This window comes from Allobosea psychrotolerans (assembly GCF_002917105.1).
Taxonomy (GTDB): Bacteria; Pseudomonadota; Alphaproteobacteria; order Rhizobiales; family Beijerinckiaceae; genus Allobosea; species Allobosea psychrotolerans.
This window is the reverse complement of the sequence record NZ_PQFZ01000006.1, coordinates 113387-170042: the sequence shown is the minus strand read 5'-3', so window position 1 is coordinate 170042 and position 56656 is coordinate 113387. Positions and strand designations below refer to the sequence as shown.

General features: G+C 66.2%; 54 protein-coding genes (1 of these 54 only partly in view). 35 read left to right on the top strand and 19 right to left on the bottom strand.

Features of this window, described 5'->3' with window-relative positions; genetic code table 11:
* Nucleotides 1–370 carry the beginning of an aldehyde dehydrogenase family protein gene (locus CYD53_RS12755; protein WP_103718466.1) on the bottom strand. The gene continues 1013 nt to the left of window position 1, outside the view, so only the first 370 of its 1383 coding nucleotides appear in the window; the start codon lies at nt 368–370; its stop codon lies beyond the left edge, outside the window.
* Nucleotides 371–384: 14 nt separating this feature from the next.
* Nucleotides 385–2040: an acetolactate synthase large subunit gene (locus CYD53_RS12750; RefSeq protein WP_103718465.1), complete on the bottom strand. Its 1656-nt coding sequence runs from the start codon at nt 2038–2040 to the stop codon at nt 385–387.
* Between the two features lie 237 nt (nt 2041–2277).
* Between CYD53_RS12750 and zapE the strand changes: the two genes are divergently transcribed.
* The 13 genes from zapE (at nt 2278) to CYD53_RS12685 (ending at nt 15382) form a co-directional block, all read left to right on the top strand.
* Complete coding sequence (zapE, locus tag CYD53_RS12745; protein WP_103718464.1) at nt 2278–3456, top strand: cell division protein ZapE; 1179 nt, start codon at nt 2278–2280, stop codon at nt 3454–3456.
* 3 nt (nt 3457–3459) lie between these two features.
* A complete protein-coding gene (locus CYD53_RS12740) occupies nt 3460–3942 on the top strand; it encodes a GNAT family N-acetyltransferase (protein ID WP_103718463.1) in 483 nt (160 codons plus the stop codon).
* Between the two features lie 10 nt (nt 3943–3952).
* Nucleotides 3953–4552, top strand: a complete 600-nt coding sequence (locus CYD53_RS12735) for a TetR/AcrR family transcriptional regulator (protein ID WP_245928214.1) — start codon at nt 3953–3955, stop codon at nt 4550–4552.
* A gap of 262 nt (nt 4553–4814) precedes the next feature.
* Nucleotides 4815–5777, top strand: coding sequence for a malate dehydrogenase (gene mdh, locus CYD53_RS12730; RefSeq protein ID WP_103718462.1), 963 nt, complete (start codon nt 4815–4817; stop codon nt 5775–5777).
* Between the two features lie 120 nt (nt 5778–5897).
* The gene (gene sucC, locus CYD53_RS12725) at nt 5898–7094 is read left to right on the top strand and encodes an ADP-forming succinate--CoA ligase subunit beta (protein ID WP_103718461.1); all 1197 of its coding nucleotides are present in this window, start codon (nt 5898–5900) and stop codon (nt 7092–7094) included.
* Between the two features lie 9 nt (nt 7095–7103).
* Nucleotides 7104–7988, top strand: a complete 885-nt coding sequence (sucD, locus tag CYD53_RS12720) for a succinate--CoA ligase subunit alpha (RefSeq protein WP_092171981.1) — start codon at nt 7104–7106, stop codon at nt 7986–7988.
* 119 nt (nt 7989–8107) lie between these two features.
* Nucleotides 8108–11065, top strand: coding sequence for a 2-oxoglutarate dehydrogenase E1 component (locus CYD53_RS12715; protein ID WP_103718460.1), 2958 nt, complete (start codon nt 8108–8110; stop codon nt 11063–11065).
* A 54-nt stretch (nt 11066–11119) separates the two neighbouring features.
* On the top strand, nt 11120–12412 hold the full coding sequence (gene odhB, locus CYD53_RS12710; RefSeq protein ID WP_103718459.1) for a 2-oxoglutarate dehydrogenase complex dihydrolipoyllysine-residue succinyltransferase: 1293 nt from the start codon (nt 11120–11122) through the stop codon (nt 12410–12412).
* Nucleotides 12413–12424: 12 nt separating this feature from the next.
* Nucleotides 12425–12808 carry an MAPEG family protein gene (locus tag CYD53_RS12705; protein ID WP_103718458.1) on the top strand — a complete coding sequence of 128 codons (384 nt, stop codon included), beginning with the start codon at nt 12425–12427 and terminating at the stop codon, nt 12806–12808.
* 18 nt (nt 12809–12826) lie between these two features.
* Nucleotides 12827–13255, top strand: a complete 429-nt coding sequence (locus tag CYD53_RS12700; protein ID WP_103718457.1) for a VOC family protein — start codon at nt 12827–12829, stop codon at nt 13253–13255.
* A 20-nt stretch (nt 13256–13275) separates the two neighbouring features.
* On the top strand, nt 13276–14673 hold the full coding sequence (gene lpdA, locus CYD53_RS12695) for a dihydrolipoyl dehydrogenase (protein ID WP_103718456.1): 1398 nt from the start codon (nt 13276–13278) through the stop codon (nt 14671–14673).
* A gap of 68 nt (nt 14674–14741) precedes the next feature.
* On the top strand, nt 14742–15038 hold the full coding sequence (locus CYD53_RS12690; RefSeq protein ID WP_103718455.1) for a nucleotidyltransferase family protein: 297 nt from the start codon (nt 14742–14744) through the stop codon (nt 15036–15038).
* Nucleotides 15039–15049: 11 nt separating this feature from the next.
* Complete coding sequence (locus tag CYD53_RS12685; RefSeq protein WP_181011840.1) at nt 15050–15382, top strand: HepT-like ribonuclease domain-containing protein; 333 nt, start codon at nt 15050–15052, stop codon at nt 15380–15382.
* A gap of 2 nt (nt 15383–15384) precedes the next feature.
* Here the strand turns inward: CYD53_RS12685 and folD are convergent, their stop codons facing one another.
* Nucleotides 15385–16245: a bifunctional methylenetetrahydrofolate dehydrogenase/methenyltetrahydrofolate cyclohydrolase FolD gene (gene folD, locus CYD53_RS12680; protein ID WP_103718453.1), complete on the bottom strand. Its 861-nt coding sequence runs from the start codon at nt 16243–16245 to the stop codon at nt 15385–15387.
* 159 nt (nt 16246–16404) lie between these two features.
* Between folD and CYD53_RS12675 the strand changes: the two genes are divergently transcribed.
* The 5 genes from CYD53_RS12675 (at nt 16405) to CYD53_RS12655 (ending at nt 21326) form a co-directional block, all read left to right on the top strand.
* A complete protein-coding gene (locus CYD53_RS12675) occupies nt 16405–17733 on the top strand; it encodes a cytosine deaminase (protein ID WP_103718452.1) in 1329 nt (442 codons plus the stop codon).
* Nucleotides 17730–19154 carry an FAD-binding oxidoreductase gene (locus CYD53_RS12670; protein ID WP_103718451.1) on the top strand — a complete coding sequence of 475 codons (1425 nt, stop codon included), beginning with the start codon at nt 17730–17732 and terminating at the stop codon, nt 19152–19154. Before CYD53_RS12675 ends, CYD53_RS12670 begins: the two co-directional genes overlap by 4 nt.
* A gap of 2 nt (nt 19155–19156) precedes the next feature.
* The gene (locus CYD53_RS12665) at nt 19157–19738 is read left to right on the top strand and encodes an NAD(P)H-dependent oxidoreductase (RefSeq protein ID WP_103718450.1); all 582 of its coding nucleotides are present in this window, start codon (nt 19157–19159) and stop codon (nt 19736–19738) included.
* A 94-nt stretch (nt 19739–19832) separates the two neighbouring features.
* Nucleotides 19833–20315, top strand: coding sequence for a MarR family winged helix-turn-helix transcriptional regulator (locus tag CYD53_RS12660; RefSeq protein ID WP_103718449.1), 483 nt, complete (start codon nt 19833–19835; stop codon nt 20313–20315).
* Nucleotides 20316–20411: 96 nt separating this feature from the next.
* Entirely contained in the window at nt 20412–21326 is a 915-nt protein-coding gene (locus CYD53_RS12655) for a DMT family transporter (RefSeq protein ID WP_245928213.1), read from the top strand.
* Between the two features lie 160 nt (nt 21327–21486).
* On the opposite strand, the gene CYD53_RS12650 is transcribed toward CYD53_RS12655, so the two are convergent.
* The 3 genes from CYD53_RS12650 to CYD53_RS12640 form a co-directional block, all read right to left on the bottom strand.
* Nucleotides 21487–23472 (bottom strand): potassium transporter Kup, encoded by a 1986-nt coding sequence (locus tag CYD53_RS12650; protein WP_103718447.1) that lies wholly within the window; start codon nt 23470–23472, stop codon nt 21487–21489.
* A gap of 88 nt (nt 23473–23560) precedes the next feature.
* Complete coding sequence (ispG, locus tag CYD53_RS12645) at nt 23561–24835, bottom strand: flavodoxin-dependent (E)-4-hydroxy-3-methylbut-2-enyl-diphosphate synthase (RefSeq protein WP_103718446.1); 1275 nt, start codon at nt 24833–24835, stop codon at nt 23561–23563.
* On the bottom strand, nt 24832–25350 hold the full coding sequence (locus CYD53_RS12640; protein WP_069693329.1) for a Fur family transcriptional regulator: 519 nt from the start codon (nt 25348–25350) through the stop codon (nt 24832–24834). The genes ispG and CYD53_RS12640 overlap by 4 nt, the downstream gene beginning before the upstream one ends.
* A gap of 128 nt (nt 25351–25478) precedes the next feature.
* Here CYD53_RS12640 and CYD53_RS12635 point away from each other — a divergent pair, with 128 nt between their 5' ends.
* The 8 genes from CYD53_RS12635 to CYD53_RS12600 all read left to right on the top strand — a co-directional run bounded on the left by CYD53_RS12635 (nt 25479) and on the right by CYD53_RS12600 (nt 34895).
* Complete coding sequence (locus CYD53_RS12635) at nt 25479–26264, top strand: 3-hydroxybutyrate dehydrogenase (protein ID WP_103718445.1); 786 nt, start codon at nt 25479–25481, stop codon at nt 26262–26264.
* Nucleotides 26261–27331, top strand: a complete 1071-nt coding sequence (locus tag CYD53_RS12630) for a patatin-like phospholipase family protein (protein WP_103718444.1) — start codon at nt 26261–26263, stop codon at nt 27329–27331. Before CYD53_RS12635 ends, CYD53_RS12630 begins: the two co-directional genes overlap by 4 nt.
* A 112-nt stretch (nt 27332–27443) precedes the next feature.
* Entirely contained in the window at nt 27444–27857 is a 414-nt protein-coding gene (locus CYD53_RS12625; RefSeq protein ID WP_103718443.1) for a DUF3830 family protein, read from the top strand.
* A 255-nt stretch (nt 27858–28112) separates the two neighbouring features.
* On the top strand, nt 28113–29738 hold the full coding sequence (locus CYD53_RS12620) for an amidohydrolase (protein ID WP_103718442.1): 1626 nt from the start codon (nt 28113–28115) through the stop codon (nt 29736–29738).
* A gap of 109 nt (nt 29739–29847) precedes the next feature.
* Nucleotides 29848–30792 (top strand): ABC transporter permease, encoded by a 945-nt coding sequence (locus CYD53_RS12615; RefSeq protein ID WP_103718441.1) that lies wholly within the window; start codon nt 29848–29850, stop codon nt 30790–30792.
* A complete protein-coding gene (locus tag CYD53_RS12610; RefSeq protein WP_103718440.1) occupies nt 30785–31681 on the top strand; it encodes an ABC transporter permease in 897 nt (298 codons plus the stop codon). Before CYD53_RS12615 ends, CYD53_RS12610 begins: the two co-directional genes overlap by 8 nt.
* Before the next feature lie 44 nt (nt 31682–31725).
* Entirely contained in the window at nt 31726–33321 is a 1596-nt protein-coding gene (locus tag CYD53_RS12605) for an ABC transporter substrate-binding protein (protein ID WP_210202336.1), read from the top strand.
* 134 nt (nt 33322–33455) lie between these two features.
* The gene (locus CYD53_RS12600; RefSeq protein ID WP_103718438.1) at nt 33456–34895 is read left to right on the top strand and encodes an amidohydrolase family protein; all 1440 of its coding nucleotides are present in this window, start codon (nt 33456–33458) and stop codon (nt 34893–34895) included.
* Nucleotides 34896–34934: 39 nt separating this feature from the next.
* Here the strand turns inward: CYD53_RS12600 and ybaL are convergent, their stop codons facing one another.
* From ybaL to CYD53_RS12585, 3 genes are all read right to left on the bottom strand, one after another.
* Complete coding sequence (ybaL, locus tag CYD53_RS12595; protein WP_245928212.1) at nt 34935–36665, bottom strand: YbaL family putative K(+) efflux transporter; 1731 nt, start codon at nt 36663–36665, stop codon at nt 34935–34937.
* 188 nt (nt 36666–36853) lie between these two features.
* Entirely contained in the window at nt 36854–37174 is a 321-nt protein-coding gene (locus tag CYD53_RS12590) for a polyhydroxyalkanoic acid system family protein (protein WP_103718436.1), read from the bottom strand.
* 110 nt (nt 37175–37284) lie between these two features.
* Complete coding sequence (locus tag CYD53_RS12585) at nt 37285–37497, bottom strand: hypothetical protein (RefSeq protein WP_103718435.1); 213 nt, start codon at nt 37495–37497, stop codon at nt 37285–37287.
* A gap of 260 nt (nt 37498–37757) precedes the next feature.
* On the opposite strand from CYD53_RS12585, the gene CYD53_RS12580 reads away from it, so the two are divergent.
* A complete protein-coding gene (locus tag CYD53_RS12580) occupies nt 37758–38372 on the top strand; it encodes a hypothetical protein (RefSeq protein ID WP_103718434.1) in 615 nt (204 codons plus the stop codon).
* 285 nt (nt 38373–38657) lie between these two features.
* On the opposite strand, the gene CYD53_RS12575 is transcribed toward CYD53_RS12580, so the two are convergent.
* Together CYD53_RS12575 and CYD53_RS12570 are read right to left on the bottom strand one after the other, a co-directional pair.
* Complete coding sequence (locus CYD53_RS12575; RefSeq protein ID WP_181011839.1) at nt 38658–38972, bottom strand: hypothetical protein; 315 nt, start codon at nt 38970–38972, stop codon at nt 38658–38660.
* A gap of 139 nt (nt 38973–39111) precedes the next feature.
* The gene (locus CYD53_RS12570; RefSeq protein WP_103718433.1) at nt 39112–39369 is read right to left on the bottom strand and encodes a hypothetical protein; all 258 of its coding nucleotides are present in this window, start codon (nt 39367–39369) and stop codon (nt 39112–39114) included.
* Between the two features lie 391 nt (nt 39370–39760).
* Here CYD53_RS12570 and CYD53_RS12565 point away from each other — a divergent pair, with 391 nt between their 5' ends.
* The 8 genes from CYD53_RS12565 to CYD53_RS12530 all read left to right on the top strand — a co-directional run bounded on the left by CYD53_RS12565 (nt 39761) and on the right by CYD53_RS12530 (nt 49328).
* Nucleotides 39761–40744 carry an NAD-dependent epimerase/dehydratase family protein gene (locus tag CYD53_RS12565; protein WP_103718432.1) on the top strand — a complete coding sequence of 328 codons (984 nt, stop codon included), beginning with the start codon at nt 39761–39763 and terminating at the stop codon, nt 40742–40744.
* A 13-nt stretch (nt 40745–40757) separates the two neighbouring features.
* The gene (locus CYD53_RS12560; protein WP_103718431.1) at nt 40758–41519 is read left to right on the top strand and encodes an SDR family oxidoreductase; all 762 of its coding nucleotides are present in this window, start codon (nt 40758–40760) and stop codon (nt 41517–41519) included.
* Between the two features lie 36 nt (nt 41520–41555).
* Nucleotides 41556–42962, top strand: a complete 1407-nt coding sequence (locus tag CYD53_RS12555) for an FAD-dependent oxidoreductase (protein ID WP_103718430.1) — start codon at nt 41556–41558, stop codon at nt 42960–42962.
* 241 nt (nt 42963–43203) lie between these two features.
* On the top strand, nt 43204–44820 hold the full coding sequence (locus CYD53_RS12550) for an ABC transporter substrate-binding protein (protein WP_103718429.1): 1617 nt from the start codon (nt 43204–43206) through the stop codon (nt 44818–44820).
* Nucleotides 44821–44976: 156 nt separating this feature from the next.
* Nucleotides 44977–46008: an ABC transporter permease gene (locus CYD53_RS12545; RefSeq protein ID WP_103718428.1), complete on the top strand. Its 1032-nt coding sequence runs from the start codon at nt 44977–44979 to the stop codon at nt 46006–46008.
* Between the two features lie 316 nt (nt 46009–46324).
* Nucleotides 46325–47173 carry an ABC transporter permease gene (locus CYD53_RS12540; protein ID WP_103718427.1) on the top strand — a complete coding sequence of 283 codons (849 nt, stop codon included), beginning with the start codon at nt 46325–46327 and terminating at the stop codon, nt 47171–47173.
* 17 nt (nt 47174–47190) lie between these two features.
* Nucleotides 47191–48858 (top strand): nickel ABC transporter ATP-binding protein NikE, encoded by a 1668-nt coding sequence (gene nikE / locus CYD53_RS12535; protein ID WP_181011856.1) that lies wholly within the window; start codon nt 47191–47193, stop codon nt 48856–48858.
* Between the two features lie 161 nt (nt 48859–49019).
* Nucleotides 49020–49328 (top strand): hypothetical protein, encoded by a 309-nt coding sequence (locus CYD53_RS12530; protein ID WP_103718425.1) that lies wholly within the window; start codon nt 49020–49022, stop codon nt 49326–49328.
* Between the two features lie 49 nt (nt 49329–49377).
* Here the strand turns inward: CYD53_RS12530 and CYD53_RS12525 are convergent, their stop codons facing one another.
* The 8 genes from CYD53_RS12525 to CYD53_RS12490 form a co-directional block, all read right to left on the bottom strand.
* Nucleotides 49378–49725 (bottom strand): RidA family protein, encoded by a 348-nt coding sequence (locus tag CYD53_RS12525; RefSeq protein WP_103718424.1) that lies wholly within the window; start codon nt 49723–49725, stop codon nt 49378–49380.
* A gap of 25 nt (nt 49726–49750) precedes the next feature.
* Nucleotides 49751–50884 carry an NAD(P)/FAD-dependent oxidoreductase gene (locus CYD53_RS12520; protein WP_103718423.1) on the bottom strand — a complete coding sequence of 378 codons (1134 nt, stop codon included), beginning with the start codon at nt 50882–50884 and terminating at the stop codon, nt 49751–49753.
* The gene (locus tag CYD53_RS12515) at nt 50881–52338 is read right to left on the bottom strand and encodes an NAD(P)/FAD-dependent oxidoreductase (protein ID WP_103718422.1); all 1458 of its coding nucleotides are present in this window, start codon (nt 52336–52338) and stop codon (nt 50881–50883) included. The genes CYD53_RS12520 and CYD53_RS12515 overlap by 4 nt, the downstream gene beginning before the upstream one ends.
* Nucleotides 52335–52643: a (2Fe-2S)-binding protein gene (locus CYD53_RS12510; protein WP_103718421.1), complete on the bottom strand. Its 309-nt coding sequence runs from the start codon at nt 52641–52643 to the stop codon at nt 52335–52337. The genes CYD53_RS12515 and CYD53_RS12510 overlap by 4 nt, the downstream gene beginning before the upstream one ends.
* The gene (locus CYD53_RS12505; protein ID WP_103718420.1) at nt 52636–53757 is read right to left on the bottom strand and encodes an NAD(P)/FAD-dependent oxidoreductase; all 1122 of its coding nucleotides are present in this window, start codon (nt 53755–53757) and stop codon (nt 52636–52638) included. The genes CYD53_RS12510 and CYD53_RS12505 overlap by 8 nt, the downstream gene beginning before the upstream one ends.
* A 6-nt stretch (nt 53758–53763) precedes the next feature.
* Nucleotides 53764–54564 carry an ABC transporter permease gene (locus tag CYD53_RS12500; protein WP_103718419.1) on the bottom strand — a complete coding sequence of 267 codons (801 nt, stop codon included), beginning with the start codon at nt 54562–54564 and terminating at the stop codon, nt 53764–53766.
* Between the two features lie 178 nt (nt 54565–54742).
* Nucleotides 54743–55609 carry an ABC transporter permease gene (locus CYD53_RS12495; RefSeq protein WP_103718418.1) on the bottom strand — a complete coding sequence of 289 codons (867 nt, stop codon included), beginning with the start codon at nt 55607–55609 and terminating at the stop codon, nt 54743–54745.
* Nucleotides 55606–56649, bottom strand: a complete 1044-nt coding sequence (locus CYD53_RS12490) for an ABC transporter ATP-binding protein (protein ID WP_103718417.1) — start codon at nt 56647–56649, stop codon at nt 55606–55608. Before CYD53_RS12490 ends, CYD53_RS12495 begins: the two co-directional genes overlap by 4 nt.
* Between the last annotated feature and the right edge of the window lie 7 nt (nt 56650–56656).

Genomic DNA, 56656 nt, shown 5'->3' with positions numbered 1-56656 from the left:
CCTTGGTGGTGAAGGCCCAGCGATCGGCTGCGGCCGGCGACAGCCCCATCGGGATCTCACGGCCACTGAGATTGCGCAATTCGTCGGCGGCGTTGTGCACGCCGTCAATGGCGCGGGTGACCTCCACGATCGCGTCCGGCAGCGGCTTGCCGCCTTCGCGCGCGATCTGCAAAGCGAGATGGTCGCGCTTGCCCGCGATCAATCCGGCCAGCCGGCGCAGGATTGCCATCCGTTCATGGGGCTTGAGCCAGCCGTCGCGGTTGCGGAAGACGCGCTCGGCCGCCTGGAGCTTGGCTTCCAGCGCGGCGGCGTCGTCGGTCGCGATCTCGGTGATCGGCGCGCGGTCGAAGGCCTGTAGGACCTGCAACATGGGTTTTCTCCCGGTCAGGCGAGCTGGATGTCGGGGCTGCGGTTGCGCAGCTCCTCGACGAGCACGCGGGTGTTTTCGGAATAGTCGATCGGCACCTCGACGAGATGGACGCCGCCGCCAGCGAAGGCGGCCTCCAGCGTCGGCACGAGCTCCTCGACCGCCGTCACCCGCGAGCCCTTCGCGCCATAGGCCCGCGCATAGCGGACGAAGTCCGGGTTGCCGAAGGTCATCCCGAAATCCGGGAAGCTGTCGACCGCCTGCTTCCAGCGGATCATGCCATAGGCGTTGTCGCTGAGGATGACGACGACGAGGTTCAGGCCGAGCCGGACCGCCGTCTCCATCTCCTGCGAATTCATCATGAAGCCGCCATCGCCGCACACCGCCATGACGCGTCGTTCGGGATAGAGCAGCGCTGCCATCATCGCCGAGGGCAGCCCCGCGCCCATCGTTGCCAGCGCATTGTCGAGCAGCAGCGTGTTGGCGACATGGGTGCGATAGTTCCGGGCGAACCAGATCTTGTACATGCCGTTGTCGAGACAAACGATGCCGTCCTCCGGCATGACCTGGCGGATGTCGTGGACGATGCGCTGCGGCGTGACCGGGAAGCGGTCCTCCTCGGCGCGATCATTGATCCGGGCGAGGATCGTCTGGCGCAGCTCAAGCATCGAGGGATCGGCAGCGAGCTTGCCTTCGAGCCGGTCGGCAAGCGCGGTCACGGTCGCGCCGATGTCGCCGATGACCTCGGCGTCGGGATGGTAGACCTGTTCGACATTGGCCGATTGGTAGCCGATATGGACGACCTTCGAGCCGCCGGCGCTCTTCATCAGGAAGGGCGGCTTCTCGACCGTGTCATGTCCGATCGAGATGATCAGATCCGCCTTGTCGACGGCGAGATGGACATAGTCGCGCTCGGACAGGGCGGCGGTGCCCATATAGAGGTTCGAGCCGCCGGTGACGGCACCCTTGCCCATCTGCGTGTTGAAGAAGGGCAGGCGCGTGCGCCGGACGAAGGCCGACAAGGCCTCGACGAGGCGCGGTCGGTTGCCCGCCGCGCCGATCATGACGAGCGGGTGCCTGGCGGCCAGGATCATTGCGGCTGCGCGATCGAGCGCTGTGGCCTGCGCGACCGGGCGCTCCAGCGGATGGACCGGAATGACCGCGACGTCCGCAATCTCCTCGGCTGCGACATCTTCGGGCAATTCGAGATGAACCGGACCCGGCCGCTCCTCCATCGCGACGCGGAAGGCGTCGCGCACCACGGATGGGATGCTGGCGACGCTGACGATCTGCCGGGTCATCTTGGTCAACGGCTTCATCGAGGCGACGACATCGACGATCTGGAAGCGCGCCTGCTTGGCGGTCATGATCGCCTTTTGGCCGGTGATCAGGATCATCGGCATGGCGCCGAGATGGGCATAGGCCGCGCCGGTGGAGAAGTTGAGCGCGCCAGGTCCCAGCGTCGCGATGCAGACGCCGGGCTTGCCGGTCAAGCGGCCATGGGTCGCGGCCATGAAGGCCGCTGCCTGCTCATGCCGCGTCAGGATCAGCTTGATGCCGGAGGTGCGAAGCGACTCGACGACATCGAGATTCTCCTCGCCCGGCACACCGAAAATGCGGTCGACGCCCTCGTTCTCGAGCGCTTCAACCAAGAGGTCGGAGCCCTTCTTCATCACTGGCCGCCTTTCGCTGGAAGATTACCTTACCGGACGGCCAGGCTAGGCCGTTGCGGCGCGGACGGAAAGCGGAGCCGGGAAGGGCTGCCATGCGGCGCGCCGGATTGCGCGAGGACGGTGCGCCGCCCAAGGGAGGGCGGCCTCGTTTCGAGGCCCTGCCATGCCGTGACCGGCCTTGCGGCTGGGCCGCGCCTGCCGTAACCGGAAATTCCCTTCCGCCGACGATCCCGAGCCATGTCCGCCTCGATTTCAGACCGTTACTTCGCCTTGGTCGAGGCGGGCGCCATCGAGCGCGATCCGGCGCAGGTTGCCGTGGTCAGGCGCCTTGCGGCGCTGGCCGAGGCCCTGGGCGCGCGCCGCCTGGGTCGGAAGAGCAGTGCGCTCGGCTGGCTGCTGGGCGGCAAGCAGAGCTCATCCGAGGCTCCCAAGGGGCTCTACATCTGGGGCTCGGTCGGGCGCGGCAAGACCATGCTGATGGACTTGTTCTATGACGCCGCACCGGTGCCGAAGCGCCGACGCGTGCATTTCCACGAGTTCCTGGCCGACGTGCATTCGCGCATCTTTGCCTACCGGCAGAAGCTCAAGGCCGGCGAGGTCAAGGAGCCCGATCCGATCGCACCCATCGCGGCCGAGTTGGCGGCCGAGGCCAACCTGCTCTGCTTCGACGAGTTCACGGTCACCGACATCGCCGATGCGATGATCCTCGGCCGGCTGTTCACGGCGCTGTTCACGGCCGGCGTCGTCGTCGTCGCGACCTCGAATGTCGAGCCGTCGCGGCTCTACGAGGGCGGGCTCAACCGGGCGCTGTTCCTGCCTTTCATCGCGCTGCTGACCGAGAGGGTCGAGGTGCTCAGGCTCGATGCACGCACCGATTTCCGCCTGGAGAAGCTCGGCGGTGCTCCGACCTATCACGTTCCGGCCGATGCGACGGCGCGGGCTGCGCTCGATGAGGCGTTCCGGCGCGTCTCCGGTGCGGCGCATGGGGTGCGGGTGACCCTGTCGGTCAAGGGCCATGAGATGCGGATTCCGCAGGCGGCCGGCGGCGTGGCGCGGGCGAGCTTTTCCGACCTCTGCAGCCAAGCCTATGGCGCCTCCGACTATATCGCGCTGGCGCAGCGCTTCCACACGCTGGTGCTCGACGACATCCCGGCGCTGGCGCGAGACCGGCGCAACGAGGCCAAGCGTTTCATCATCCTGATCGACACGCTCTATGAGCACCACGTCAAGCTCGTCGCTTCGGCGGCGGCCGAGCCGCAGGAACTCTACAAGGACGGCAATGGCCGCGAGGCCTTCGAGTTCGACCGCACGGTCTCGCGATTGATCGAGATGCGCTCCGACGACTATCTCGCCTTGCCGCATGGTCGCGCCGATTCCGCCGCGAGCGGCGACAGCGGCGGATTGGTGGAAACCTGAGAGATGGCAGGCAAACACGTCCTGGAGATCAGGCGGGCAACGTCTGCCGACGCGCAAATCATCAGCGATCTCATTATACGCACGCTGCGCGAAACGAATGCGCGGTACTATTCTCCAGACATTTTGGAGACGGTCATAGCCAACTTTTCCAGCGACAAGGTTGCCCTGCGCATGGGCGATCGCAGTGTTTTGATCGCGATGACGGAGCGCGATATCGCCGGCACGGCCAGCCTGCATGGAAACTGGGTGCGCAGCGTCTTCGTCAGGCCGGATCGGCAAGGCCAAGGCATCGGCGCGCGATTGATGGAGAGCGTTCTGGCAATCGCCGCCGAGCAGGGGCTCGGCCAAGTCACGGTGCCGTCATCGGTCAATGCCGAAGGATTTTATGCGAAGCTGGGTTTCGTGCATCTTCGCGATGAATTCCACGGAGCCGAACGCGTCATCTTGATGACGAAGGTGCTCCTTTCCCAGATCGAACAAGGCTGAGTTCCCGATCATGCCGATGCGCGAGCCGAGCGAGACCCGCATCCTCTCGGTCGCCAGCGAGCATCTGCGCCAGTTCGGGCTGAAGCGCTTCACCGTCGTGGCGGTGGCGGCGGAGGCAGGCATGACGCATGCCAATGTCTATCGCTACTTCCCGTCGCGGGGGGCGCTGGTCGATGCGGTCGTCGATGTCTGGCTGAAGACGACCGAGCGGCGCCTCGCCGACATCGCCGATGGACCCGACCCCGCCGCCGACAAGCTCGAACGGTTGATCCTGGCGCTGGCCAAGGGCAATCGCGATCTGCTGAGCGAGGATCCGCATCTCTTCGCCGCGCTCTCGCAGGCGGTCGCCAAGCGCCACGCGATCAGCCGGCGCAACCGTACCCGCGTGCGGGCGCTGTTCGAGCGGGTCATCGACGAGGGCATTGCGTCGGGCGCCTTCGAGCCGCGCGACCGCGACCGCGCCATCGCCTTCGTCATCGATGCCACGCATCGCTTCATTCATCCGGCCGCGCTGGCGCTCGAGGCGGATGTGCCCCAGGCCTCCGTCGATATGCGCCTGGCCACCCTGATCCGCGTCGCACTGCGCGTGCTGGAGACCGGGATCATCTGAAAAATCTTGTGACAAATTACAAATTCTGTAAATTGTCATTGTCGGTTTTCTCGACCTTGGACAAGGCGGCCGCATTTTCGCCCGGTGCAAGTGCTTGAAATCAGGCCGATTGGTCGGTTGGGCTCCAAACTGGCGCGCATCGAGACCGGTCTTCATCCCCGCAAAGGACAGGGTTGCGGCAAAAGCCCCGTTTGGGCCAAAGAAACCCACGGTTTCGGCCGGCCACCGGCCTCCCGCAGCACCTAAGGACAAGGACTAGGATATGGCCCGCAAGAAGATTGCCCTCATCGGCGCCGGCCAGATCGGCGGAACGCTCGCGCACCTGGCCGGTCTGAAGGAACTGGGCGACGTCGTCATGTTCGACATCGCCGAGGGCATCCCGCAAGGCAAGGGCCTCGACATCGCCGAATCCGCGCCGGTCGATGGCTTCGATGCGAGCTATACCGGCACGCAGTCCTATGAGGACATCAAGGGCGCCGATGTGATCATCGTCACCGCCGGCGTGCCGCGCAAGCCCGGCATGAGCCGCGACGACCTGATCGGCATCAACCTCAAGGTGATGAAGTCGGTCGGCGAGGGCATCAAGCAATACGCCCCCAAGGCCTTCGTCATCTGCATCACCAATCCGCTCGACGCCATGGTCTGGGCGCTGCAGAAATTCTCCGGCCTCAAGCCCAACATGATCTGCGGCATGGCCGGCGTGCTCGACAGCGCCCGCTTCCGCCACTTCCTCGCCGACGAGTTCAAGGTCTCGGTCAAGGACGTCTCGGCCTTCGTGCTCGGCGGCCATGGCGACGACATGGTGCCGCTCGTCCGCTACTCGGGCGTCGCCGGCATCCCGCTGCCTGATCTCGTCAAGATGAAGTGGACCACCCAGGAGCGCCTCGACGCCATCGTCGAGCGTACCCGCAAGGGCGGCGGCGAGATCGTCAACCTGCTCAAGACCGGTTCGGCCTTTTATGCGCCCGCGGCTTCCGCGATCGCGATGGCCGAGAGCTATCTCAAGGACCAGAAGCGCGTCCTGCCGGCGGCGGCCGCGCTCAAGGGCCAGTACGGCGTCAAGGACATGTTCGTCGGCGTGCCGGTGGTGATCGGCGCCAAGGGCGTGGAGAAGGTCGTCAAGATCCGCCTCAACGGCGCCGAGAAGGCGATGCTGGAGAAGTCGGTGGCTTCGGTCCAGACCCTCATCGACGCCTGCAAGGCTATCGATCCGTCATTGGCGTGACATAAGGGCAGTCGGCAATAGGCCGTCGGCAGTCGTGCAAATGGCGCCAGCTCGCTTCTCTACTGCCGACTGCCTATTGCCGACTGCCAAAATAACCTTCGCTTCAGGGAAACCGAGCACATGAACATCCACGAATATCAGGGCAAGGCGGTTCTCAAGGAGTTCGGCGCGCCGGTCTCCGCCGGTTTCCCGGCGCTGACGGTCGCCGAGGCCGTCGAGGCCGCCAAGAAGCTGCCCGGACCGCTTTATGTGGTGAAGAGCCAGATCCACGCCGGCGGCCGCGGCAAGGGCAAGTTCAAGGAACTCGGCCCTGACGCCAAGGGCGGCGTGCGGCTGGCCAAGTCGGTCGCCGAGGTCGAGAGCCACGCCAAGGAAATGCTCGGCAACACGCTGGTGACCGCGCAGACCGGCGAAGCCGGCAAGCAGGTCAACCGCCTCTATATCGAGGACGGCTCGGACATCGAGAAGGAGTTCTACCTCTCGGCCCTGGTCGATCGCGAGACCTCGCGCGTCGCCTTCGTGATCTCGACCGAGGGCGGCATGGACATCGAGGCCGTCGCCCATGACACGCCGGAGAAGATCGAGACCTTCTCGGTCGATCCCGCCACCGGCATCATGCCTCATCACGGCCGCACCATGGCGCGGATCCTCGGCCTCTCCGGCGATCTCGCCAAGCAGGCCGGCACGGTGCTGAGCCAGATCTACACGGCGTTCGTGTCCAAGGACATGGACATGCTGGAGATCAACCCGCTGATCGTGACGACGCAGGGTCAGATCAAGTGCCTGGACGCCAAGATCTCCTTCGACTCGAACTCGCTCTACCGTCACCCCGAGATCGTGGCGCTGCGCGACACGACCGAGGAGGACGACAAGGAGATCGAGGCCTCGAAATATGACCTTGCCTATATCGCGCTCGACGGCACGATCGGCTGCATGGTCAACGGCGCGGGCCTCGCCATGGCGACGCTCGACATCATCAAGCTCTATGGCGAGGAGCCGGCGAACTTCCTCGATGTCGGCGGCGGCGCCACGGAAGAGAAGGTCACGGCGGCTTTCAAGATCATCACCGCCGATCCGCAGGTGAAGGGCATCCTGGTCAACATCTTCGGCGGTATCATGAAGTGCGACGTCATCGCGCGCGGCGTCATCGCCGCGGTGAAGGCGGTCGGGCTTCAGGTTCCGCTGGTGGTGCGCCTCGAGGGCACCAATGTGCAGGAAGGCAAGGACATCATCTCGTCCTCCGGACTGAACGTCATTTCCGCCGATGATCTCGACGATGCCGCCCAGAAGATCGTGGCTGCGATCAAGAAGGCCTGAGGAGAAACCATGTCCATCCTGATCGACAAGAACACCAAGGTCATCTGCCAGGGCTTCACCGGCAAGAACGGCACCTTCCATTCCGAGCAGGCGATCGCCTATGGCACGCAGATGGTCGGCGGCACCTCGCCGGGCAAGGGCGGTTCGCTCCATCTCGGCCTGCCCGTCTTCGACACCGTCTTCGAGGCCAAGCAGAAGACCGGCGCCACGGCCTCCGTCGTCTATGTCCCGCCTCCGGGTGCAGCCGACGCGATCTGCGAGGCGATCGACGCCGAGATCCCGCTGATCATCTGCATCACCGAGGGCATCCCGGTGCTCGACATGGTGCGCGTCAAGCGCTCGCTCTCGGGCTCCAAGTCGCGCCTGATCGGGCCCAACTGCCCCGGCGTCGTCACGGCGGGCGAGAGCAAGATCGGCATCATGCCGGCCAACATCTTCAAGCCGGGCTCTGTCGGCATCGTCTCGCGCTCGGGCACGCTGACCTATGAGGCGGTGTTCCAGACCACCCGCGAGGGCCTGGGCCAGACCACGGCCGTCGGCATCGGCGGCGATCCGGTCAAGGGCACCGAGTTCATCGACATGCTCGAGATGTTCCTGGCCGACGAGCACACCAAGTCGATCGTCATGATCGGCGAGATCGGCGGCTCGGCGGAAGAGGACGCGGCGCAGTTCATCAAGGACGAAGCCAAGCGCGGCCGCAAGAAGCCGATGGTCGGCTTCATCGCCGGTCGCACGGCGCCTCCCGGACGTCGCATGGGCCATGCCGGCGCGATCATCTCGGGCGGCAAGGGCGGCGCGGAAGACAAGATCGCGGCCATGGAAGCGGCCGGTATCCGGGTCTCGCCCTCGCCGGCGCGCCTTGGAAAGACCTTGGTCGACGTGTTGAAGGGCTGAGGGTCGCGCGCGTCATGGTCGGGCCTGGCCCGACCATCTCGTGACGCGCCGGACTACCGAAAAGATGGTCGGCTCAAGGCCGACCATGACGCTGCAGGCAGGAAAAGGCAGGACAGACCATGGCTCGCCAGGACATCAACGAGGCTCTCGCCCAGACGGGTTTCCTCTATGGCGGCAACGCAGCCTATATCGAGGATCTCTACGCCCGCTATCAGGCCGATCCGAAATCGGTCGACGAGCAGTGGCAGGGTTTCTTCGCGGGGTTGAAGGACGAAGGCTCGGCCATCATCCAGAACGCCAAGGGCGCCTCCTGGAAGAAGCCGAACTGGCCGGTTCCCGCCAATGGCGAGCTCGTCTCGGCGTTCGACGGCAACTGGGCCGTGGTCGAGAAGGTCGTCTCCGACAAGCTCGGCGCCAAGGCCAAGGCCGCCGGCACCGCCCTGAGCGCGTCCGACGTGCAGCAGGCGACGCGCGATTCCGTGCGCGCCATCATGCTGATCCGCGCCTACCGCATGCGCGGCCATCTCCACGCCAAGCTCGATCCGCTCGGCATCGAGCAGGCCCGGGATCCCGAGGAGTTCTCGCCGGCCGCCTTCGGTTTCACCGAGGCCGATCTCGACCGCAAGATCTTCATCGACAACGTGCTCGGCATGGAGTTCGCCACGATCCGCGAGATGACCGCGATCCTGCAGCGGACCTATTGCAGCACGGTCGGCATCGAGTTCATGCACATCTCCGATCCGGAGCAGAAGGCTTGGCTGCAGGAGCGGATCGAGGGCCCCGACAAGGAGATCGCCTTCACCCGCGAAGGCAAGAAGGCGATCCTGAACAAGCTCGTCGAGGCCGAGGGCTTCGAGAAGTTCATCGACCTTAAATATACCGGCACCAAGCGCTTCGGCCTCGATGGCGCGGAGGCGCTGATCCCGGCGCTGGAGCAGATCATCAAGCGCGGCGGCGCGCTCGGCGTGCGCGACATCGTCTTCGGCATGGCCCATCGCGGCCGCCTCAACGTGCTGACCCAGGTTCTGGGCAAGCCGCACCGCGCACTGTTCCACGAGTTCAAGGGCGGGTCGTTCCATCCCGACGACGTCGAGGGCTCGGGCGACGTCAAGTACCATCTGGGCGCTTCGTCTGACCGCGAGTTCGACGGCAACAACGTCCATGTTTCGCTGACCGCCAATCCGTCGCATCTCGAGATCGTCGACCCCGTCGTGCTCGGCAAGGTCCGCGCCAAGCAGGACCAGTTCGGCGATGTCGTCGAGCGCTCCAAGGTGCTGCCGCTCCTGCTGCATGGCGATGCCGCCTTCGCCGGCCAGGGCGTGGTGGCGGAATGCCTGGGCCTGTCCGGCCTGAAGGGCCACCGCACCGGCGGCTCCGTGCATTTCATCATCAACAACCAGATCGGTTTCACCACCTATCCGCGCTATTCGCGCTCCTCGCCCTATCCGTCCGATGTGGCCAAGATGGTCGAGGCTCCGGTCTTCCATGTGAATGGCGACGATCCGGAGGCGGTGGTCTTCGCCGCCAAGATCGCGATCGAATTCCGGCAGAAGTTCCACAAGCCGGTGGTGGTCGACATGTTCTGCTATCGCCGCTTCGGCCATAACGAGGGCGACGAGCCCGGCTTCACCCAGCCGCTGATGTACCGCAAGATCCGCGGCCACAAGACGACGCTGGAGCTCTATTCCGCCAAGCTCGAGGCCGAGGGCGTGATCCAGCCCGGCGAGGTCGACGAGGCGCGCGCCGCCTGGAAGGCCAAGCTCGAGATCGAGTTCGAGGCCGGCCAGGCCTTCAAGCCGAACAAGGCGGATTGGCTCGACGGCCGCTGGGCCGGCATGAAGGCGATCCGCGCCGATGAGGACGATCCGCGTCGCGGTGCGACCGGCGTTCCCGCTGCGGTTCTCCAGGAGATCACCGAGAAGATCACCGCGACCCCGCCCGGCTTCAACGTCCACAAGACGATCCAGCGCTTCCTCGACAACCGTCGCAAGGCGGTCGAGACCGGGCAGGGCATCGACTGGGCGACGGCCGAAGCGCTGGCCTTCGGCTCGCTCCTGCTCGACGGCAACCCGGTCCGGCTCTCGGGCCAGGATTGCGAGCGCGGCACCTTCAGCCAGCGCCATTCCGTGCTGATCGACCAGGAGACCGAGGCGCGCCACACCTCGCTGAACCATATCCGCGAGGGCCAGTCGCGCTACGAGGTCATCAATTCGATGCTCTCGGAAGAGGCGGTGCTCGGCTTCGAATACGGCTACACGCTGTCGGAGCCGAACGCCCTGACCTGCTGGGAAGCGCAGTTCGGCGACTTCGCCAATGGCGCGCAGGTGCTGTTCGACCAGTTCATCTCGTCCGGCGAGCGCAAATGGCTGCGCATGTCGGGCCTCGTCTGCCTGCTGCCGCATGGCTATGAGGGCCAGGGGCCGGAGCATTCCTCGGCACGCCTGGAGCGCTTCCTGCAGATGTGCGCGGAAGACAACATGCAGGTGGCGAACTGCTCGACGCCGGCGAGCTATTTCCACATCCTGCGCCGCCAGCTGAAGCGCGACTTCCGCAAGCCGCTGATCCTGATGACGCCGAAGTCGCTGCTGCGCCACAAGCGCTGCGTCTCCGACCTCGCCGAGCTCGCCGAGGGCTCGACCTTCCATCGCGTGCTGCATGACGATGCCGAGCGCGGCCGCTCGACCACCAAGCTGGTCAAGGACGCCAAGATCCGTCGCGTCGTGCTGTGCACCGGCAAGGTCTATTTCGACCTGCTGGAAGAGCGCGAGAAGCGCGGCATCGACGACGTCTATCTGATGCGCGTCGAGCAGCTCTATCCGTTCCCGCTGAAGTCGCTGGCGCAGGAGCTGGCGCGCTTCAAGGGCGCCGACGTGGTCTGGTGCCAGGAGGAGCCGAAGAACATGGGCTCCTGGACCTTCGTCGAACCCTATCTCGAATGGGTGCTGGGCCATGCCGGAGTGAAGTCGAAGCGGCCGCGTTATGTCGGACGCCCGGCATCGGCCGCGACGGCGACCGGCCTGATGTCCAAGCACCTCGCACAGCTCAACGCGTTCCTGGACGAAGCCTTCGCGGCCTGACCCCAGTAGCGCCCTTCACGACACGCCAGACAAAGACACCAACAGAGGCCTGACATGGCGACCGAAATCCGCGTACCCACCCTCGGCGAATCCGTCTCCGAGGCCACAATCGGCAAGTGGTTCAAGAAGCCGGGCGACGCGGTGAAGGCCGACGAGCCTTTGGTCGAGCTGGAGACCGACAAGGTCACGCTCGAGGTCAACGCGCCGGCCGCCGGCGTGCTCGGCGAGATCGTCGCCAAGGAAGGCGACACGGTCGGCGTCAGCGCGCTGCTCGGCATGATCACGGCTGGCGACGGCAAGGCCGCAGCTCCTGCCAAGGCCGAAGCGAAGACGGCCGACGCTGCTGTGGCGCAGGCCGCTGGCAAGGCCGGCGAGGCGACTTCCGCCGCTGCCGAGAAGAAGTCCGGCGAGGTCGCCGGCGACACGACGATCAAGCCCGCGACGAAGGCGGCCGATTCCGGCCCCGCCGTCAGCCGTCTCGCAGCCGAAAGCGGCGTCGACCCGGCGAGCGTCAGCGCTTCGGGCAAGGATGGCCGCGTCACCAAGGGCGACATGCTGGCCGCGATCGCCGCCGGTTCCGCGGCTCCGGCGCCCGCCGCCCCGGCTGCGCCGATCCAGCTTCGCGCCCCGTCGGCTCCCGACGACGCCTCGCGCGAAGAGCGCGTCAAGATGACCAAGCTGCGCCAGACCATCGCGCGCCGCCTCAAGGAAGCCCAGGCGACAGCTGCGATGCTGACCACCTTCAACGAGGTGGACATGTCGGCGGTGATGGCGTTGCGCAACCAGTACAAGGATGTCTTCGAGAAGAAGCATGGTGTGAAGCTCGGCTTCATGGGCTTCTTCGTGAAGGCCTGCGTGCAGGCGCTGAAGGAGATCCCCTCCGTCAATGCCGAGATCGACGGCACCGACATCGTCTACAAGAACTATTATCACATCGCGGTTGCGGTCGGCACCGATAAGGGCCTGGTCGTGCCGGTGGTGCGCGACGCCGACCAGCTCTCGATTGCGGGTGTCGAGAAGGCGATCGGCGTGCTCGGCAAGAAGGCGCGCGACGGCGCCCTCAAGATCGAGGACATGCAGGGCGGCACCTTCACCATCTCGAATGGCGGCGTCTACGGTTCGCTGATGTCGACGCCGATCCTGAACGCGCCGCAATCGGCGATCCTGGGCATGCACAAGATCCAGGAGCGCCCGATGGTCGTCGGCGGCCAGATCGTGATCCGGCCGATGATGTATCTGGCGGTCTCCTACGATCACCGCATCATCGACGGCAAGGAGGCCGTGACCTTCCTCGTCCGCATCAAGGAAGCGCTGGAGGATCCGGCGCGCCTCGTGCTCGACCTCTGAGACAGCGAGCCCATGCTCTTCCTGATCGTCGCGAGCGTCGCGCTCCTCTTCGTCCATATCGGAGCGCAGGCGATCGCGGCGACAAGCGAGCTCGGCTCGGACTGGAATGCCGGGCCGCGCGATGAAGGGGTAAGGCCGCAAGGCGTCATCGCCGGGCGGGCCGAGCGGGCGCTGCGCAACTATGTCGAGACCTATGCGGCTTTCGCGATCCTGGCGGCGACCCTGGTCGCGAGCGGACGTGGGGACGGGGTAGGCCTTGTGGGAAGCGCGGTCTGGGTCGCGGCCCGCATCGTCTATCTGCCGCTCTATCTGGCCGGCATCCGATATTGGCGCAGCCTGGTCTGGCTCGTCGCCACGGCGGGGCTGGCACTGATGGCGGCGCGCCTGCTGATCTGAGCCGCAGGGAGATCGAACATGGCCTTCGGATCCAATCCCCCTCCGATCCAGCCGCATCTCTGCGTCAAGGGCGGCATCGAGGCGATTGCCTTCTACGAGAGGGCCTTCGGCGCGCAGTGCACATTCAAGGCCATGGCCGACGATGGCGCGCGCGTGATGCACGCCAACCTCGCGCTCTTCGGCAGCGAGGTCATGCTGCATGACGAGTTTCCCGAATTCGGCGGCGATCTGCTCGCGCCACCGAGCCGGGGCGGCGCGAGCATGGCCATCAACATCAACCTGCCGGCACCCGCCGATATCGATGCGGCGGTGGCACGCGCCGAGGCTGCCGGCGCCCATGTCGTCATGCCGGCGGGCGACGTCTTCTGGGGCGCGCGCTATGCCCGCATCCGCGACCCGTTCGGCCATATCTGGTCCTTCAATGCGCCGCTGGCGCAACACCCATAAGTCAGACCGAAAGAGAGACCATGTCCTACGATCTCGTCGTCATCGGAACCGGCCCCGGCGGCTATGTCTGCGCCATCCGCGCTGCCCAGCTCGGCCTCAAGGTTGCCGTGGTGGAGAAGCGCAAGACCCATGGCGGCACCTGCCTGAATGTCGGTTGCATCCCGTCCAAGGCGCTGCTGCATGCCTCCGAGATGTTCGAGGAGGCGAGCCATACCTTCCCGAGCCTCGGCATCACGGTCGGCACGCCCAAGCTCGATCTCAAGCAGATGCTGGTCCACAAGCAGGAGACGGTCGACGCCAACGTCAACGGCGTCGCCTTCCTGCTGAAGAAGAACAAGATCGAGCCCTTCCACGGTACGGCCTCGATCCCGGCGGCCGGCAAGGTCGTCGTCACCGCCGAGGACGGCAAGACGCAGGAGCTCGAGGCCAAGGCGATCGTCATCGCGACGGGCTCCGAATCCACCAACCTCCCGGGCGTGACCGTCGATGAGAAGGTCGTCGTGACCTCGACCGGCGCGCTCGAGCTGACCGCCGTGCCCAAGGAGCTGGTCGTGGTCGGCGCCGGCGTGATCGGGCTCGAGATCGGTTCGGTCTGGAGCCGTCTCGGCGCCAAGGTCACCGTGGTCGAGTATCTCGACCGCATCCTGCCCGGCATGGATGGCGAGATCGCCAAGCAGTTCCAGCGCATCCTGGAGAAGCAGGGCTTCACCTTCCAGCTCGGCGCCAAGGTCACCAAGGTCGAGACGGCCAAGAAGGGCGCGACCGTCACCGTCGAGCCCGCCGCCGGGGGCGAGGCCAAGACGCTGTCAGCCGATATCGTGCTGGTCGCGATCGGCCGTCGCCCGAACACCGACGGGCTCGGCCTGGAAGCAGCCGGCGTCGCGACCGAGCGCGGCCGTGTCATCATCGACGATCATTTCAAGACCAATGTCGCCGGCATCTATGCCATCGGCGACGTGGTGCGTGGCCCGATGCTCGCCCATAAGGCCGAGGATGAGGGCATGGCGGTCGCCGAGATCATCGCCGGCAAGGCGGGCCATGTGAATTACGACGCGATTCCCGGCATCGTCTACACGGCTCCCGAGGTCGCCGCGATCGGCAAGACCGAGGAAGAGCTCAAGGCCGCAGGCGTCGCCTACAAGGTCGGCAAGTTCCCCTTCACGGCCAATGGCCGGGCGCGTGCCATGCGCCATACCGAAGGCTTCGTGAAGTTCCTGGCGGATGCCGCGAGCGACCGCGTGCTCGGCTGCCACATCATCGGTCCCCATGCCGGCGACCTGATCGCCGAGGTCACGGTGCTGATGGAGTTCGGCGGCTCGGCCGAGGACCTCGCCCGCACCTGCCATGCGCATCCGACGCTCGCCGAGGCGGTCAAGGAAGCTGCGCTCGCCGTGGACAAGCTCCCGATCCATATGTGAGCGGCGGCGCTCTTTCGATCGCGGCGTCGGTTTTGGTTCGCGAGCCGGTCTGATGTAGGATCGGCGCCATGACACGAGAAGAGGCTGCTTTCGAACTCGCGCGTCGCGCCGACGCCCTGCGCGCCCGCGGCGCGCAGGCAGCCTATCTCTTCGGCTCGACGGTGCGTAACGCGGCAACCGCCAACAGCGACATCGATCTCTTCATCGATGTCGCGCCGGGTCGAAAATTCTCGCTGATCGATCTCGCCGGGATGCGGAACTTCCTCGTCGGGGAACTCGGGGTCGAGATCGATCTCACCACACGCAAGAGTCTGCACCCCAAGCTGAGAGCGCAGATCGAGAGCGAGGCCATCCGGGTCTTCTGATGGCGAGGCGGGTGGATGTCGTTCTCGAAGACATCCTCGAGGCGATCCGGCTGATCGAGGAAGCCGCCTCGGCGTATGACAGCGCGGGCTTCGGCCGAGCTCTGTTTGTGCAGCGAGGGATCGAGCGATCACTCGAAATCATCTCCGAGGCGGTGCGGCACGTCCCTGACGACTTGCTCGCCTTGCGTCCCGAGATCGCTTGGGTGGACGTCAGAGCCATCGGCAATCTGATCCGCCACGAGTACTGGCGTGTCGATCCCGACATCGTCTGGACGATGGTCACCGATGATCTGCCGCCGTTGCGGAGTGCGATTGAAGACCTGCTCCGGCGCTCACGCGCCTGAGCTTATCCCCGCCTTGCCCTGAACGCCGTCAGCGTGTTGCGCAGCAGGCAGGCGATCGTCATCGGGCCGACGCCGCCGGGCACAGGGGTGATCGCGCCGGCGACATGGATCGCCTCAGCGAAATCGACATCGCCGACCAGCTTGCCGTCGGGCGTGCGGTTGATGCCGACATCGATCACGGCCGCGCCAGGCTTGATCCAGTCGCCCCTGACGAAATGCGGCCGGCCGACCGCGGCCACGACGATATCGGCGCGGCGCACCACGGCGGCGAGGTCGCGCGTGCGGGAATGGGCGATCGTCACCGTGCAGTCGGCCTGCAGCAGCAATTGCGCCACGGGGCGGCCGACGAGCTCGGAGCGGCCGATCACCACGGCCTCCAGCCCCGACAGCGCCGGCAGCGCCTGCCGCAGCAGCAGCATGCAGCCGAGCGGCGTGCAGGGCACGAGGCCGTTCTTGCCGCCGGCGAGCTTGCCGGCATTGATCGGATGCAGGCCGTCGACATCCTTGGCGGGGTCGATGGCGTCGATGATCGTGCCGGTGTCGATATGCCTGGGCAGCGGCAATTGCACCAGGATGCCGTCGACGGTGTCGTCGGCGTTGAGGCTGGCGATCTTGGCCAGGAGCTCGGCCTCGCTGGTCTCGGCCGGCAGCCGATGCGCGACCGAGTTCATGCCGATCTCGGCGGCGAGCTTCTCCTTCGAGGCGACATAGACACGGCTTGCCGGATCCTCGCCGACGAGCACGACATGCAGGCCGGGCACGAGGCCGCGCTCCGCCTTGATCGCCGCGACCTCGCGGCCGATCTCGGCCCGTAGTGCGGCCGCCGCCGCCTTGCCATCGATGATGCGCGCCTGATCCGGCATGGTCTGACAATCCTCGTCTCGTCCGCGAGCCGTCCTCATGCGCGATCGGCCCGGCGGCGACAAGCCCGGATGCGACGCCGTCTTGGTTGCACGCGTCATTGCGGGCCGGTATCGATCGCTGCTTAGAGGGATACAAGGCCGAGCGGGAGAGATGACGACGTGACCAGCGGTTTTGCTTCCCTGCCCGGCACAACCTCCTTTCGCCTGACCAATGCCCGCGCGCCGCTCTGCCTGGTCGACGGCGCTTCGCTCGCCGCCGATCGGGATGGGCTGGCGAAGGTCGATATCGGCGTCGAGCATGGCCGTATCGTCTCGATCCTGCCGGCGGGAACCGAACCGCTGGAGGCAAGCGCCAGCTTCGATCTCGACGGCGGCATCGTGCTGCCACGCCTCGTCGACTGCCATGTCCATCTCGACAAGGGCCATATCTGGCCGCGCCGGCGCAATCCGGACGGCAGCTTCATGGGCGCGCTGAACAATGTCCTGATCGACCGCGAGGCGAACTGGTCTGCGGAGGACGTGCGGACCCGGATGGAGTTCGGCCTGCGTTGTGCGTTCAGCCACGGCACGGCGGCGATGCGGACGCATCTCGATTCGCTCGGCAAGCAGATCGGCATTTCCTGGCCGGTCTTCGCCGAGCTCAGGGCGGAATGGGCGGGCCGTATCGCGCTGCAGGCATCGCCGCTGTTCGGCATCCAGTTCGCACTCGAGCCCGAGCATATGCGGGCGGTGACGGCCGCCGTGAAGGCGCATGGCGACGGCATTTTCGGCTGCGTCAGCTATATGATCCCGGAGCTCGATGCGGCGCTCGACATCGTCTTCCGCACGGCGATCGAGAACGGCTTCGACCTCGATTTCCATGTCGACGAGACCAATGACCCTGAAGCGCGTTCGCTGGAGAACATCGCGGATGCCGCGATCCGCCATGGCTTCGCGGGTAAGATCTTGTGCGGGCATTGCTGCTCGCTTGCCGTGCAGCAGCCCGATGACGAGGCGCGCATCATCGCCAAGGTCAGGGAGGCGGGGATCAGCGTGGTCTCGCTGCCGATGTGCAACATGTATCTGCAGGATCGCGCGGCCGGCCGCACGCCGCGCTGGCGCGGGGTCACGGCGCTGCATGAACTGAAGGCTGCGGGCGTGCCGGTGATGATCGCCTCCGACAACACCCGCGACCCGTTCTATGCCTATGGCGACCTCGACCTGATCGAGGTGCTGCGGGAGGGCACGCGCATCCTCCAGTTCGATCATTCCGGAACCGATTGGGCGAATGCGGTGGCGCGGACGCCGGCGGAGCTCATGGGCACTGCGGGCGCCGGCGTGCTCTCGCCGGGCGGAGCGGCCGACCTGATCCTGACCCGTGCCCGCGACTGGACCGAGTTCTTTGCCCGTCCGCAGACCGACCGGACCGTGCTGGTCAATGGCCGCGCGATCGACACGACGCTGCCGGACCATCGCGAGCTCGATCATCTGATGGGCGGCAGAGCATGACCACCCGCTACGACATCGCCGCGTTGAAGGCGCGCCTCGGCGGCATCCGCAGCGAGGACAACCCGGCACTGGTGAAGCAGAAGAGCCGCGATTTCTTCTGGTACTCTCCGGTGCTGAAGCGCCAGCTCGACCATGTCACGGCCGACATCGTGGTGTCGCCGACGAGCGAGGCAGAGGTGCTGGAAGTGCTCGCTGCGGCGCATGCGCTGGGCATTCCGGTGACGCCGCGCGGCACCGGCACGGGCAATTACGGCCAGGCCATGCCGCTCTCGGGCGGCGTGCTGCTCGATCTCTCCGGCTTCAACAAGGTCAAGGCGATCGCGCCCGGCCGCTATGTCGCCGAGCCCGGTGCGATCATGGCGCGGATCGACGACGAGACGCGCCGGCATTCGCGCCAGGAGCTCAGGCTCCACCCCTCGACCTATCAGACCGCCTCGATCGGCGGCTTCATCGCCGGCGGCTCGGGCGGCGTCGGCTCGATCAAATGGGGCGGATTGCGCGACTGGGGCAACATCATCGCGCTCAAGGTTGCGACGATGGAGGCCTCTCCGCGCATTCTGGAGTTGAGCGGCGAGGATCTGCACAAGGTCGCCCATGCCTATGGCACCAACGGCATCATCACCGAGGTCGAGATGCCCTTGGCGCCGGCTTACGACTGGGTCGATATCATCCTCGGCTTCGGCAGTTTGCGGGCCGCGACGGAGTTCGCCAATGGGCTGGGCGAGCAGGACGGGCTGGCGCTGAAGAATCTTGCCGTCGTCGCTGCGCCGGCTCCTCATGATTATTTCCTGCGGCACAGGAAATTCCTGCCGCGCGACAGCCATCTCGTCATCGTCATGGCGGCGGATTTCGCGGTCGACTCGCTGCTGGCCTATGCGAGGCGTTTCAGAGGCGCCGAACTGCTGATGCGCTCGGACAGGCTCTCCCCGGAGGAGGCGAAGGGCCTGCCGCCCGCCTATGAGCTCGGCTGGAACCACACCACGCTCAGGGCGCTGCGCGTCGACCCCGCCATCACCTATCTCCAGGTGCTCTACCCGTTCCCTGATCAGGTCGAGCTGGTCGAGGCGATCCATGCGCGCTTCGGCGATGAAGTGCTCTGCCATCTCGAATTCGTCCGCTTCGACGGCAAGATCACCTGCTTCGGGCTGCCTTTGGTGCGCTTCACCACGGAAGAGCGGCTGGAGGAGATCATGGCGATCCATGAGGCGATGGGCGCGCCGATCTTCAACCCGCATCGCTACACGCTGGAGGAGGGCGGCATGAAGCAGACCGATGAAGCCCAGCTCGCCTTCAAGCGGCAGGCCGATCCGCAGGGGCTGCTCAACCCCGGCAAGATGATCGCCTGGGAAGATCCTGCCTATGATTACGCTTCAGGCAAGACCTTCCTGTTCCGCAGCCTGTCCGAAGCCGGGGTGGGCTGACAATGCGGGTGCTCGTGCTCTACGCCCATCCCGATCCGCAAAGCTATGGCGCGGCGCTGCACGAGGCGGTGGTGGCGAGCTTGCGTGCGGCCGGGCACGAGGTCGATGATTGCGATCTCTATGCCGAAGGCTTTGACGCCGTGCTGAGCCGGGCCGAGCGCGTGGGCTATCACGACCTCGCCGGCAATACGCGTCCCGTTGCCGGCTATGTCGAGCGGCTGCAAAAGGCCGAGGCTCTGGTGCTGTGCTTTCCGGTCTGGAATTTCGGCTATCCGGCGATCCTGAAGGGGTTCTTCGACAGGGTCTTCCTGCCCGGCGTCTCGTTCAAGCTGGTCGACGGCAAGGTCAGGCCCAATCTCTGGAACATCCGCAAGCTTGCGGCGGTAACGACCTATGGCGGGTCGCGCTGGCGCGCGCTGCTGATGGGCGATCCGCCGCGCAAGCTGGTCAAGCGGGTGCTGCGCGCGGTCTGCCATCCCGGTGCGCGGCCGCTCTATCTGGCGCATTACGACATGAACCGCGCGACGCCGGAGACCCGCCAAGCATTTTTCGAGCGGGTTCGTGCTAATATGGGCCGGCTGTGAAGCATCTGTCTCACCGACGTCATCAGCGTGTCATGATCGCGGGCGATCTGAGAGCCGGCGAACGATCGCCTAAACCATTAGCAAGGACCGGCTCATGACCAAGTCGCTGGAGAAAAGCGTCGGCCGTGCCCTGCTGGTGACGGCGCGGCTGCATCGCGCGCGGATGGGCGAGCGGCTCAATGCGCTTGGCCTGTTCCCGGGCCAGGAGCAGGCGCTGAAGGCGCTGCAGCCCGCACCGATGACGATGGGCGAGCTTGCGACCCTGCTCCGGGTCAAGCCGCCGACGGTTTCCAAGACGATCGGCCGGCTTTCCCTGCAGGGGCTCGTCACCCGCGAGGGCGGCAGCCGCGACGGGCGTCTCGTCCAGGTCGCGCTGACCGAGCTTGGCCAGAAGACCGCCGCGACGCTCGATGCGGTCTGGAACCAGGTCGAGGACGAGCTGCTCGAACGGCTCGACGCGAAGGAGCGCAAGCAGCTGCGCAAGCTTCTCCGCAAAGCCGCCAAAGGATTGTCGAAAGCCGGCGTCGAGATCGAGGATAGCGATGTCGATGGCGACGAGGCCGACAGCGACGGCTGATACGCGCATGGATTGCATGCAGCCATCGACTGGCCTGAGGCCGTAAAACGGTTAAATCTGCCTCTGGCATTCTGCCAGCGCATGACGGAACCTTTCTTGGCGGCTCATCCCCATACTCCGGAAACCAGCCGCACGCGGCTGGCTGCGATCGCGCTGATGTGTGGGGCCGTGCTGTGCTTCGCCATGCTCGATGCCAGCGCGAAATGGCTGTCGGCCTCGATGGATCCGGTGCAGGTGGTGTTCGCCCGCTACGCCGGCAGCATGGCGCTGGTCTGCCTGCTGCTCAATCCGTGGAGCCATCCCGGCATCCTGCGGACGCAACGACCCTGGCTCCAGGCGGTTCGCTCACTGCTGCTGCTGGGCTCGACGATGCTGAACTTCATCGCGGTCAAATATCTCCAGCTTGCCGAGACCGTCTCGATCATGTTCGCGGGGCCACTCCTGGTGGCGCTGGTCTCCGGCCCGCTTCTGGGGGAATGGCCGGGCCCGCGCCGGCTTGTCGCGATCGGCGTCGGTTTTCTCGGCGTGCTGGTGATCACGCGGCCGGGCTTCGGCGGGATGCATCCCGCCGCCCTGCTCAGCGTGCTCGGCTGCGTCTGCTACTCGTTCTATTCGCTGGCGACGCGCAAGCTTGCCGCCTTCGATCCGCCGGAGACGACGATGGTCTATTCGGGCGTCGCCGGCACGCTGGCCATGCTGCCATTGATCCCGTTCTTCTGGACGATGCCGCAAAGCCCGCTGGTCTGGCTGCTGATGTTCGCGACCGGGGTGCTCGGCGGCTTCGGCCACTGGCTCCTGATCCTGGCGCATCGGCTGGCGCCCGCGACGGTACTTGCACCCTTCATCTATTCGCAGATCGTCTGGATGATTGCGCTCGGCTGGTTCGCCTTCGGCCAGTGGCCGGACCGCTGGACCTTCGTCGGCGCGAGCATCGTCATCGCCTCCGGGCTCTACCTGCTCTACCGGGAGCGGGTCAGGCATGTGCCCGAGGGCTCGGCGCGGCTGGATTGAAGCCTGCCAGCTCCCGACCCTCCAATCCTCAGCCCTCATCCTGAGGAGCCGCGAAAGCGGCGTCTCGACGGATGTTTCAGAGGGCACTGGCGCATGCTTCGAGACGCGGCCCGATGGCCGCTCCTCAGGGCGAGGGCTGAGAGGTGGAGATGCGCAGTCCTCAGACCGAGACCTGCGTGCCGACCTCGACGACGCGACCGGTCGGGATCTGGAAGAAGCTCGTGGCGTCGGTCGCGCTCTTGGTCAGGCTGATGAAGAGCTTGTCCTGCCAGATCGGCATGCCCGATTGCGGGGAGGCCTTGATCGAGCGGCGCGACAGGAAGAACGAGGTCGACATGATGTCGAACTTGAAGCCCTGCTTGCGCAGCACGGCGAGCCCCTTTGGGATGTTGGGGCTTTCCATATAGCCGTAGACCATCTCGACCCGCCAGAAATCGTCAGTGATCCGCGAGAGCCTGACGCGCTCCTCCTCGGCGACGCGCGGCGTGTCGGCCGAGCGCACGGTCAGGATCACATTGCGCTCATGCAGCACCTTGTTGTGCTTGAGGTTGTGCAGCAGCGAGGCGGGCGCCGTCTCGGGGTCGCTGGTCAGGAACACCGCCATGCCCTTGACGCGCACGGGCGGGCTTTTGGACAGCATGCCGACGAGTTCGAGCAGCGGCACGTCGGTCTTGCGCGTCTTGTCGAACAGGATCTTGGTGCCGCGCACCCAGGTCCACATCAGCACGACGAGGAAGATCGCCAGCAGCACCGGCATATAGCCGCCGCTGAACAGCTTCAGCATGTTGGCGGCGAAGAAGGCGACGTCGATGACCAGGAAGGGCAGGATCAGCGCCACCGTCGCCGGCAGGCTCCAACCCCAGCCGCGGCGGATGACGATAAAGGCGAGCAGGGAGCTCACCACCATGGTGCCGAACACGGCGATGCCGTAGGCGTGCGAGAGGTTGGACGAGGTCCGGAAGGCGAAGACCAGGATCAGCACGACGACGAGCAGCATCCAGTTGATGCGCGGGATGTAGATCTGCCCGGAGGTGTGCTCGGAGGTGTGCCTGATCTCGAGCCGCGGCAGCAGGCCGAGCTGGATCGCCTGCCGCGTCAGGGAGAAGGCGCCGGTGATCACGGCCTGGCTCGCGATGATGGTCGCGATCGTCGCCAGGATGACGAGCGGCAGGATCAGGAAGTCGGGCGCGAGCTTGTAGAACGGATTGTCGATCGCGGACGGGTCCGACAGGATGAGCGCGCCTTGGCCGAGATAGTTCAGCCAGAGCGAGGGAAACACCAGCCAGATCCAGGCGCCCTGAATTGGCCCACGGCCGAAATGGCCCATATCGGCATAGAGCGCCTCGGCGCCCGTGACGGCCAGGCAGACCGAGCCGAGCACGGCCAGCGACACGGTGGGATGGTCGACGAAGAAGCGCAGGCCGTAATAGGGGTTGACCGAGGCGAGCACGGTCAGTTCGTCAGCGATGTGATAGATGCCCAGGCCCGCCAGCGCCACGAACCAGACCAGCATGACGGGGCCGAAGAAATTCGCGACCTTTTCGGTGCCGCCGCTCTGCACCATGAACAGGACGATCAGGATGATCGAGGCGATCCAGATCACATAGTCGTCAAGCACCGGCGTCACCAGCTTGATGCCCTCGACAGCCGAGAGCACCGAGATCGCCGGCGTGATGACCGCGTCGCCATAGAACAGCGCCGCGCCCGCCATTCCCAAAAACAATACGAAGCCGCCGCGCATGCGGCCCAGGCCGCGCTGGGCCAGGGCGACCAGCGTCAGGATGCCGCCTTCGCCATTATTGTCGGCCCGCATCAGCAGCAGCACGTATTTCAGCGTTACCACGACGACGAGCGACCACAGGATCAGCGACAGCACGCCGATGACGATGTCGCGCGGCACCGGCGTGTCGGCTGCGGCATTGGTCAGCGCGCCATGGGCCGCGGTCGCGGCCAGAACCGTCTCGCGCAGGGCGTAGAGCGGGCTCGTGCCGATGTCGCCGTAGACGACGCCAAGCGCGCCCAGCGCCAGGACCGCGAAGCTGTTGGTCGAATGGCCGTGCTTGCTTGCGCTGCCATGACCATCATCGAGGCCGAAACGGGAATCCTCCGGCCGTGTGGTCGGTGGATTCGGCTGATCATGCCCCATCAGGGATCTCCGCGAGCGCTGCGGTGCAGCGAAAGGCCGGGGCGTCTAACACAAGCAGGCCAGCGCGCAAAGGCGTGCCGGTTCGATCTCACTGCGCCGCATCGCTCAGCCCACCATAACGCCGCGCGATATAGCCATCGACCATCGTCTTGAATTCGGCGGCGATGGCGGGGCCGCGCAGGGTCGTGACCTTGCGGCCGTCGACGAAAACGGGAGCAACAGGCGCCTCGCCCGTGCCAGGCAGCGAGATACCGATATCGGCATGTTTGGACTCGCCGGGTCCGTTGACGATGCACCCCATCACCGCGACGTTCAGCGTCTCGACGCCGGGATAGCGCGTCTTCCATTCCGGCATGGAGCTCGAGATCCAGCTCTGGATGTCCCGCGCCAGCTCCTGGAACACCGTCGAGGTGGTGCGGCCGCAGCCGGGGCAGGCGGCGACCAGCGGCACGAAGGCGCGGAAGCCCATGGTCTGGAGCAGCTCCTGCGCGGCCTTGACCTCGAGCGTGCGGTCGCCGCCGGGCTCAGGCGTCAGCGAGAAGCGGATCGTGTCGCCGATGCCCTCCTGCAGCAGGATGCCGAGCGCGGCCGAGGAGGCGACGAGGCCCTTCGAGCCCATGCCGGCTTCGGTGAGGCCGAGATGGATGGCGTAGTCAGCCCGGTTCGCCAGCATGCGGTAGACCGCGATCAGGTCCTGCACGCCCGAGACCTTGGCCGAAAGGATGATACGGTCCCGGCCCAATCCGATCTCCTCGGCGCGCTGCGCGGAGAGGAGAGCGGACTGCACCATCGCTTCGCGCATCACGGCGCGAGCATCGAGCGGGGTGGCCGAGACGGCGTTCTCGTCCATCAGGGCGGTCAGCAATTCCTGGTCGAGCGAGCCCCAGTTCGCGCCGATGCGCACGGCCTTGCCGTGCTTGATCGCGAGTTCGACGATCTGGCCGAATTGCCGGTCCTTCTTGTCCTTGAAGCCGACATTACCGGGGTTGATGCGGTATTTCGCCAGCGCCTCGGCGCAGGCGGGATGGTCGGTCAGGAGCTTGTGGCCGATATAGTGGAAATCGCCGACCAGCGGCACGTCGATGCCGATGCGGTCGAGCCGCTCGCGAATATGCGGGACCGCGGCGGCGGCCTCGTCGCGGTCGACCGTGATGCGGACGAGTTCCGAACCCTGCCGGGCGAGCGCCGCGACCTGCGCGATCGTGCCCGCGATATCGGCGGTGTCGGTATTGGTCATCGATTGCACGACGATCGGCGCACCGCCGCCGACGGCGACGGAGCCGACCTGGACCGGCACGGTCAGCCGGCGCGGCTGCGGTCCGGCCTGATCGGGGAGGCAGGGAGGCGACACGCGCTCGTTCATCCTTGAACGCTCCGGCAATGCTCGCAGCGGCCGACGATCTCGACCACCTGATGCGAGGGGGAAAACTGTCGCGTCTGCGCGATCGCTGCCACGGCCTTCTTCATGGCGGGCGAGGAATCCTCGTCGACGCCGCCGCAGGCCTCGCAGATCAGGAAGGCGACGACCTCGTCGGCGCCGTGGCCGTGCAGGCAGGCGATATAGGCGTTGCGCGAGGAGAGCCGGTGAACGAAGCCCTGCTCGACCAGAAAGTCGAGCGCGCGATAGATCGAGATCGGCGCGAGACGGCGCCCGCCGGCCGGCGAGATGCGGTCGGCCAGATCATAGGCCCCGACGGGGCGGTGGTCGGCATGCAGCGCCTCCAGCGCCTTGCGGCGGATCGGCGTCAGCCTGAGACCGCGCTCGCGGCAGAGATGCTCGGCCCGGGCCAGGGCCTGGGCTGCATGATTGCGATGGTCATGCGCATGCCGGCAGATTGCATCGTCAGCGCCGTCATGATCGTGTGCGTGTGGCTGCATTTTGGTCATGTTGCGTTGCAATAGGTCATCAGGCGCCGCGCCGCGACCCTTTTCCGGTCACTGACATATCGCCCGCTCGGCACCGAACCTAAGCATTTCTATCCTCAATGTCAGGAGCCTTGACGTTCATGTTCCTCAAAGACCGCTGCGCCGTGATCACCGGCTCGACCTCCGGCATCGGCCTCGCCTATGCCCATGCGCTCGCCAAGGAGGGCGCGAATCTCGTCATCAACGGCATCCTGCCCGCTGACGAGGCCGAAAAGCTCCGTTCCGGGCTTGAAAGCGAGTTCGGCGTCAAGGTGTTGTTCTCGCCCGCCGACATGACCAAGCCCGACCAGATCGCCGGCATGATCGCCCAGGCCGAGGCCGCCTTCGGGGCGGTCGACATCCTCGTCAACAATGCCGGCATCCAGCATGTCGCGCCGATCGAGGAGTTCCCGATCGAGAAATGGGACATGATCATCGCGATCAACCTGACCTCGGCCTTCCATACCATCCGCGCCGCGCTGCCGAAGATGAAGGCGAAGGGCTGGGGCCGCATCATCAACACCGCCTCGGCGCATGCCTTCGTCGCCTCGCCCTTCAAATCCGCCTATGTCTCGGCCAAGCATGGCATCGCCGGCCTGACCAAGACGGTGGCGCTGGAAGTCGCGACCAGCGGCATCACTGTGAACGCGATCGCGCCGGGCTATGTCTGGACGCCGCTGGTCGAGAAGCAGATCCCCGACACGATGAAGGCACGCAACATGACCAAGGAGCAGGTCATCAACGACGTGCTGCTGACGGCGCAGCCGACCAAGCAGTTCGTCACGGTCGAGCAGGTCGCGGCGCTTGCGGTCTTCCTGTGTACGGATGCGGCAAAGTCGATCACCGGCACGATCTTGCCGATCGATGGCGGCTGGACCGCGGCGTGACCGGTCGACGCACGCGCAGCTCGGCGCGGGTCAAGGGGCTCGCCGGGCCGAAGGCCGAGAAGACCGTCTCGCTGGCGCTCCAGGGCGGAGGCGCGCATGGCGCCTTCACCTGGGGCGTGCTCGACGCGATCCTGGAGGATGGGCGGCTGGCGATCGAGGCGCTGTCGGGCACGAGCGCTGGCGCGATGAACGCCGTCGTGCTGAGCGAGGGTTGGCTCGAAGGCGGCCCGGAAGGCGCGCGCGCCAAGCTCGAAAGCTTCTGGCGGGCGATCAGCGTCGACGGCAAATATGGCGGCTCGGAACGCTCGCTGATCGACACCATGCTCGGCGCCTGGGGGCGTAACGGCACGCCGCCCGGCATGATCTGGTTCGAATTGTTCTCGAAGGTGGCGAGCCCCTACGACGTCAACCCGCTCAACATCAACCCGCTGCGCGGCGTCATCGCCGACCTGATCGATTTCGAGAAGGTCCGCGCCTGCCAGGACGTCAAGCTCTTCATTGCCGCGACCAATGTCCGCACCGGCAAGATCAAGGTCTTCACCGGCACGGAATTGAGCCCCGACCATCTGATGGCCTCGGCCTGCCTGCCTATGCTGTTCCAGGCCGTAGAGATCGAAGGCGAGGCCTATTGGGACGGCGGCTATATGGGCAATCCGGCGCTGTTCCCGCTGTTCTACGAGGCCCATTGCGACGACATCATGCTGGTGCAGATCAACCCGCTGCAGCGCAAGGAACTGCCCACCAATGCCCGCGCGATCCAGGATCGGCTGAACGAGATCACCTTCAACGCCTCGCTCCTGCGCGAATTGCGCGCGATCGACTTCGTCAACAAGCTCGTCGACGGGGGCAAGCTGCCCACCGACGAGTACAAGCGCGTGCTGATGCACCGGATCGATGGCGGGCCGCCCTTGGCTGAGCTGACCTCTTCCTCGCGGATGAATGCGGATTGGGACTTTCTGCTGCGCCTGCGCGACATGGGGCGGGCGGCGGCGAAGCGCTGGATCAAGCGCAATTACGAGGCGATCGGCAAGGCCGGCACGCTCGACCTCAAGGAGGCGATCTCTTAGCAGCACTCCGTTTGCAATGGCGGGGCGAGGGCGGCCGAAAATGCACCCGCTACGAGTTGCCCAATGCCGATCCCGATGCCATTGCAGAGCCGACACCAATCGGGAAGTTCACATGACCAAGCTGATCGTCACCGCCGGCCCCTTCACCTTCGAGGGCAAGCTCGAGCTGGAAGCCGCACCCAAGACCTGCGCCGCCTTCCTCCGGCACCTGCCGTTCGAGAGCAAGATCGTGCATGTGCGCTGGAGCGGCGAGGGCGTCTGGATGCCGCTCGGCGATCTCGATTTCGGCGTCGGCTACGAGAACAATACGGCTTATCCGGCTCCCGGCCAGATCATCCTCTATCCGGGCGGCGTCAGCGAGACCGAGATCCTGCTCGCCTATGGTGGCGTGCAGTTCGCGAGCAAGGCGGGCGTGCTCTCGGGCAACCACTTCCTCACCCTGACCTCGGGACTGGAAAACCTCTACGCGCTCGGCCGCAAGACGCTGTGGGAAGGCGCGCAGGAGATCAAGTTCGCGCTGGCGTAAATTCCACTGGGGCGGCCGTCTGACGCGGCCGCCTGCGCTTCCGGTGCTCACGGACAGATGTCCGCTGCCGACGGCCACGCCAGTCAACTCGCCCCAGCGAATTCACGCGCGTTCCTCATTCATGCGCCCTTCTCCGAAGAGACCGGATCGACCGGCGGCAGAATCTTGCGCAGGTGCGCCCAAAATTAGCGCGGCGTTCGCATTGCCCGGCTGTCCTAACGCGGCCATGATTTCGTCCCGGGAGGAACGAAATCGATGGTCGCGTTGCCGAAAGCCGACATGGTCCTGCAGAACGGCCCCGTCTTTCTCGGTTTGAGAGAAGGATATGCTACGGCGGTGGCGCTCTGGGCCGGCAAGGTGCTCGCGACCGGCACACCCGCCGAGATCGCGCCGCTGATCGGCCCCGCCACCAGGGTGATCGATCTCGCCGGCCGGACCGCGACGCCGGGCCTCTACGAGGCGCATCTGCATCTGCTGCCGCTCGGGCTGACCATGATGGAGCTCGATATCCGGCCGCGCTTTGTGCGCACGCTCGACGGCCTGCTCGAGATGATCGCGAAGCGTGCCGCCGAGGTGAAGCCGGGCGAATGGATCCTGGCGCGCGGCTACGACCAGTTCGAGCTCGACGTGAAGCGCCATCCGCATCGCACCGAGCTCGACAAGGCCGCACCGAACAACCCCGTTTATATCGTGCGCGCCTGCGGCCATCTCTCCGTCGCCAATTCGATGGCCCTGAAGATCGCCGGCATCACCGAGGCGACGCCGGTGCCGCCGGGCGGCGCGATCGAGCGGGTCAACGGCTCATTGACCGGCCTGATGGCCGAGAATGGCCGCGACCCGATCAAGGCCGTGATCCCGGACCCGACCGATGAGGAGCTGGTCGAGGCGATCGAGCGCGCCGGGCGCTATTGCAACTCCTTCGGCATCACCAGCGTGATGGATGCGGCGGTCGGCATCCGTTCCTATTACCGCGAGGTCGCGGCCTATCGCACGGCGCAGCGCACGGGCCGCCTGCCGGTGCGCACCAATATGTGCCTGCTCGGCGGCCATAACGGCATCGTCGAGCAATGCTTTGCCGACGGGCTGGTGACGGGCGCCGGCGACGACTGGCTCAGCGTAGGCCCGGTCAAGATCTTCACCGATGGTTCGGCGGGAGGGCGTACCGCGGCGATGAGCGAGCCCTATCTCGGCGAGCCCGAGACCAGCGGCATCTTCTGCCTGACCGACGCCGAGATGAACGCGCTGACGCGCGATTATCACGCCAGGGGCTATCAGCTCGCGGTTCATGCCATCGGCGACGCCGCGATCGAACAGACGCTGAACGCGATGGAGGCGGGGCTCAACGACCATCCCGATCCCGACCGCCGCCATCGCATCGAGCATTGCGGCTTCAACTCGCCCGAGCAGATCGCGCGCATGGCCCGGCTCGGCATCGAGCCGGTGCCGCAGCCGGTCTTCATCTATGATTTCGGTGATCTCTATCTCTCGGTGCTCGACGAGAAGCGCGCCAGCGAGAGCTATCCGATGCGCGACTGGATCACGGCAGGGCTGAAACCCGCAGCCTCCTCCGACGCGCCGGTCTGCGACGCGAATATCTGGCCCAACATCTACACCATGCTGACCCGCAAGAGCTCGCGCGGGACGGTGATCGGCGGCGACCAGGCCCTGACGATCGACGAGGTGATCGCCGCCTACACCGATTTCGGTGCCTATGTGAACCGCTCTGAGACCCATCGCGGCCGTTTGCTGCCGGGCATGGCGGCAGATGTCGCCGTCTTCTCGCGCGACCTCTCCAAGGCGACGCCGGAACAGCTCTTGCACGAGACCCGCTGCGACCTGACGATCATCGAGGGCAAGCTGGTGTACGAGGCGGAGGCGTGATGGTTTCGTCATTGCAAGGAGGCGCAGCCGACGAAGCAATCCGGAGGGGCTCGCTCGACGTCCCCCTAGATTGCTTCGCTGCGCTCGCAATGACGGGTGCGGACCGCCCATGCTGAACCACATCGCTCAGCGCCTCGCCCTTTCGGTGCCGGTGCTGTTCGGCGTGCTGCTCTTCGGTTTCCTGCTGCTGCAACTCGTCCCGGCGGATCCCGCCGCGATCATCGCCGGGCCGATGGCGAGCCCCGAACTGGTCGCGCAGATCCGGCAGGATATGGGGCTCGACCGGCCGATCGTCATTCAGTTCGCGATCTATATGGCGCGCGTGCTGCAGGGCGATCTCGGCGTCTCGCTGATCTCGAACACCCGCGTCACCACGGAGCTGGCCGAGGCGATCGGCCCGACCGCCGAGCTGATGTTCGCCTGCCTGGTCTGGGCCGTGCCGCTTGGCATCGCGCTGGGGACGATCGCTGCGGTCTATCGCGGACGCCTGCTCGACCGATTGGTGATCGCGATCTCGGTCGCCGGCGTCTCGACGCCGGTGTTCTTCATCGGGCTGATCCTGATGCAGTATATCGGCTACCACTGGGAGCTTCTGCCGTTCATCGGGCGCGGCGGGCCGCTCTGGAGCCTGGAGGGGCTCGCCTCGATCGTGCTGCCGGCATTGACGCTCGGGCTGGTCTTCATCGGGCCGATCGCGCGGATGACGCGGACCGCCGCGCTCGAAGTGCTGAGCGCCGACCATGTCCGCACCGCCCGCGCCAAGGGATTGGCCGAGCGCACCGTCATCCTCCAGCATGTGCTGCGCAACGCCTTGATCCCGGTGGTAACGCTGATCGGCCTGCAGGCCGGCTATCTGCTCGGCGGGGCGGTCGTCACCGAGACGATCTATTCCTGGCCGGGCGTGGGGCGGCTCGCGGTCGGGGCGATCCTGGCGAGCGACTTTCCCCTGGCGCAAGGCGCGATCCTGGTGCTGGCGCTGGCCTTCCTGGTGATCAACCTGATCGTCGACATGCTCTATGCCGTGCTCGATCCGAGGGTCGAGAGCCATGGCTGATCTGACGACCCAGGCCGTGCCGGTTGGGGTGCAACGGAGCTGGCTCTCGCCGATCTGGCGGCGGATCCTTGGCGACAAGCTCGCCTTGGCGGCAGCGGTCATCCTCCTGGCGATCGTGCTCGCGGCGCTGTTTGCGCCCTGGCTTGCGCCCTTCGACCCCTATGAAACGACGCGCCGCCCCTTCATTCCGCCGCGCTGGAGCGAGGGCTCGCTGCCGCAATACTGGCTCGGCACCGATGGGCAGGGGCGCGACATGCTCTCGCGCCTGCTCTACGGGACGCGGTTGACGCTGGTGATGGGACTGGCCTCGATCGTCCTCGGCGGTGGGCTCGGTGCGTTGCTGGGCTTGCTCGGCGCCTTCTACCGCCGGCTCGATCCTTACGTGATGCGCTCGGCCGACATCCTTTTGTCATTCCCCGCCATCCTGCTGGGGTTGGCGCTCGCCGCCGTCGTCGGCCCCGGCCTTACGGCCATCGTGATCGCGCTCTCGATCGCCACCGTGCCGGATGTCGCGCGCATCACCCGCAGCGCCGCGATCGTGGTGATGGGGCAGGATTACATGGAGGCCGGCCGTGCGCTCGGCCTGCCGGACAGGACGCTGATCTGGCGCTATCTGGCGCTGAACTGCATCTCGCCGGTCTTCGTCTTCATGACGCTGCGCTTCGGCCAGATCATCCTGATCGGGGCAGCGCTGTCCTTCCTGGGGCTGGGCGTGCGCCCGCCCGAGGCGGAGCTCGGCATGATGGCCTCGCTCGGGCGCGACGCCTTGTTCTTTGCGCCGCATATCTCGCTGCTGCCGAGCCTCACGATCATCGCGATCGTGCTCTGCGTGAACCTGCTTGGCGATGCGCTGCGCGATCTGCTCGATCCGCGCATGCGGAACATGTGAGGCGCGCCACCGATATTCGATTCACAACAAAGGGGACAACGATCGTGAGAGAGCTGAAATCCATCGTCATGGGGGCCTTCCTCGGCCTCGCCGCCTTTGCCGGCCCGGCGCTCGCGCAAGGATCCAATGCCAGCCTCACCATCGTGCGTGAGGTCGACAGCGACCGCTACGATCCGCATCGCTCGACGGCGCGCTCGGCCTCCGAAGTCCTCTTCATGATGGCCGACACGCTGGTCTCGCTCGACCACGACATGGCGACGATCAAGCCCGGCCTCGCCAGTTCCTGGACGATGGCGCCCGACGGCAAGACCTACACCTTCAAGCTGCGCAACGACGTCTCCTTCTGCGACGGCAAGAAGCTGACGGCGCAGGATGTGGTCTATTCGATCAAGCGCTGGATCGATCCCGCGACGCGCTCGCCCGTGGCCTGGCGCGCCGGCAAGATCGAGGACATCGTCGCAACCGACGATTACACGGTCGAATACAAGCTCAAGGCACCGTTCTCGGAATTGCTCTACCAGCTCACCCAGAGCTTCGCGGTGATCATCGACAAGGCCAATGTCGAGGCGCTCGGCGCCGATTTCGGGGTCAAGGGCTTCAACGGCACCGGCCCCTATTGCTGGGGTGACTGGAAGCCGCGCAACGAGTTCCGGCTGAAGCGCCACGCCGCCTATAAATGGGGCCCGCCGATCTATCAGAACACCGGACCGGCGCAGATCGAGGAGATCGTCTGGCGCATCGTGCCGGAGGACAACACCCGCCTGGCTGCGGTGATGACCGGCCAGACCCAGGTGACGCAATATGTGCCCTATTCCGGCATGGCCCAGATGCGCGCCAACAAGAACCTCAGGATCGTCGAGTCGAAGGAGGCGTTCTGGACCTATTTCGTCGGTTTCAAGATCGACAAGGAGGGCGTCAGCGATCCGGCCGTGCGCAAGGCGATGGTGATGGCCGTCGACCAGAAGGCGATCGCTGAGAACCTCTATTTCGGCGAGGTCGAGCCGGCCTACAGCTATATCTCGACCGAGGCGCTGGACTGGAACAAGGCGCTGACGCCGAAGCTGATCAAGACCAATGTCGCCGAGGCCAACAGGATCCTCGATGCGGCCGGTTGGGTGAAGGGGCCTGACGGCTTCCGCATGAAGGACGGCAAGAAGCTCTCGCCGGTCGTCTACGGCTTCACCGGCTCGACCTGGCAGAAGCTGATGGAGGCGATCCAGGGCGATCTGCGCAAGATCGGCGTCGATCTCAGGGTCCAGCTCTTCGATGCCACCATCGCCTGGGGCAAGATGGCGACGCAGGAGTTCGACATGTTCGGGATGAGCTTCCCCTACATCTCGGCCGGCGATGCGCTGAACCTGTATTTCCCCTCGACCAATGCGCCGACACCCAACCGGATGAACTGGAAGGACCCGGCGACGGACGAATTGCTGACCAAGGGCATCACCGCGCTGAACGAAGCCGACCGTGCGGCCGCCTATGGCGAGGTTCTGACGAAGGTGCATGAGGCGGCGGTCTGGCTGCCGCTCTATCACGAGCCGATGAAGATCGCGGCCTCGGCAAGGCTTGGCCCCTTCAAGGCCCACAACATCTATGGTTGCGGGCTGTATAAGGGGCTGGACCTGAAGTTCATTCGCTGATCCTGCGTCATTCTCGGGCGAAGCGAAGCGCAGACCCGAGAATCTGCTGCAAGAGATGGTCGGCTCAAGGCCGACCATGACGTCCCGTCGTCCTCATTTGCTCAACGCCTTGCCTTCACGCCGGAGCCCAGCCCATGCCGATCACCCTCATCCGCAACGCCAGCTGGATCGTCGCCTATGACGCCAAGGCCAAGGGCCATGTCTATCTGCGCGACGGCGATGTCGCCTATGAGGGCGACCGCATCCTGCAGGTCGGCGGAAGCTATAAGGGCAAGGCCGATGCGACGATCGACGGGCGTGGCAAGATGGTCATGCCCGGTCTCGTCAACATTCACTCGCACCCCTCCTCAGAGGCGATGTGCAAGGGCTGGAACGACGAGCTCGGCAGTGCGAAAATGTACGGCACGGCGCTCTACGAGTTCATGCCGCTGTTCCGCTGCGATGCCGCAGGCGTCAAGCCCTGCGCGCAGGTGACCTATTCCGAACTGCTGATGTCGGGCGTCACCACGCTGGTCGACATGTCCGTCGCCTGGGACGGCTGGTTCGAGACCTTCAAGGCCTCGGGCCTTCGCGCGGTGTTTGCGCCGATGTACCGCTCGGCGCGCTGGTACACCGATAACGGCCATCTCGCGAAATATGAGTGGGACGCCAAGGCCGGCGAGACGGCGATGGCGCAGGCGATGAAGCTGCTGGACCAGGTTGCGGCGGACGCAACGGGCCGGCTCTCGGGCATGGTCTCGCCCTCGCAGATCGACACTTGCACGCCCGAGCTGATCCAGGCGAGCTATGAGGAGGCGGAGACGCGAAAAATCCCCTTCCAGATCCATGCGGCCCAGAGCGTGGTCGAATTCCATGAGATCACGCGCCGGCATGGCATGACGCCGGTGGAGTGGCTGGAAGAGCTCGACGTGCTCGGGCCGTTCTCGATCATCGGCCACGGCATCTTCCTTGACCATCACTCCTCGGTAAAATGGCCGGCGACCGACGATATGGGTGCGCTGGTCGAAACCGGCACCCATGTCGCGCATTGCCCGATCGTGTTCCAGCGCCGCGGCATCGCGATGCAGAGCTTCGGGCAATATGTCGCTGCCGGCATCAATGTCGGCATCGGCACCGATACCTATCCCCACCACATGCTGGAGGAGTTGCGCGCCGTCTGCATCGGCTCGCGCATGATGGCCGAGGACGTCTATGACGTGCGCACCTCGGACGCTTTCAACGCAGCGACGCTGGGCAGCGCCAAGGCGCTCGGCCGCGACGATATCGGCCGGCTCGCCAAGGGCGCGAAAGCCGACATCGTGCTGGTCGACGTCACCCATCCGATGATGCGTCCGCTGCGCGATCCCATCCGCAGCCTGATCTATGCGGCGGGCGAGCGGGCGGTGACCACCGTGATCATCGACGGCGTCACGGTGGTCGAGAACGGCAAGGTGCTGACCATGGACTATGCCAGCGCCGCCGCCGAATTGGAGGAGGCGCAGCGCCGGGCCGAGCCCAACGTCAAGGGTCTCGACTGGGCCAAGCGAGACCATCTCGAGATCTCGCCACTGACCTTTCCGGCCGGGCGAGGCTGAACGCGGGCGCTTGCCCGACGGCGTGGGTCGGGTGAGGCGCTAGACCGGCTGTTTGTCCGGAGAGGCCTCGCCATTCGCTGGAGGCGCGCCGCATAGCGCCAGCATGGCGCGGGCGATTTCCGCCTCGCCCATGATCGTCAGGCTCGCGCCGCATCTGGTCAGATGCTCGACTGCCGCGTCGGAATGGGCGCGCGCGACGATCGGCAATTCGGGATTGTCGCGTCGCGCCTGTTCGCAGACCTGGCCGGCCTCAAAGCTCTCGGGAATGGCGACGAAGAGCCGGCGCGCCCGCGCCAGGCCGGCGGCTGCCAGCACGCCTGGATCGGCGGCGTTGCCGACGAGCACCTCGGCGCCCTGGTCCCTGGCTGTGGCGATGGCTTCGGGCTGTTCCTCGATGACGAGCAGGGTCTCGCCATGCGCCACCAGGCCCGCTCCCAGGAGCGCGCCGACCCGGCCATAGCCGACGACGACCATGTGATCGCTCAAGCTGGTCGGGACGATGTCGCGCTCGGGTTCCGGCTCGGGCGCCGGCTTGGCAGCGCTCGGCTTGGGCTTGACCGGGCTCGCCTCCGTGGCGAAGCGCTCGATGATCGCAAACAGCACCGGGTTCAGCAGGATCGAGAGGATCGCGCCCGCCAGGATCAGGTCGCGGCCCTGTTCGGGCAGGATCGCCAGCGAGACGCCCAGGCCCGCCAGAATGAAGGAGAATTCGCCGATCTGCGCCAGAGACGCCGAAATGGTCAGGGCGACGGCATTCGAGCGGCCAAAGGCCCGCACGATCAGCCAGGCGGCGAGCGATTTGCCGAACAGGATGATGGCGAGCGTCGCCAGCAAGGGCAGCGGCGCGCGCAGCAGGATGCTGGGGTCGAACAGCATGCCGACGGAGACGAAGAACAGCACCGCGAAGGCGTCGCGCAGCGGCAGCGATTCCTCGGCGGCGCGCTGGCTCAATGGCGATTCGTTCAAGATCATGCCGGCGAAGAAGGCACCGAGCGCGAAGGAGACGCCGAACAGGCTCGCCGCCATGAAGGCGACGCCGAGCGCCAGCGCCAGCACCGCGAGCCTGAAGAGCTCGCGCGAGCCGGTATGGGCGACCCAATGCAGCACCCAGGGGATGACGCGCCGCCCGACGATGAGCATGAAGGCAATGAAGGCCACGACCTTGGCGAGCGTCAGCCCCAGCACGCCCCAGAGGCCGAGATCGAACTGCCCGGCGAGCGGTACGGGCGTGCCGGGCCTGGCGCCGTTCAGGGCGTCGGCGATGGTCGGGATCAGGACGAGCGCCAGCACCATGGCGAGGTCTTCGACGATGAGCCAGCCGACCGCGATCTTGCCCTTCTCGGTCTGGACCAGTCGGCGCTCCTGGAGTGCGCGCAGCAGCACGACGGTGCTGGCGACCGAGAGCGCGAGACCGAAGACGAGCCCCGCGACCCAACCCCAGCCGAGCGAAAGCCCCAGGCCCAGGCCGAGCAAGGTCGCCACCGCGATCTGGACGAGAGCGCCGGGGACCGCGATGGTTTTGACCGAGAGCAGGTCCTTCAGCGAGAAATGCAGGCCGACGCCGAACATCAGCAGAATGACGCCGATCTCGGCCAGTTCGTTTGCGAGGCCTTGATCGGCGACGAAACCGGGCGTGAAGGGCCCGACCGCGACGCCGGCGAGGAGATAGCCGACCAGGGGAGAGAAGCGCAGCTTCTGAGCAAGCGCTCCGAAGACGAAGGCGAGGCACAGGCCCGCGACGAGAATGGCGATCAGCGGGCCAGGATGCATCAGGTCTCCAGAAGGCGGGCGGGATCAGGGAAGGCGGCAGGATCACGGAAGGCGAAAGGTGGCTCGCGAGAGCACTCGAAGCATGGCGTCTGGGTCGCGCGATTTCAACCTTGAGGCGGTCTTTTCAGAGCGCTTTGGACGGGAGGAGGTGTGTTTCCGCCAAGCGGCTGTCGACGTCGTCGGTGGCGTCAGGCCTTCGGCTTGTCCAGCAGGACGCGACCCTGCTTCTCGACGCCAAGCTTCAGCGCCTCGGCGAAGGTCGCCAGCATCCAGGGCAGCATCATCTCGACGCGCACCAGTGTCTCCTCGACGGTGAGGCTGCCCCGCACGGTATAGCCCAGCGCGGCCACGCCGAAATCCAGCGTGTCGTCGCGCCACTCCTCCTCGGTGAGCTGCATCTTCACCATGCCGAGCTTGTCGCGGATGCGGTCGACGCCGCCACGGATGCGCGCCAGCGCGGCCTCGCGGCCGAGTTCATGGGAAATCGTGATGCTGACGGGCTTGGCCATGGGACTCGCAGTCGAAGGGGGGCCGGAGTTCCGGCGGCCCCGCGTGCCATCGCGTTGGGATGAAGGGAAGGATAGGCCGTGAAGACGGGGCGGGCCAGAGGAGAGTGGCCTTAGAGACTACGCTCGGTCAGCGCCTTCTGGCCATGCTCGGTGACGAGCCAGCGCCCGCCGAGCGGCTCGACGAGGCCGCGATCCTTCAGCACGACCAGCATGTCATCATCGAAGATGAAATGGGTCGTCTGCTCGTCGATGCTCTCAAGCGCGATCCATTCCGGGTCCGACATCACGCCAGGGCGGGCGATCTGGAGGTGCTGTGTCTGCATGAGCGTCTCCTTCTCGATTGGATGATGGCTCGACTGGGATGGATGATGCTGAATCCCATCCAATCTTGGCGCTGTCATGACCGAGTGCGGTCCGAAACAAGCCTTTGCCGGCAAGGCTTTGCGCGTCGCTCGCGCCCGCGCGGAAGGGGGCGGGCAAAAGGGCAGCCCGGCGCCCGTGTGCCCTGTTCTCGCCGCCGGGCGGAACTCTCGCATCGCTGCCTCGTTCATTGGGCTTGGATCTGTGTGGAAGGAGGTTCGCAATGGCGACCATGAACAAGTTTCCGCCCGACGTGCCGAAAGGCTGGGACGAAGCCGGCGACGAGATCGACAACGCGACCAGCGGATTGCGCGCCAAGGCCGCCGATGTCGCCGACAAGGCGACGGAGACGGTCAAGGACGGCTACTCTCGCGCCAGGGACGCTTTGACGGATATCGATCCGGTCGAGACCGCCCGCGAGGGCGGCCAGGCGGTGATACGCGTGGTCGAGCGCAATCCCGTCATCGCATTCGGGCTGGGTGCGCTGGGCATCGGCTTGATCGCCTGGGCGAGCCTGCGCTCACCTCCCGCGTCGCGCTGGGAGCGCTACCAGCCCGATTTCGACAGGCTGCGTGGCCTGCTCGGCGATTACGGCAAGGATGCCGCCAAGTCGGGCGAGGGCGCGCTGAAGAGCAGCCAGCAATGGCTGAATGCCTATGGCGGCGATGCGCGCGACTATGCCGGCTATGGCGGCCGGATGATCGCGCAGCGGGCTCAGAAGGAGCCGATCGCGGCGGTGCTCGGGATCGGGCTGGCGGTCTATGCGCTCGGATCGCTGCTGGGTTCGTCGAGCCATGATGCGGCTCCTGCGCGCAAGCGCGCCGCACCGAAGCGCTGACTGCCCTGCCTCGATCACGTCGCATTCGGGCGAAACGTTCGAATGCGACGTGATCGATTCTAAAAGCCGAGAGCATTGCTCCCCACGAAAAACCGGTCCCCACTTTTTCGCGCAATGCTCTTGTGGCCACGAAAAACCCCGCAGCCTTTCGGCCGCGGGGTTTTGTCTGTCTAGAGCAATGTCCGATCCAATTGATCGTTCAATTGCTCCAGCTCTTTGTCGAAAACGCTCTAGGCGGTGGCAGATCGCCGGCTGGCGAGGGCTGCCTCCAGCCTGTCGTTGCGATCAATACCAGTAGCCGGGGCGGCCGTAATAGCCGCGGCCATAGTAGCCGCGGCCATAATAGGCGCGGTTGTCAGCGGCAACGAGCGCGCCACCGACGACGCCGGCGGCGACGCCGGCTGCAACAGCGCTGCTGGCTTCGGAGTTGGCGCGGCGGTTCTCGGTGTAGTTGGCCGAGCGGCACTGCTGATAGGCGCGGGTGCCCGGACGGAAACCCTGCGACTCGCAGGTGATTTCGGCGTCGACCAGCGATTCCTGTCGCGTCTGGCAGCCAGCCACTACGGCGGCCAGGGCGCCAACGATGAGAAGGGTACGCATCAATTTTTCCTTTTCAGCCTCCCAATGGAGAAAGGACTTAAAATACACGCGCCGTTGCAGGTCAAGAACAACCGCATCTGTTGGTTTAAGCCCGCCCGATCGTCATGGGAATACTGCGCCGCCTTGGCTGCGCCTTTGTTTAGCCGACCTTGCGCCCAGGTTTTTCGACGACCTTGCCCGAGCGGGTGAGGGTGGCGATTTCCAGAGCCGGCATCCCGGATTTCTCGGCGATGGCGCGGTCCTGCTCCATGATGGCTTCGCGCGCGGGCTCGTCGCCGTCGAGGCCGCCGAGCAGCGCGGTCGGCACCCGCCGGTTGGAGCGGCGCGAGCCATCGGTATAAACGACGTCGAACATCACGAATTCGGCGTCGAGCGGCTTCGATTTCTTGCGGGCCATGATCGGGTCCTTTCGGAAAATGGACGGGCCGCGCGATGCGGCGGCTGAAGTCCCAATGTCTGAAACCGTCTCTCACCGAAGGTGAAAGCTGAATCCATGCGAAAAGCCGGTTCCCATTTTTCGCATCCTGCTCCAGGCGTGGCGGCGAGTGGCGCGCGGCCTCTGCAGGTGTCGCGCGACGCCTAGACCATGGTTCGCGCCGATGCAATGCGACACGCCGGCCCGGCTCCATCAAAGGCGCGGCCGGGATGGGCGAAATTTGCGCGGCGGCGCCGAAGATGCGGGCATGATCTGGGCTCGTCGCGCTTGTGGGCGGCATGGCTGAGCGCTTAGGTCAGCGGCTTTCGCGTGCAAGCCGTGCGCGTGACCAAGCAGCGTGAAGGGGCGTTTCTTGAGAGTTCTGATCTTCGGCGGGGTCGGTTTCGTCGGGCTCAACATCGCGGAGGCGATGCTGGCGAAAGGCGACGACGTTGTTGTGTTCGACCGCATGGCGTTGCCTGCGGATATCGGGAAGGCCTTTTCCCCGCTGCCGGGGCGCCTGACCGCTGTCCAGGGGGACATCACCGACAAGGCGGCGATCACCGAGGTGGTGCAGCCAGGCGTGGACGTGATCGTCATGGGTGCTGCGATCACCGCCGGAGCGGCGCGCGATGCGCGCGACCCGGAGACGATCCTGCAGGTCAATCTGCTCGCTCAGGTGCCGATCCTGGAGGCGGCGCGGGCTGCGGGCGTCCGGCGCGTGGTCAATCTGAGTTCGGCTGCCGCTTATGGGGCGGCCGGAGAGCGCTATCCGGAGCTCGACGAGGAGACGCCGGGCGATCCGGTCAGCCTCTATGCCATCAGCAAGTGGGCGAGCGAGCGCGTCGGTGCGCGGCTGGCCGATCTCTGGGGGCTCGATCTGGTCTCCTTGCGGCTCAGCGGTGTCTTTGGCCCCTGGGAGCGCGCGACGGGGGTGCGCGACACGCTGAGCCCGCAAAGCCAGATCCTCACGGCTGCCGGGAAGGACGAGCCAGCGATCCTGCCCCGGCCGGGCCTGCGCGACTGGATCTATGCGCCCGATCTCGCCGAGGCGGTGCGGATCGTGGCGGGCGCGCCGGCCTTGCGTCATCGGCTCTACAACATCTCGACGGCGCGGCGCTTCGCGGCCCTGGAGTGGGGGCAGGCGCTGGCGGCCCATTTTCCCGGTTTCATCTGCCGCCTGGCCGAGCCCGGCGAGGCGGCGACGATCGACCTGCATGGCCCGGGCGACCGCGCACCGCTTTCCACTTCGCGGATGAGGGCGGAATTCGCTTGGGAGGCCGCAACCGGCATGGCGGAGTCGACCCATGCACTGGCCGCCTGGTGGCGGATGCACGGCCGGGGGCTCGGAAGATGAAGGGGTTTGGGCGATGAAGCTTGAGGGAAAGGTCGCGCTGCTGACCGGCGCGGGCTCCGGAATCGGGCAGGCGAGCGCGCTGCTCTTTGCCCGCGAAGGCGCGCGCGTCGCGGTCGTCGATCGCGATGCCGAGGCGGCGCAGGCGACGGTGGCGCCGATCCTCGAGGCCGGCGGGCAGGCTTGCGCTCATATCGGCGATGTCGGCTTGCCGGGCTTCGCCGATGGCGTCGCGGAACAGGTCCTCGCGCGCTTCGGCCGTATCGATATTCTGGTGACGGCGGCAGGCTTCTCCTGCGGCGGTACGGTGACGACGACAGCGCCCGAGGACTGGGACGCCGTCTTCCGCGCCAATGTCGGCGGCACCTTCCTCTTCGCCAAGGCGGCGATCCCGGCGATGCAGCGGCAGGGTGGCGGGGCGATCGTGACCTTCGCCTCGCAACTGGCTCTGGCCGGTGGGCGCGGCAACAGCGCCTATATCGCGGCCAAGGGGGCGATCCTCAGCCTGACCCGGACGATGGCGCTGGACTATGCCGCCGACGGCATCCGCGTGAACGCGATCGCTCCGGGCGCGATCGACACGCCGATGCTGCGGCGCAGTTTTGCCCGCCATGCCGAGCCCGAGCCGCTGCGCGAGGCCTCGCGCAACCGCCATGCGATGAAGCGCTTCGGCCGCGCCGAGGAGGTGGCGGAAGCTGCGCTCTATCTTGCCAGCGACGCCTCGTCGTTCAGCACCGGGACCACGCTGGTGGTCGATGGCGGCTGGCTTGCCGCGTGACCGGTTTCCGGCATGATCACTGCATGGGACGTTGCCATGAGGCATGACGGATTATCGGTCCTCGAGAGCCGCATCGCCGGCGATCTCGCCCGCACCGCCCATCCCAGCGCGCCCTGGCTCGAGCCGGTTGCGGGGCCGGGCGGCCAACCGGCCTATGACGTGATCGTGGTCGGGGGCGGCCAGTCGGGGCTGGCGACGGCCTTCGGCCTGCAGCGCTCGCAAGTCACCAACATCCTGGTGCTCGACAAGGCGGCTGCGGGGCAGGAAGGGCCATGGCGCTCCTATGCGCGCATGCACACGCTGCGCAGCCCGAAGGATTTCACCGGCCCCGATCTCGATGTGCCGAGCCTGACCTATCAATCCTGGCACGAGGCCAAATTCGGTGTCGAAAGCTGGGATGAGCTGACGTTGATCCCGAAAGGACTCTGGGCGGATTATCTTGGCTGGTTTCGCCATGTCGTCGGCATCCCCGTCCGCAACGAGGCGGAGGTGGTCGATATCACCCCCGCCGCCGGGCTGCTGGCCGTAACGCTGCGCTGCGGTGGCAAGGCCGAGACGCTGCATACCCGCAAGATCGTGCTCGCAACCGGGCAGGAGAGCCTGGGCGACTGGACCGTGCCGGCACCGCTCATGGCGCTGCCGAGCTCGCGCTGCGTGCATTGCGCCGAGCCGATCGATTTCGCGGCGCTTGCGGGCAAGCGCGTTGCGGTGATCGGGGCCGGCGCGTCGGCTTTCGACAATGCCGCGACGGCACTGGAGGCCGGGGCGGCGCAGGTGCATCTGCTCTGCCGTCGGCCGCAGGCGCAGGTGATCCAGCCCTATCGCTGGCTGACCTTTCGCGGTTTCCTGCGCCATCTCAGCGATCTCGACGATGCCTGGCGCTGGCGCTTCATGAGCGCCGTCCTGGCGCTGCGGGAGGGGTTTCCGCAAGCGACCTACGACCGCTGCGCCCGCCACGACGCCTTTTCCCTGCATCTCGGCGCGCCTGCTCTGAGCGCGATCGATGGGCCGGGCGGCGTGGAGATCGCGATGCCGCAAGGGTCGCTCACGGTCGATTTCGTCATCGCTGCCGCGGGTATCGAGATCGATCTCTCCGTGCGGCCGGAGCTTGCGGGCTTTGCCGGCAACATCGCCTCCTGGGCCGACCGCTATGCGCCGCCGGCTGCCGAGCGTGACGAGCGGCTCGGCCGCTTCCCCTATCTCGGCGATGATTACGCGCTGACCGAGCGCGTGCCGGGCGCGACGCCCTGGATCAGCGACATCCATCTGTTCAGCATTGCCTCGACGATGAGTTTTGGGGCGTCGGGTTCCTCGATCAACGCGATGACCACGGCGGTGCCCAAGCTCGTCTCGGGCATCACGCGCGGGCTGTTCCGCGCCGATGTCGAGCGGCACTGGGCTTCGTTCCAGGCCTATGACGTGCCCCAAGCCGTGCTGCGCTGATCCGGTCTGTCCGCCTGAGACGAGAGGGGCGATGATGCTCTGCATGGCACCGCGCTTGCATCCGGTCCCGCAAGAGCAGGATGCGGAAAAGTGGGCACCGGTTTTTCGCTTTGATCCTGCTCTCACTCTTTAGATGAGAGACGGATTCAGATTTCAGATGGGGTCATTTTATGATCCCATCTGAAATCATCCGGCTCTCGGAACCAACCTGACGACTGCGCCGATGAAGAGGGAAACGACCATGACGATCGTGCGGACGAGCTGGCTTGCAGCCGCGCTCTTGACCTCGACTGCGCTTCTGGCCTCGCCGGCGCTGGCGCAGACACGTGCCGAGACGCTGCGCCATGTCACCGGCGCGGCCATCAACACGCTCGACCCCAACATTCCAGGCTCGACCCGCGAGGCCTTCGGCCTGAGCCTCCTGACCTATGACCGGCTGCTCTCCTTCGGCAGGAAGCAGCTCAACGGCAAATGGGTGTTCGATCTCGACAGCATCCGCGGCGAATTGGCCGAGAGCTACACGGTCAGCCCTGACGGGCTGAAGATCACCTTCAATCTGCGCAAGGACGCGAAGTTCCACGACGGAACGCCGGTGACGGCCGAGGATGTGAAATGGTCGCTCGACCGAGAGGTCAGCGCCAATGTCCTGGGCAAGGGCCAGCTGCTGACCGGCTCGCTGACCAGCCCGGACCAGTTCAAGATCGTCGACGCCCACACCTTCGAGGTCACGCTGCCAAAGCCCGACAAGTTGGCCTTGGCGAACCTTGCCGTGGTCTATCCCGTCATCATCAATTCGAAGCTGGCGAAGTCGCATGCGACGGCCGAGGACCCCTGGGCCCTGAACTGGCTCAAGGACAACACGGCCGGCTCCGGCGCCTATATCATCGAAAGCTACAAGCCGGGCGAGACGACGATCCTGCGCCGCAATCCGGACTGGAATCGCGGCTCGGCCGACAAGCCGGCGAGCTTCAAGCGCATCATCACCCAGACCGTGCCGGAAGCCGCCACGCGCGCCAATCTGGTCGAGAAGGGCGATGCCGACATTGTCATCGACCTGCAGGCGACCGATGCCGCCGACTTGGAGAAGAAGGGCAAGCTCAAGGTCGTCTCGACGCCTCAGTACAATTCGATCACCTTCGTCTCGTTCAACAACCAGATGCCGCCCTTCGACAAGATCGAGGTCCGGCGCGCCATCGCCGCGGCACTGCCCTATGACGACATGTTCAAGGCGGCGCTGTTCGGACGCGGGGCGCCGCTCTATGGCGCGAACTGGCCTGACGGCAAGGCTCCGACCGGCGAGGTCTTCCCGATCCCGCAGCCGCTGAAGACCGACCTCGCCGAGGCCAAGAAACAGCTTGCGGCGGCCGGCCTCCCCGACGGCTTCTCGACGACCTTCTCCTTCAATGTCGGCCAGGCCAGTACGGCCGAGCCGATGGCGGCGCTGCTCAAGGAATCGCTCGGCAAGGTCGGCATCAAGGTCGATATCCAGAAGCTGCCGGACGCGCAGATGTCGACGCTGATCAACGAGAAGAAGGTGCCGTTCTTCACCGAGGGCATCGTCGCCTGGCTGCCCTCGATGGATTACTTCTACCGCAACTTCTATATCGGCCCGATCCGCTGGAACTATGCCTCGCTCGACGATGCCAAGATCACGGAATGGGCGCAGGCCGCCCGCTTCGAGGCGGACAAGGCGAAATACGCAAGCTATGGCAAGGACCTGAACACGCGCCATTTCGAACTGATGCCGCAGATTCCGCTCTGGCAGCCGGCGCAGGACGCTGTGATGGCGTCGTCGATCGACGGCTATGTCTACCAGTTCCACCGGCAGATCGATTTCCGCGATCTGAGCCGGAAGTGAGGCATCCGTCATTGCGAGCACCCGGGTCTTGCCTTCGGCAAGCCCGAGTACAGGCTCCGCGAAGCAATCCGGGGGGACGTGGCGCTCCGCCGCTCCTGGATTGCTTCGTCGCTGACGCTCCTCGCAATGACGGCCTCGCCCAGTTGATGGCCTGACATGTCGCAACTCTCCATCACGGCCAAGCGCGCGGGCTGGCGGTTCGCCTCGTCACTGCCGGCGCTGTTCGGCGTGCTCGTCTTCACCTTCCTGCTGATGCGGGTGCTGCCGGGCGATCCGGCGGTGTTCTTCGCCTCGGGCCCGACGGCGGGCAAGGAGGAGATCGAGACGATCCGCAAGCAGATGGGCCTCGACAAGCCGGTGCCGGAGCAGCTCCTGCGCTATCTCGGCGATATCGGCACGGGCAATCTCGGGCGCTCGCTGACCACCGGCCAGCCGGTGCTGAGCGATCTGAAGTCGCGGCTGCCGGCCTCGCTCGAACTCACCTTCTCAGCGCTCCTGATCGCGCTGGTCACGGCGGTGCCGCTCGGCGTCGCGGCCGCGCTGAGGCAGGGCTCGGGCATCGACCATTTCGTGCGCTTCATCTGCGCGCTCGGCGTCTGCGTGCCGACCTTCGTTTCCGGGCTCTTGCTGATCTATGTTTTCTACTACCTGCTCGGTTTCGCGCCCGATCCGACAGGGCGGGTCGACATCTTCACCTCGCCGCCGCCCCTGGTGACGGGCTTCCTGCTGGTCGATTTCGCGCTGGCCGGCGATTGGGAGGGCTGGCGCGCGGCTGCAAGCCAGCTCGTGCTGCCCGCCTTCACCATGGCGCTTTTCGTGGTCGCGCCGCTGGCGCGGATCACGCGCGCGGCGATGCTCGCCTCGCTCGGCAGCGATTTCGTCCGCACGGCGCGTTCGCTCGGCCTGTCGCGGCGCAAAGTCATCGTCACCTACGCCTTGCGCAACGCGCTGCTGCCTGTGCTGACCATCGCCGGCATCGTGTTCTCGACCATGCTGGGGGCGAATGTGCTGGTCGAGAAGGTGTTCTCCTGGCCGGGCGTCGCGTCCTATGCGCTCGACGCGCTGCTCTCCTCGGACTACGCGCCGGTGCAGGGCTTCGTGCTGCTGATGGCGTCGATCTTCGTCCTGGTGAACCTGACGGTGGACGTGCTCTACGGCATCGCCGATCCGAGGGTGTCGGTCGAATGATGGCTTGCGCCCACATCCGTCATTCCGGGGCATCGCCCTCGGGTCCGACCTTTGGTCGGCCCAAGGATAAACTCCACGATGAACCCGGAACCCACGACCGGGTGAGCCGCAGCTCCCCGTCATTGCGAGGAGCGTCAGCGACGAAGCAATCCAGGGGCGGCAGCGCTCGACGTCCCCCTAGATTGCTTCGCGGAGCCTGTACTCGGGCTTGCCGAAGGCAAGACCCGGGTGCTCGCAATGACGGAATGGCCTTACCCGGTCATGGGTTCCGGGTTCGCACCTTCGGCGCACCCCGGAATGACGGAGGAGCGAACCTATGACCTCCGCAACGTTGCGCCACACGGTCTGGATCCTGCGCGGCAACCCGGTCACGGCTTTCGCGGCGGCGGGGGCGTTCGCGCTCTGCGTGCTCGCCATCATCGGGCCGTGGATCGTGCCTTATGATCCGATCGCCTCCGACGTGCCCAACGCCCTGCTGCCGCCGAGCGCGAAATACTGGGCCGGCACCGACCAGCTCGGCCGTGACGTCTTCAGCCGCTTGATCGTGGCGGCGGGGCTGGACCTGGCGATCGCTGCTTCGGCGGTGACGCTGTCCTTCGTCATCGGGGCGGTCATCGGGGCGCTCTGCGGCTATGCCGGGGGGCGGCTCGACCGCTATGTCGGGCGCTTCGTCGACGTGCTGATGGCGTTTCCGCTGTTCGTACTCGCCATGGCGATGGTGGCGGCGCTGGGCAACCGGGTCGAGAACATCGTCATCGCGACCGCGATCATCAACCTGCCCTTCTATATCCGCTTCGCCCGCGCCGAGGTGAATGTCCGGCGCAATGCCGGCTGGGTCGAGGCGGCGCGCGCCTGCGGCGACAGCCATGTCTCGGTCGTGCTGCGCTTCCTCCTGCCCAATGTGCTGCCGGCGATGGCGGTGCAGGTCTCGCTCAATCTCGGCTGGGCGATCCTGAACGCCGCAGGGCTTTCCTTCATCGGGCTCGGGGTCAAGCCGCCGACGCCGGAATGGGGCATCATGGTCGCCGAGGGCGCACGCTTCATCTCGACCGGAAAATGGTGGCTCGTCGCGTTTCCGGGCCTGGCGCTGATGCTGACCGTGCTCTGTTTCAACCTGCTGGGCGACGGGCTGCGCGACATCCTCGACCCGCGCATGCGGACCTAGACGCGATGGACGCCATGATCAGCGAGCCCTTGCTCGCCATCGACGATCTGCATGTGCGCTTCTCGACCCGGCGTGGAATCGTCGAGGCGGTGCGCGGCGTCAGCCTCTCCATTGCCGCCGGCGAGACGCTGGGCATCGTCGGGGAGAGCGGCTCGGGCAAATCGGTGACGGCGTTCGCGATCACGCGACTGCTCGACGCGGCCGGATGCATCTCGCAAGGCAGCATCCGCTTCAAGGGGCAGGACATCAGCAAGGCCTCGTCGAAGCAATTGCGCTCCCTGCATGGCGCGGCGATCTCGATGATCTTCCAGAATCCGCGCGGTGCGCTGAACCCGATCCGCAGCGTCGGCCGGCAGATCGCGGATGCGATCATGGCGCATGAGCCCATCTCGGCGAGCGAGGGGCGGGCGCGGGCGCTCGATCTGCTCAAGGCGGTGCTGATCCGCGATCCGGAAAAGCGGCTCGACGCCTACCCGCACGAGCTCTCGGGCGGCATGTGCCAGCGCGTGATGATCGCGATGGCGATCGCCTGCGAGCCGGCCCTGCTGATCGCCGACGAGCCGACGACGGGGCTCGACGTCACCACGCAGAAGACGGTGATGGATCTCGTGGCCCGCATCACGGCGCAGCGTGGCATGGCGATGATCCTGATCACGCATGATCTCGGCCTCGCCTCGCGCTATTGCCAGCGTGCGGTGGTGATGGAGCGAGGCCAGGTCGTTGAGCAGGCCGCGCCAGCGACGCTCTTCAGCGCGCCGCAGCACCCCTATACCAAACGCCTCGTCGCCGCCTCGCCGACCGCGACCTCGACGATCGCCGATCTCGCGCCGGAAGGTGCCAGTGCCGTGCCTGCCGTCGAACTCTTACGCCCCAAGCCCGCCCCCGGCACACCGCTGCTGCTCGAAGTCCAGAAGCTGGTGAAGCGCTATGATGGCGGCGTCACGGCGGTCGACGATGTCTCTTTCAGCATTGCAGCCGGCGAAAGTCTGGGCCTGGTCGGGGAATCGGGCTCGGGCAAGAGCACGATCTCGCGCATGATCTGCCGGTTGATCGACCCGAGCGAAGGCGAGATCCTGTTCGATGGCCGCGCGATCGGTTCGCTGCCGGCGCGCGATTTCCATCGCAGCGAATTCCGCAAGGATATCCAGATCGTCTTTCAGGATCCGACCGACAGCCTCAATCCGCGCTTCAATGCCTTCGATTGCATCGCCCATCCCTTGCGCCGCCTGCTCGGCATGACGAATGGTTCGGCACTGGCGGGGCGGGTCAGCGAATGCGCTGAGCGCGCCGGCTTGCCGAGCGAATTGCTGGAGCGCTTTCCGCACCAGCTTTCCGGCGGGCAGAAGGCCCGCGTCGGCATCGCGCGCGCCATCGCCTGCCGGCCGCGCCTGCTCGTGCTCGACGAGCCGACGGCGGCGCTCGATGTCTCGGTCCAGGCAGTGATCCTGCAATTGCTCGACCGTTTGCGCCGCGAGGACGGGCTGGCGCTGCTCTTCGTCAGCCATGACCTCAACGTGGTCAGGATGATGTGCGAGCGCACTGTCGTGCTGCAGAACGGGCGTGTGGTCGAACAAGGCGAAAGCCGCACCTTGTTCAGCGCGCCTGCAACCGCCTATGCGCGCGAACTGCTCGATGCCGTGCTGCATCTCGGCGGGCCGACGGCGAAAATGCCGGAGCCTGCCTGAGGCAAGCGTTCGGCTTTCCGAAGTCGGGCCTTGAAAATACGGCAATAGCGGGGATCATGGCGGCGGGCGCGTTGCGCGCTGCTGCTGTTTTTTATGTTAACGCGTTTTCCTGGCGCGAACCGATGTCCCCGTCGCTCGAAAACGCTCTAAGGATAGGCCCGATGCTGCGTTCCCTCCTGCTTTTGCCCCTGCTCGCGCTCTCGGCCTGCGTGATCCCGAACTCGCGCTCGAATACGGTGGTCGTCACCGATACCAAGAGCGTCGTCGAGAAGTGCCAGAAGCTCGGCGAGCTTGAAGGCGCATCGCCATTGGGCAAGGTGCTGCTCAGGGATCAGGCTCGCGATGCGGCCTTGGCGCGGTTGAAGGCCGGCGGCGCCGAGCTGGGCGCGACCCATGTCGAATCCTCCGTCGCCGACGTCAAATGGAAGGGCCCGAGCACGGCGGGCACCGCCTATAAATGCGGGACCTGAGACAAAACGCCTCCGCCTGAAGGCGGAGGCGCGTGGTTTGAATGCTCGATCAGCCCTTGGCGGCGGTGACCACGACCTCGATCAGCGTGGTGCCGCCGAGATCGGCGACGCCGACGGTGGCGCGGGTCGGCAGGCCTTCGCCGAAGAAGGCGGTCCAGACCGGGTCCATCTCCTTCTTCATCGACAGGTCCGTGACGAAGATCGTCGCGGCGACGATCGCCGTCCGGTCGAGGCCGACCTCGCCGAGATAGCCCTCGATCTTGGTGAGGATGTTCTGGGTCTGCGGGCCCATCGACTGGGTCGTGTCATCGGCGGTGGTGCCGCCGACGAAGACCAGCCCACCGGCCTGGACGACGCGATTCTGGATCGGCGTGCGGATGGAACGTGTGATGGTCATGGTTTTTCTCCAGGTTGAAAGGACGTCAGTGGGGGGCTGAAGCTGCGAAACGGGCAATGTCGAGCCCGTCGATGGGCACATTGCTGTGGCCGGTCGCGATGATCTCGGCCATCACGGCGCCGGCACCCGGCCCGAGCTGGAAGCCATGCGCCGAGAAGCCGAACTGGTGATAGACGCCCTCATGCTTGGCGCTGGGCCCGAAACAGGGCAGATCGTCGGGCATGCGTGCCTCGATGCCGGCCCAGGCGCGCAGGATCGGCGCTCCACGCATGATCGGGAACAGGTCCCAGACCGTCTTCGCATTGGTCGCGAGCTTGCCCCAATCGAGGATCGTCCTGTTCTCGTCGCGGATGGCGCGGCCGAGATAGCCGCCGCCGATCAGGACGGTGCCGTTGCCGAATTGCTTGAAGGAGAGTTTCCGGCCGCGCAGGATGACGACCGGCTTGATGAAGGCCGGCATCGGTGCGGTAATCATCAGCATCGGTGCGATCACCTCCAGCGGCACGGGCTCGCCGAGATCAGCCGCGATGCGGTCGGCCCAGGCGCCGGCGGCGTTGACGATGCGGGGGCTGAGGAAATCGCCTGCATCGGTGACGACGCGCCAGTTTGCGCCGTCGCGCTCGACCTTCGTGACCTTGACGCCTTCGCGGATCGTCGCGCCCCTTTCGGAGGCCTTGCGCTTGAAGGCCTGGGTGGCGCGCAGCGGAATGGCGGCGCCGTCGCGGCGCGAGATCACGCCGCCGGGGCAGGTTTCGGAGACGGCCGGGACGATCTCGCGCAGCTCCCTGGCGTCGATCATCTCCTCATGATGGAAGCCGCGCAGGTTGAGATCTTCGACGCGGGCGCGGCAACCGGCGAGATCGGCCTCGTTTTCCGCGACCAGCACCTGGCCGTCGGAGGTGAAGCCGCAATCATCGTCGACGAGCTCGGCGATGCCATGCCAGATCGCCATGGAGGCGTTGGAGAGCGGGATTTCCGCGACATGGCGCGCGAGCTGCCGCACGCCACCGGCATTGACGCCCGAGGCATGACGGCCGGCATGGTCCTTCTCGATCAGGATGACCGAGAGGCCACGCAAGGCGCAGTGCAGCGCGGTCGAGCAGCCATGGATGCCGCCGCCGATGACGATGACATCCGCGCTGCGGCGCTCTGCGCTCACCGAACCACCGCTTTGACGGCCGCCTCGCTCTGCGGCAGCGAGGCGAGCTCGGCCAGCGTCACCGGCTTCACCGGCGGGCGCAGGCGGTAGTAGCCGACCTCGGCGGGAGTCGTGCCGCGTGTCTCGGCGATCAGCTCGACCACGGTCGGCCCGCAAAGCCGCCCCTGGCAAGGGCCCATGCCGCAGCGCAGAAAAGCCTTCATCTGGTTGGGGCCGGTGACGCCGAGACGCTTGGCGGCATCGCGCACCTGCCCGGCCGTGACCTCCTCGCAGCGGCAGATGATGGTCTCATCCACGGTTGGTGCGAGGAATTGCGCGGCCGGCTTGTAGAGCAGGTCGAGAAAGCGGCGGCCGCGCAGCGTGCGCGCGAGCGCGGTGCGGATTGGCGCGGCATGATTGTCGCGTTCCGGGATGGTGATGCGGCCAAGCCGCCGGGCCGCGTCGAGCGCCGCGATCTCGCCGCGCAGCGCTGCGCTCTCGGCCCCGCCGATGCCGGCCCCGTCGCCGGCGATCGCGATACCCGGCACGGACGAGGCGAACCAGTCGTCGATTTGCGGCACCCAGCAATGCTGCACCGGATCGAAATCATGCGCGCAGCCGGCTGCATTGGAGAGGTTGACGCTCGGGATGACGCCCTGATGCAGCAGGAGCGTGTCGCAGGCGATGCTCTGCGAGGCGCCGCCACGCTCGAAGCGGATAGCGGAGAGCTGGCCCGAACCTTCGACGGCGAGGCTGGTGACGCCACCGAGGAAGCGCAGGCTGCGGCGCGCCTTGGCCATCAGCTTGAGCCCCTTGGCGAGATAGGGCGAGCGCAGGAAGTCCGGCAGCGCCGCGAGCGCGGCCGGCCAGTTGCGCCGGGGCGTGGTGTCCAAGACGGCGACGATCTCGGCGCCGGCGGCGGCGAGCTGACCCGCCAGGAGATAGAGCAGCGGCCCGCAGCCGGCGATCACGGTGCGGCCCTTGGGGATGATCGCAGAGCTCTTCAGCGCGATCTGCGCCGCACCCGCCGTCATCACGCCGGGCAGGGTCCAACCCGGAATCGGGAAGGGGCGCTCCTGTGCGCCGGTCGCCAGGACGACCTGCCCGGCAGTGATCAGCCGGGCGCGGCCATCGAGCGAAAGGCCGATTTCGAAGGATGCTCCATCCGACTCCGCGTCGGGGGCAATCGACCAGACGGTGCAGCGCGCGGCATAGGCGGTGGCCGAACGCTCAAAGCGGGCGACGATGTCCGCACCGCGCCAATAATCCACGCCGAGCACGGCACGGTCCGTGACCGGCGTCGTCGTGATCGAACGGTAGATCTGGCCGCCCGGTGCCGGGTTCTCGTCGACGAGCAGCACGGAAAGGCCGATCTCGCTCGCGCGTGCCGCTGCCGAGAGGCCGGCGGGGCCGGCGCCGACAACGGCGAGGTCGTAATGCTCGGCAAGCTGGCCGATGTCTGTGAGGGGCTTCATCCTTGCATTTCCTCGGGCTGACGCCGGCCATGCTGGGTTTCGATGGTCATGCCGTCGCGCAGCGGCACCATGCAGCCTTGCCGGTTGCCGACGCCGTCGATGACCACGAGGCATTCGAAGCAGACACCCATCAGGCAATAAGGCGCGCGCGGGGCGCCTGAGACAGGGGTTTCGCGGCAGATCGTGACGCCGTTCGCCAGCAGGGAGGCCGCGACCGTGTCGCCGGCGCGGCCAATCAGCGGGCGGCCGTCGAAGCTGAAGCTGAGCGTGGCGGCGCTCTCGGCGTCACGCATTTGCCTAAACATGGAACCTCCGTGCGGAAAAGCTCGCGACCGCATCCGGCAGCACGCCGGAGAGAATGGCGGGGGCAAGCGTCAGGACATGGTTGGCGGCCAGCGTCACGCCGGAATGGCAGGTGACGACGAAGGCGCCCGGGCAGCTCAGCGACTGGTCGTAGATCGGGAAGCCGTCAGGGCTCATCACGCGCAGCGCCGACCAGGTCCTGACCACGTTGAGCCCGGCGAGGCGCGGGAACATCCTGACCGCGCGCTCGGCCATGACCGAGAGAATCGGCTGGCCGACGACGGTGTCGAAGCCGCGATCCTCCTGGCTGTCGCCGATCATGACGCCGCCCTCATCGGTCTGGCGGACCGTCACCATCGGGTTGTGCAGGAAGGGTGCGGTCTTCTCGGTGACGATGATCTGGCCCTTGCTGGGCTTCACCGGTGCGTCGAGGCCGACCATGGGCGCGAGCCGGGCATTGCCGAGCCCGGCTGCGAGCACGACCTTGGCCGTGGCGATCTCGCCCCAGGGGCCCTTGATGCGGAAGCCGCCATCGCGCGGCGTGATGCTCTCGACCGGGCAGTTCGGCCGGTAATCGACGCCGCGACGCGTCGTCGCCTCGCGCAGTGCCCGGAACAGCTTGAGCGAGTTCACATGGCCGTCGAGGGGGGAATAGATCGCGCCGACCACGTCCTTGCCGATATCGGGCAGACGCCGTTTCGTCTCGGCATGGTCGAGGACTTCATAGGGGAAGTCGGTCAGCGTCGTCTGGTTGTGCAGGCGATGCATCGCATCGACGCGCTTCCCGAGTTCGTCCTGCGACAGGCAGAGCATGAAGCCGCCGGGTTGGCTGTGGGCGACGTCGATGCCGGTTTCTTCACTGAGGATGTCGGCAAGCCCGTGCCAGTCATCGGCCGAACGGCGCGACCACATCGCGTATTCCGGCATGCCGAAGCCCTTCGACTGCACCCAGACCAGCGCGAAATTGCCGCGCGACGCCCGAAACGCCGCGTCGCCCTCGTCGAGGATGGTGACGCGCGCGCCGCTGCGGGCGAGCCCCAGCGCGATTGCGCCGCCGACCACGCCGCCGCCGATGACGACGATGTCAGGTTCCGTGTGATTGCTCTTGGACGACACCTGGGTTCAGCCTTTTCCGGTTCCGACGAACAGCCGGTCGAGCCCGAACAGCCTGTCGAGCGCGATCAGGAGACCGGCGGTGAGGGCGATCAGGCAGGCCGAGACGGCTGCGATGAGAGGATCGATATTGTCCTGGATGTAGAGGAACATCCGGACGGGCAAGGTCACGGTCGCGGGCGAGGCGATGAAGACGGTCATCGTCACCTCGTCGAAGGAGTTGATCGCGGCCAGCAGCCAGCCCGAGACCACGCCGGGCAGGATCAAGGGCAGCGTCACCCTGCGGAACACCGTGGCATGGCCGGCGCCGAGCGAGATCGCCGCATGCTCGATGCGCTGGTCGATGCCGTAGGAGGCGGCAAGCACGAGCCGCAGCGCGAAGGGCAGCACCACGATGATGTGGCTGAGCACCAGGCCGAGGAAGGTGCCGGACAGCCCGATCTGCGTGAAGAAGCGCAGGAAGGCGATGCCGAGCACGACATGGGGCACCATCAGGGGCGACATGAACAGCGTGGTCAGAGCCTCGCGACCGGGGAAGCGGTGGCGGGCGATGGCGAGCGCGGCGGGCACGGCGAGCATGATCGCGACCGTCGAGGACAGGGCCGCGAGCCAGAGCGAATCGCGGAAGGCGCGGATGAATTCGGGATAGTCGAAGATCGCCTTGAACCAGCGCAGGCTCGGGCCGCGCGTCGGCAGCGAGAGATAGCCCTCGGGCGTGAAGGCGACGACGCAGACGATCAGCAAGGGCGCCAGCATGAAGATGACGAAGAGCGCGTGGAAGCAGAGCGCGAGCGGGCCGTTGCGTCTCATGGGAACGACCTTCTCAGCCGGCGTGCTGCGACTCCGTGAGCCCTCATCCTGAGGAGCGCCGAAGGCGCGTCTCGAAGGATGCTCCAGATGGTTCCGGAGCCCCCTGGAGCATCCTTCGAGACGCCATTCCCACGGGAATGGCTCCTCAGGATGAGGGCTGTGGTTCTGGTGCGGAGCCTCATTCGAACACCTGTGCGTAGCGGCGTTCGATCAGCCGGTTGGAGCCGACGGTGATGGCGACGAGGGCTGCGAGCAGCAGCACGGCGACCGCCGCGCCGAGCGGCCAGTTCAGCGTGTTCAGGAACTCGTCATAGGCGAGCGTGGAGGCGACCTTGAGCCGCCTTCCGCCGATGATCGCGGGCGAGGCGAAGGCGCTCGCCGCCAACGCGAAGACGATGATGCCGCCAGACAGCATGCCGGGCACGATCTGCGGCAGGATCACGCGACGCCAGATCGTCAGCCGGCCCGCTCCGAGCGAGAGCGCGGCGTTCTCGATCTGCGGATCGAGCCGCTGCAGCGAGGCCCAGACGGCGAGGATCATGAAGGGGATGAGGACATGGATCAGCGCGACGACCACGCCCGTTTCGGTGAACATGAATTCGAGCGGGGCGTGGATCAGCCCCGCCGCCATCAGTCCCTGATTGACGAGGCCGGTCGAGCCCAGGAGCAGCGCCCAGCCGAGCGTGCGCGCCACGACCGAGACCAGGAGCGGCCCGATGATGGCGAGCAGGCAGATGCCGCGCCAGGCCGGCGACATGCGGTTGAGGATATAGGCCTCGGGCACGCCGATCAGCATGCAAAACAGCGTCACCAGCACGGCAATCCGGAAGGTGCGCAGGAAGATCTCGAAGAAATAGGAATCGGTGAAGATCTCGTGGAAGTTCTTCAGCGTGAACTCCGGCACAATGCCCTTGTACTGGCCCCAATCGTAGAAGGAGAGCAGCACGGTCATCACCAGGGGAATGACGACCAGGCCGAGGAAGACGAGCAGGGCCGGTCCCGTCAGCCAATAGGGCGTGGCGCGTTGCGAGAGGGCGCGATTCATCTCGCATCCCCCGGCGCAAGCAGCGCGGCGTCCGAGGGGGCGAAGCTCAGCGTCACGGTCTCGCCCTCGGCCGGGACGGGCTGGCCGTCATTATGGCGCATCAGGATGAGTGGGCCGGCGGCGCTGTCGGCCGTCAGCAGCCAATGCGCGCCCTGAAAGACCCGGCTGGTGACGCGTGCCTCGAAACCGGGCGCGCCTGCTGCGGCGAGGTGGAGCCGCTCCGGCCGGACCGCGAGCTGGACCGGGCCTGTGCCCGCGCCCGGGATAGGCAGGGTGAAGGCGCCGATGCTGACCGCGCCGCTGCCGTCGCCCGTGCCGCGCAAGACATTGGTCTTGCCGAGGAAGCTCGCAACGAAGGCGCTGGCGGGCTTGCCGTAGACGGCGTCGGGCGCGCCGATCTGCTCGACGCGGCCCTGGTTCATCAGCACGATGCGGTCCGACAGCGCCATCGCCTCGTGCTGGTCATGGGTGACCAGGATTGTCGTCGTACCGATCGAGCGCTGGATCTGGCGCAACTCGCTCTGCATCTCCTCGCGCAGCTTGGCGTCGAGATTGGAGAGGGGCTCGTCGAGCAGGAGCAGGGCCGGCTTGATCACCAGGGCGCGGGCAAGCGCGACGCGCTGCTGCTGACCGCCCGACATGCGCTTGGGATAGCGATCGGCGAAGCCCTTCAGCCCGACCAGCGCCATCGCCTCCAGCGTGCGCGTCTCGCGCTCGGCCTTGTCGATCCCGCGCATCTCGAGCCCGAAGGCGATGTTCTCAGCCACCGTCATATGCGGGAACAGCGCATAGCTCTGGAAGACGATGCCCAGCCCGCGCTTGTTGGGCGGCACGGCGACGAGATCACCGCCATCGAGCAGGATGCGGCCCCGGTCGACCGGCACGAAGCCGGCGATCATCTGCAAGGTCGTGGTCTTGCCGCAGCCGGAAGGGCCGAGCAGCGAGACGAACTCTCCGCGCTCGACCGAAAGGTCGAGCGCTTCGACGGCAACGGCGCTGCCGTAGGACTTGCCCAGCCCTTCGAGAACGAGATGCGACATGTGTTTT

Bases quoted from the DNA above. Each gene is read 5' to 3' on its own strand.
- CYD53_RS12530 (WP_103718425.1), top strand. From the start codon at position 49,020: ATGCTGCGTTCCCTCCTGCTTTTGCCCCTGCTCGCGCTCTCGGCCTGC.
- CYD53_RS12640 (WP_069693329.1), bottom strand. From the start codon at position 25,350: ATGCAGCCACACGCACACGATCATGACGGCGCTGACGATGCAATCTGC.
- lpdA (WP_103718456.1), top strand. From the start codon at position 13,276: ATGTCCTACGATCTCGTCGTCATCGGAACCGGCCCCGGCGGCTATGTC.
- ybaL (WP_245928212.1), bottom strand. From the start codon at position 36,665: ATGCATCCTGGCCCGCTGATCGCCATTCTCGTCGCGGGCCTGTGCCTC.
- CYD53_RS12585 (WP_103718435.1), bottom strand. From the start codon at position 37,497: ATGCAGACACAGCACCTCCAGATCGCCCGCCCTGGCGTGATGTCGGAC.
- odhB (WP_103718459.1), top strand. From the start codon at position 11,120: ATGGCGACCGAAATCCGCGTACCCACCCTCGGCGAATCCGTCTCCGAG.
- CYD53_RS12495 (WP_103718418.1), bottom strand. From the start codon at position 55,609: ATGAATCGCGCCCTCTCGCAACGCGCCACGCCCTATTGGCTGACGGGA.
- CYD53_RS12665 (WP_103718450.1), top strand. From the start codon at position 19,157: ATGCGGGTGCTCGTGCTCTACGCCCATCCCGATCCGCAAAGCTATGGC.
- CYD53_RS12500 (WP_103718419.1), bottom strand. From the start codon at position 54,564: ATGAGACGCAACGGCCCGCTCGCGCTCTGCTTCCACGCGCTCTTCGTC.
- zapE (WP_103718464.1), top strand. From the start codon at position 2,278: ATGTCCGCCTCGATTTCAGACCGTTACTTCGCCTTGGTCGAGGCGGGC.
- CYD53_RS12575 (WP_181011839.1), bottom strand. From the start codon at position 38,972: ATGCGTACCCTTCTCATCGTTGGCGCCCTGGCCGCCGTAGTGGCTGGC.
- CYD53_RS12700 (WP_103718457.1), top strand. From the start codon at position 12,827: ATGGCCTTCGGATCCAATCCCCCTCCGATCCAGCCGCATCTCTGCGTC.
- CYD53_RS12740 (WP_103718463.1), top strand. From the start codon at position 3,460: ATGGCAGGCAAACACGTCCTGGAGATCAGGCGGGCAACGTCTGCCGAC.
- CYD53_RS12490 (WP_103718417.1), bottom strand. From the start codon at position 56,649: ATGTCGCATCTCGTTCTCGAAGGGCTGGGCAAGTCCTACGGCAGCGCC.
- sucD (WP_092171981.1), top strand. From the start codon at position 7,104: ATGTCCATCCTGATCGACAAGAACACCAAGGTCATCTGCCAGGGCTTC.
- CYD53_RS12625 (WP_103718443.1), top strand. From the start codon at position 27,444: ATGACCAAGCTGATCGTCACCGCCGGCCCCTTCACCTTCGAGGGCAAG.
- CYD53_RS12650 (WP_103718447.1), bottom strand. From the start codon at position 23,472: ATGGGGCATGATCAGCCGAATCCACCGACCACACGGCCGGAGGATTCC.
- CYD53_RS12580 (WP_103718434.1), top strand. From the start codon at position 37,758: ATGGCGACCATGAACAAGTTTCCGCCCGACGTGCCGAAAGGCTGGGAC.
- folD (WP_103718453.1), bottom strand. From the start codon at position 16,245: ATGCCGGATCAGGCGCGCATCATCGATGGCAAGGCGGCGGCGGCCGCA.
- CYD53_RS12660 (WP_103718449.1), top strand. From the start codon at position 19,833: ATGACCAAGTCGCTGGAGAAAAGCGTCGGCCGTGCCCTGCTGGTGACG.
- CYD53_RS12555 (WP_103718430.1), top strand. From the start codon at position 41,556: ATGAGGCATGACGGATTATCGGTCCTCGAGAGCCGCATCGCCGGCGAT.
- CYD53_RS12525 (WP_103718424.1), bottom strand. From the start codon at position 49,725: ATGACCATCACACGTTCCATCCGCACGCCGATCCAGAATCGCGTCGTC.
- CYD53_RS12560 (WP_103718431.1), top strand. From the start codon at position 40,758: ATGAAGCTTGAGGGAAAGGTCGCGCTGCTGACCGGCGCGGGCTCCGGA.
- CYD53_RS12670 (WP_103718451.1), top strand. From the start codon at position 17,730: ATGACCACCCGCTACGACATCGCCGCGTTGAAGGCGCGCCTCGGCGGC.
- CYD53_RS12715 (WP_103718460.1), top strand. From the start codon at position 8,108: ATGGCTCGCCAGGACATCAACGAGGCTCTCGCCCAGACGGGTTTCCTC.
- CYD53_RS12610 (WP_103718440.1), top strand. From the start codon at position 30,785: ATGGCTGATCTGACGACCCAGGCCGTGCCGGTTGGGGTGCAACGGAGC.
- CYD53_RS12510 (WP_103718421.1), bottom strand. From the start codon at position 52,643: ATGTTTAGGCAAATGCGTGACGCCGAGAGCGCCGCCACGCTCAGCTTC.
- ispG (WP_103718446.1), bottom strand. From the start codon at position 24,835: ATGAACGAGCGCGTGTCGCCTCCCTGCCTCCCCGATCAGGCCGGACCG.
- CYD53_RS12515 (WP_103718422.1), bottom strand. From the start codon at position 52,338: ATGAAGCCCCTCACAGACATCGGCCAGCTTGCCGAGCATTACGACCTC.
- CYD53_RS12735 (WP_245928214.1), top strand. From the start codon at position 3,953: ATGCCGATGCGCGAGCCGAGCGAGACCCGCATCCTCTCGGTCGCCAGC.
- sucC (WP_103718461.1), top strand. From the start codon at position 5,898: ATGAACATCCACGAATATCAGGGCAAGGCGGTTCTCAAGGAGTTCGGC.
- CYD53_RS12545 (WP_103718428.1), top strand. From the start codon at position 44,977: ATGTCGCAACTCTCCATCACGGCCAAGCGCGCGGGCTGGCGGTTCGCC.
- CYD53_RS12540 (WP_103718427.1), top strand. From the start codon at position 46,325: ATGACCTCCGCAACGTTGCGCCACACGGTCTGGATCCTGCGCGGCAAC.
- CYD53_RS12615 (WP_103718441.1), top strand. From the start codon at position 29,848: ATGCTGAACCACATCGCTCAGCGCCTCGCCCTTTCGGTGCCGGTGCTG.
- CYD53_RS12570 (WP_103718433.1), bottom strand. From the start codon at position 39,369: ATGGCCCGCAAGAAATCGAAGCCGCTCGACGCCGAATTCGTGATGTTC.
- CYD53_RS12705 (WP_103718458.1), top strand. From the start codon at position 12,425: ATGCTCTTCCTGATCGTCGCGAGCGTCGCGCTCCTCTTCGTCCATATC.
- CYD53_RS12690 (WP_103718455.1), top strand. From the start codon at position 14,742: ATGACACGAGAAGAGGCTGCTTTCGAACTCGCGCGTCGCGCCGACGCC.
- CYD53_RS12635 (WP_103718445.1), top strand. From the start codon at position 25,479: ATGTTCCTCAAAGACCGCTGCGCCGTGATCACCGGCTCGACCTCCGGC.
- CYD53_RS12550 (WP_103718429.1), top strand. From the start codon at position 43,204: ATGACGATCGTGCGGACGAGCTGGCTTGCAGCCGCGCTCTTGACCTCG.
- CYD53_RS12600 (WP_103718438.1), top strand. From the start codon at position 33,456: ATGCCGATCACCCTCATCCGCAACGCCAGCTGGATCGTCGCCTATGAC.
- CYD53_RS12620 (WP_103718442.1), top strand. From the start codon at position 28,113: ATGGTCGCGTTGCCGAAAGCCGACATGGTCCTGCAGAACGGCCCCGTC.
- CYD53_RS12750 (WP_103718465.1), bottom strand. From the start codon at position 2,040: ATGAAGAAGGGCTCCGACCTCTTGGTTGAAGCGCTCGAGAACGAGGGC.
- mdh (WP_103718462.1), top strand. From the start codon at position 4,815: ATGGCCCGCAAGAAGATTGCCCTCATCGGCGCCGGCCAGATCGGCGGA.
- CYD53_RS12590 (WP_103718436.1), bottom strand. From the start codon at position 37,174: ATGGCCAAGCCCGTCAGCATCACGATTTCCCATGAACTCGGCCGCGAG.